Annotated in this window: 51 protein-coding genes (2 of these 51 running past the window's edge); 33 read left to right on the top strand and 18 right to left on the bottom strand. The window is 50.7% G+C overall.

Features of this window, described 5'->3' with window-relative positions; translation table 11 throughout:
- A protein-coding gene (locus tag LG201_RS11895) for a TolC family outer membrane protein (RefSeq protein ID WP_404809752.1) crosses the window boundary here: on the top strand, positions 1-980 show its 3' portion. Its footprint begins 391 nt before the window's first position; 980 of the gene's 1371 nt are visible here — the last part of the coding sequence; the start codon falls outside the window, past its left edge; its stop codon occupies positions 978-980.
- The gene (locus LG201_RS11890) at positions 980-1555 is read left to right on the top strand and encodes an isochorismatase family protein (RefSeq protein ID WP_226772422.1); all 576 of its coding nucleotides are present in this window, start codon (positions 980-982) and stop codon (positions 1553-1555) included. Before LG201_RS11895 ends, LG201_RS11890 begins: the two co-directional genes overlap by 1 nt.
- A gap of 27 nt (positions 1556-1582) precedes the next feature.
- On the opposite strand, the gene waaA is transcribed toward LG201_RS11890, so the two are convergent.
- Entirely contained in the window at positions 1583-2857 is a 1275-nt protein-coding gene (gene waaA / locus LG201_RS11885) for a lipid IV(A) 3-deoxy-D-manno-octulosonic acid transferase (protein ID WP_226772421.1), read from the bottom strand.
- Positions 2858-2971: 114 nt separating this feature from the next.
- On the opposite strand from waaA, the gene LG201_RS11880 reads away from it, so the two are divergent.
- The 12 genes from LG201_RS11880 to LG201_RS11825 all read left to right on the top strand — a co-directional run bounded on the left by LG201_RS11880 (position 2972) and on the right by LG201_RS11825 (position 20888).
- Positions 2972-4801, top strand: a complete 1830-nt coding sequence (locus LG201_RS11880) for a sensor histidine kinase (protein ID WP_226772420.1) — start codon at positions 2972-2974, stop codon at positions 4799-4801.
- Positions 4786-5481 (top strand): response regulator transcription factor, encoded by a 696-nt coding sequence (locus tag LG201_RS11875; protein WP_226772419.1) that lies wholly within the window; start codon positions 4786-4788, stop codon positions 5479-5481. The genes LG201_RS11880 and LG201_RS11875 overlap by 16 nt, the downstream gene beginning before the upstream one ends.
- Before the next feature lie 123 nt (positions 5482-5604).
- The gene (locus LG201_RS11870; protein ID WP_226772418.1) at positions 5605-7305 is read left to right on the top strand and encodes an autotransporter family protein; all 1701 of its coding nucleotides are present in this window, start codon (positions 5605-5607) and stop codon (positions 7303-7305) included.
- Between the two features lie 325 nt (positions 7306-7630).
- Positions 7631-8470 (top strand): alpha/beta hydrolase, encoded by an 840-nt coding sequence (locus tag LG201_RS11865; RefSeq protein WP_226772417.1) that lies wholly within the window; start codon positions 7631-7633, stop codon positions 8468-8470.
- A 356-nt stretch (positions 8471-8826) separates the two neighbouring features.
- Positions 8827-10986: an adenosylcobalamin-dependent ribonucleoside-diphosphate reductase gene (locus LG201_RS11860; RefSeq protein ID WP_226772416.1), complete on the top strand. Its 2160-nt coding sequence runs from the start codon at positions 8827-8829 to the stop codon at positions 10984-10986.
- A 98-nt stretch (positions 10987-11084) separates the two neighbouring features.
- Complete coding sequence (locus LG201_RS11855; protein ID WP_226772415.1) at positions 11085-11783, top strand: TSCPD domain-containing protein; 699 nt, start codon at positions 11085-11087, stop codon at positions 11781-11783.
- Positions 11784-11984: 201 nt separating this feature from the next.
- The gene (locus tag LG201_RS11850; RefSeq protein ID WP_226772414.1) at positions 11985-13541 is read left to right on the top strand and encodes a hybrid sensor histidine kinase/response regulator; all 1557 of its coding nucleotides are present in this window, start codon (positions 11985-11987) and stop codon (positions 13539-13541) included.
- 272 nt (positions 13542-13813) lie between these two features.
- A complete protein-coding gene (locus LG201_RS11845) occupies positions 13814-16069 on the top strand; it encodes a nitric-oxide reductase large subunit (RefSeq protein ID WP_226772413.1) in 2256 nt (751 codons plus the stop codon).
- Between the two features lie 30 nt (positions 16070-16099).
- A complete protein-coding gene (locus LG201_RS11840; protein WP_226772412.1) occupies positions 16100-16432 on the top strand; it encodes a cupin domain-containing protein in 333 nt (110 codons plus the stop codon).
- A gap of 283 nt (positions 16433-16715) precedes the next feature.
- Entirely contained in the window at positions 16716-17216 is a 501-nt protein-coding gene (locus tag LG201_RS11835) for a sigma-70 family RNA polymerase sigma factor (RefSeq protein WP_226772411.1), read from the top strand.
- Between the two features lie 6 nt (positions 17217-17222).
- Complete coding sequence (locus LG201_RS11830; RefSeq protein ID WP_226772410.1) at positions 17223-18203, top strand: FecR domain-containing protein; 981 nt, start codon at positions 17223-17225, stop codon at positions 18201-18203.
- A 201-nt stretch (positions 18204-18404) separates the two neighbouring features.
- The gene (locus tag LG201_RS11825; RefSeq protein ID WP_319006055.1) at positions 18405-20888 is read left to right on the top strand and encodes a TonB-dependent siderophore receptor; all 2484 of its coding nucleotides are present in this window, start codon (positions 18405-18407) and stop codon (positions 20886-20888) included.
- Positions 20889-21026: 138 nt separating this feature from the next.
- Here the strand turns inward: LG201_RS11825 and LG201_RS11820 are convergent, their stop codons facing one another.
- Positions 21027-21656 (bottom strand): FMN-dependent NADH-azoreductase, encoded by a 630-nt coding sequence (locus LG201_RS11820; RefSeq protein WP_226772409.1) that lies wholly within the window; start codon positions 21654-21656, stop codon positions 21027-21029.
- Between the two features lie 103 nt (positions 21657-21759).
- Here LG201_RS11820 and LG201_RS11815 point away from each other — a divergent pair, with 103 nt between their 5' ends.
- On the top strand, positions 21760-22185 hold the full coding sequence (locus LG201_RS11815) for a winged helix-turn-helix transcriptional regulator (protein WP_226772408.1): 426 nt from the start codon (positions 21760-21762) through the stop codon (positions 22183-22185).
- A 20-nt stretch (positions 22186-22205) separates the two neighbouring features.
- On the opposite strand, the gene LG201_RS11810 is transcribed toward LG201_RS11815, so the two are convergent.
- On the bottom strand, positions 22206-24131 hold the full coding sequence (locus LG201_RS11810) for a PAS domain S-box protein (protein ID WP_226772407.1): 1926 nt from the start codon (positions 24129-24131) through the stop codon (positions 22206-22208).
- Positions 24132-24500: 369 nt separating this feature from the next.
- Between LG201_RS11810 and LG201_RS11805 the strand changes: the two genes are divergently transcribed.
- The gene (locus tag LG201_RS11805; protein WP_226772406.1) at positions 24501-25892 is read left to right on the top strand and encodes a sensor domain-containing protein; all 1392 of its coding nucleotides are present in this window, start codon (positions 24501-24503) and stop codon (positions 25890-25892) included.
- A gap of 102 nt (positions 25893-25994) precedes the next feature.
- Here LG201_RS11805 and katE read toward each other — a convergent pair whose 3' ends face one another.
- On the bottom strand, positions 25995-28133 hold the full coding sequence (gene katE, locus LG201_RS11800) for a catalase HPII (RefSeq protein ID WP_226772405.1): 2139 nt from the start codon (positions 28131-28133) through the stop codon (positions 25995-25997).
- 104 nt (positions 28134-28237) lie between these two features.
- On the opposite strand from katE, the gene LG201_RS11795 reads away from it, so the two are divergent.
- Positions 28238-28393 (top strand): hypothetical protein, encoded by a 156-nt coding sequence (locus LG201_RS11795; protein ID WP_226772404.1) that lies wholly within the window; start codon positions 28238-28240, stop codon positions 28391-28393.
- On the opposite strand, the gene LG201_RS11790 is transcribed toward LG201_RS11795, so the two are convergent.
- From LG201_RS11790 to LG201_RS11775, 4 genes are all read right to left on the bottom strand, one after another.
- On the bottom strand, positions 28384-28899 hold the full coding sequence (locus tag LG201_RS11790) for a hypothetical protein (RefSeq protein ID WP_226772403.1): 516 nt from the start codon (positions 28897-28899) through the stop codon (positions 28384-28386). The two genes, LG201_RS11795 and LG201_RS11790, sit on opposite strands and share 10 nt — an antisense overlap.
- 336 nt (positions 28900-29235) lie before the next feature.
- Positions 29236-30237 (bottom strand): catalase family peroxidase, encoded by a 1002-nt coding sequence (locus LG201_RS11785; RefSeq protein WP_226772402.1) that lies wholly within the window; start codon positions 30235-30237, stop codon positions 29236-29238.
- A gap of 191 nt (positions 30238-30428) precedes the next feature.
- Complete coding sequence (gene ycaC / locus LG201_RS11780; RefSeq protein ID WP_226772401.1) at positions 30429-31055, bottom strand: isochorismate family cysteine hydrolase YcaC; 627 nt, start codon at positions 31053-31055, stop codon at positions 30429-30431.
- 86 nt (positions 31056-31141) lie between these two features.
- Positions 31142-32008 carry a pirin family protein gene (locus LG201_RS11775; protein WP_226772400.1) on the bottom strand — a complete coding sequence of 289 codons (867 nt, stop codon included), beginning with the start codon at positions 32006-32008 and terminating at the stop codon, positions 31142-31144.
- A 110-nt stretch (positions 32009-32118) separates the two neighbouring features.
- Here LG201_RS11775 and LG201_RS11770 point away from each other — a divergent pair, with 110 nt between their 5' ends.
- The 8 genes from LG201_RS11770 to LG201_RS11735 all read left to right on the top strand — a co-directional run bounded on the left by LG201_RS11770 (position 32119) and on the right by LG201_RS11735 (position 42325).
- Positions 32119-33006, top strand: a complete 888-nt coding sequence (locus LG201_RS11770) for a LysR family transcriptional regulator (RefSeq protein ID WP_226772399.1) — start codon at positions 32119-32121, stop codon at positions 33004-33006.
- Between the two features lie 56 nt (positions 33007-33062).
- Positions 33063-33992, top strand: coding sequence for a DMT family transporter (locus LG201_RS11765; protein ID WP_226772398.1), 930 nt, complete (start codon positions 33063-33065; stop codon positions 33990-33992).
- A gap of 284 nt (positions 33993-34276) precedes the next feature.
- Positions 34277-35215 carry a GGDEF domain-containing protein gene (locus LG201_RS11760; RefSeq protein ID WP_226772397.1) on the top strand — a complete coding sequence of 313 codons (939 nt, stop codon included), beginning with the start codon at positions 34277-34279 and terminating at the stop codon, positions 35213-35215.
- Positions 35216-35351: 136 nt separating this feature from the next.
- Positions 35352-35855 (top strand): MarR family winged helix-turn-helix transcriptional regulator, encoded by a 504-nt coding sequence (locus LG201_RS11755; protein WP_226772396.1) that lies wholly within the window; start codon positions 35352-35354, stop codon positions 35853-35855.
- A gap of 260 nt (positions 35856-36115) precedes the next feature.
- Positions 36116-39613: a response regulator gene (locus tag LG201_RS11750; RefSeq protein ID WP_226772395.1), complete on the top strand. Its 3498-nt coding sequence runs from the start codon at positions 36116-36118 to the stop codon at positions 39611-39613.
- 3 nt (positions 39614-39616) lie between these two features.
- A complete protein-coding gene (locus LG201_RS11745; RefSeq protein ID WP_226772394.1) occupies positions 39617-40504 on the top strand; it encodes a CheR family methyltransferase in 888 nt (295 codons plus the stop codon).
- Entirely contained in the window at positions 40501-41115 is a 615-nt protein-coding gene (locus tag LG201_RS11740; protein WP_226772393.1) for a chemotaxis protein CheB, read from the top strand. Before LG201_RS11745 ends, LG201_RS11740 begins: the two co-directional genes overlap by 4 nt.
- Positions 41105-42325, top strand: a complete 1221-nt coding sequence (locus LG201_RS11735; protein WP_226772392.1) for a hybrid sensor histidine kinase/response regulator — start codon at positions 41105-41107, stop codon at positions 42323-42325. Before LG201_RS11740 ends, LG201_RS11735 begins: the two co-directional genes overlap by 11 nt.
- 225 nt (positions 42326-42550) lie before the next feature.
- Here the strand turns inward: LG201_RS11735 and katG are convergent, their stop codons facing one another.
- Positions 42551-44824 carry a catalase/peroxidase HPI gene (gene katG, locus LG201_RS11730; protein ID WP_226772391.1) on the bottom strand — a complete coding sequence of 758 codons (2274 nt, stop codon included), beginning with the start codon at positions 44822-44824 and terminating at the stop codon, positions 42551-42553.
- A gap of 62 nt (positions 44825-44886) precedes the next feature.
- Positions 44887-45162, bottom strand: a complete 276-nt coding sequence (locus tag LG201_RS11725; RefSeq protein WP_226772390.1) for a hypothetical protein — start codon at positions 45160-45162, stop codon at positions 44887-44889.
- Between the two features lie 238 nt (positions 45163-45400).
- Here LG201_RS11725 and LG201_RS11720 point away from each other — a divergent pair, with 238 nt between their 5' ends.
- On the top strand, positions 45401-46372 hold the full coding sequence (locus LG201_RS11720) for a LysR substrate-binding domain-containing protein (RefSeq protein ID WP_226772389.1): 972 nt from the start codon (positions 45401-45403) through the stop codon (positions 46370-46372).
- A gap of 80 nt (positions 46373-46452) precedes the next feature.
- Here LG201_RS11720 and LG201_RS11715 read toward each other — a convergent pair whose 3' ends face one another.
- Entirely contained in the window at positions 46453-47208 is a 756-nt protein-coding gene (locus LG201_RS11715; RefSeq protein WP_226772388.1) for an SDR family NAD(P)-dependent oxidoreductase, read from the bottom strand.
- Between the two features lie 145 nt (positions 47209-47353).
- On the opposite strand from LG201_RS11715, the gene LG201_RS11710 reads away from it, so the two are divergent.
- Positions 47354-48253 carry a LysR family transcriptional regulator gene (locus LG201_RS11710; RefSeq protein WP_226772387.1) on the top strand — a complete coding sequence of 300 codons (900 nt, stop codon included), beginning with the start codon at positions 47354-47356 and terminating at the stop codon, positions 48251-48253.
- 6 nt (positions 48254-48259) lie between these two features.
- On the opposite strand, the gene LG201_RS11705 is transcribed toward LG201_RS11710, so the two are convergent.
- Complete coding sequence (locus tag LG201_RS11705) at positions 48260-48556, bottom strand: hypothetical protein (protein WP_226772386.1); 297 nt, start codon at positions 48554-48556, stop codon at positions 48260-48262.
- A 206-nt stretch (positions 48557-48762) separates the two neighbouring features.
- Between LG201_RS11705 and LG201_RS11700 the strand changes: the two genes are divergently transcribed.
- Positions 48763-49431: a uracil-DNA glycosylase gene (locus LG201_RS11700; RefSeq protein ID WP_226772385.1), complete on the top strand. Its 669-nt coding sequence runs from the start codon at positions 48763-48765 to the stop codon at positions 49429-49431.
- Between the two features lie 7 nt (positions 49432-49438).
- Here the strand turns inward: LG201_RS11700 and LG201_RS11695 are convergent, their stop codons facing one another.
- From LG201_RS11695 to LG201_RS11675, 5 genes are all read right to left on the bottom strand, one after another.
- Positions 49439-49969, bottom strand: a complete 531-nt coding sequence (locus tag LG201_RS11695; RefSeq protein WP_226772384.1) for a lipocalin family protein — start codon at positions 49967-49969, stop codon at positions 49439-49441.
- Between the two features lie 37 nt (positions 49970-50006).
- Positions 50007-50798, bottom strand: coding sequence for a DUF1295 domain-containing protein (locus LG201_RS11690; RefSeq protein WP_226772383.1), 792 nt, complete (start codon positions 50796-50798; stop codon positions 50007-50009).
- A complete protein-coding gene (locus tag LG201_RS11685; protein WP_226772382.1) occupies positions 50795-51325 on the bottom strand; it encodes a DUF2878 domain-containing protein in 531 nt (176 codons plus the stop codon). The genes LG201_RS11690 and LG201_RS11685 overlap by 4 nt, the downstream gene beginning before the upstream one ends.
- Position 51326: 1 nt before the next feature.
- Positions 51327-52364: an SAM-dependent methyltransferase gene (locus LG201_RS11680; RefSeq protein WP_226772381.1), complete on the bottom strand. Its 1038-nt coding sequence runs from the start codon at positions 52362-52364 to the stop codon at positions 51327-51329.
- A gap of 95 nt (positions 52365-52459) precedes the next feature.
- Entirely contained in the window at positions 52460-53071 is a 612-nt protein-coding gene (locus tag LG201_RS11675) for a TetR/AcrR family transcriptional regulator (protein ID WP_226772380.1), read from the bottom strand.
- A gap of 124 nt (positions 53072-53195) precedes the next feature.
- On the opposite strand from LG201_RS11675, the gene LG201_RS11670 reads away from it, so the two are divergent.
- The 5 genes from LG201_RS11670 to LG201_RS11650 are packed head-to-tail and all read left to right on the top strand — an operon-like array spanning position 53196 to position 57549.
- Complete coding sequence (locus LG201_RS11670) at positions 53196-53699, top strand: chalcone isomerase family protein (RefSeq protein ID WP_226772379.1); 504 nt, start codon at positions 53196-53198, stop codon at positions 53697-53699.
- A complete protein-coding gene (locus LG201_RS11665; RefSeq protein ID WP_226772378.1) occupies positions 53696-54988 on the top strand; it encodes an NAD(P)/FAD-dependent oxidoreductase in 1293 nt (430 codons plus the stop codon). The genes LG201_RS11670 and LG201_RS11665 overlap by 4 nt, the downstream gene beginning before the upstream one ends.
- Positions 54981-55808, top strand: coding sequence for a DUF1365 domain-containing protein (locus LG201_RS11660; protein ID WP_226772377.1), 828 nt, complete (start codon positions 54981-54983; stop codon positions 55806-55808). The genes LG201_RS11665 and LG201_RS11660 overlap by 8 nt, the downstream gene beginning before the upstream one ends.
- The gene (locus tag LG201_RS11655) at positions 55795-57015 is read left to right on the top strand and encodes an SAM-dependent methyltransferase (protein WP_226772376.1); all 1221 of its coding nucleotides are present in this window, start codon (positions 55795-55797) and stop codon (positions 57013-57015) included. Before LG201_RS11660 ends, LG201_RS11655 begins: the two co-directional genes overlap by 14 nt.
- 12 nt (positions 57016-57027) lie before the next feature.
- Positions 57028-57549 (top strand): chalcone isomerase family protein, encoded by a 522-nt coding sequence (locus LG201_RS11650; RefSeq protein WP_226772375.1) that lies wholly within the window; start codon positions 57028-57030, stop codon positions 57547-57549.
- Here the strand turns inward: LG201_RS11650 and LG201_RS11645 are convergent.
- A protein-coding gene (locus LG201_RS11645) for a hypothetical protein (protein WP_226772374.1) crosses the window boundary here: on the bottom strand, positions 57546-57671 show its 3' portion. 396 nt of this gene lie beyond the right edge of the window; 126 of the gene's 522 nt are visible here — the last part of the coding sequence; its start codon lies off the right edge, out of view; it ends in the stop codon at positions 57546-57548. The two genes, LG201_RS11650 and LG201_RS11645, sit on opposite strands and share 4 nt — an antisense overlap.

Raw genomic sequence — 57671 nt, 5'->3', positions numbered from 1 at the left:
AGGCCGACAAGCAATTGATACAGTCTCAGCAAGAGCTGATGCTACGCACTGCACAAGTCTATTTTGATGTATTGCTTGCACAAGACCAGATTGACCTAATCAACAGTCAGAAAGCCGCGATTTCCAAGCAACTGGAACAAGCCAAGGCCAACTTTGATGTAGGCACCGCCACCATTACCGATGTCAATGAGGCCCAGGCCAGGTTTGATTTATTAAAGGCGCAGGAAATTGCCGCCCTCAATGACTACGAAGTCCGTAAACGCGCCGTACAAGCCGTGATAGGCCGCTTACCTGAACGCCTCGCCACCATGCGTGCTGATATCCATGCGCAGCCGCCGGAGCCGCAGGACATGGAAAAATGGGTAGAGCTGGCTACGCAAAACAATCTCGCCCTGAGCATACAACAAGAGGGACTACGCCTTGCTACGCAGGAGGTGGAACGAATGAATGCAGGCCACCTGCCCACTCTGGACATGGTAGGCAGTTATACCGACGTACGCGCTGGCGGCAGCCCGAATGGTTTTGGCAGTGATCTGCAAAATGCCACGATTGGCCTCAAACTCAACATCCCGCTCTACCAGGGTGGCGCTATCAGCTCCCGTGTACGTGAAGCCGTGGCAAACCAGCAGAAAGCCATGGATGATGTAGAGGTCGCCCGCAGGCGTTCAGAGCTGGATACCCGCCAGGCCTACCTCAACCTCACGGGCAGCGTCGCACAGGTGCAGGCATATGAGCAGGCACTGAGTTCCAGCCAAAGCCAGCTGGATTCAACCAACCTGGGTTACGAAGTGGGCGTACGCAACAGTGTGGACGTGCTCAATGCCCAGCAGCAACTATTCAGTGCCAAGCGTGACTTGCTGCAATCGCGCTATAACTACCTGGTCAATGTCCTGAAACTCAAATCCGCCACTGGCCTGCTCAATGAAAGCGACTTGGCGCAGATCAACGAACGCCTGATCAATGTCAGCAGCATTCAATAATGGAAAATCAAACTCGCAGGAAAACAACCTTGCTCGCTGACCGTGACCAGAGCCAGCTCATCATCATCGACATGCAGGAAAAGCTTGCCGCCGCTATGCCGCAAGACAGCATGCAAGCTGTCATCCGCAATTGCAGCATCCTGGCACAGGCTGCCAAGTTACTTGAAGTCCCCACGGTATACACTGAACACTATCCCCAAGGGTTGGGGCAGACGCTGACGGCATTGCAGGCCTTGCTAGAAGATGCGGCCAGGGTGGAGAAAACCGCATTTTCCTGTCATGCGGTGCCTGCATTTCGTAGCCAACTCACCAGTGATCGGCCACAACTCATCCTGGCCGGCATGGAGGCACATATCTGTGTACTGCAAACGGCACTGCAGTTACAGGCCAGTGGTCATCAAGTGTTGGTTGCGGCAGATGCGGCGCTTTCACGTCACCCGGCCAATATGGTCAATGCCCTTGATAGATTACGCCAGGCAGGCGTGGTGATCAGCAATACCGAGTCTATTGTGTTTGAATGGCTGGGCCACGCTGAGGACGATGCATTCAAGCAGATATCCAGACTGGTACGATAGCCACTGGCAGTGTTAACAGACGTGGCACTACGCGCGTATCACCCTGCCAACCAGGTCTGCGATGCGTTGGGTAGCCCCACCCGCGCTCGTACTGAACTCCAATGCTTTCCAGCTCATGGATTGACGCAATTCCGGATCTCCATATAAGCGCGTCAAGGCACGGGCCAGATCCACTACATCCATGACGCGCCATGCAGCCTTGGCCGCAATCGCCAGCTCGGTAGCTGCCTCAAAGTTGAAGGTATGAGGGCCAATCAACACCGGCTTGCTCATGGCACTGGCCTCAATCAGGTTTTGCCCGCCTAGCGGCTGCAGGCTGCCACCAATCAGGGCCACATCACAAGCCGCATAATAGGCAAACATCTCGCCCATGCTGTCACCGAGCACCACATTGACACTTTCAGGCAACGCCTGCTCCAGGCGCGAACGCCTGAGAAAGTGTATGCCGCGGCGATTGAGCAACTGCGCCACTTCATCAAAACGCTGGGGATGACGCGGTACGATCACTGTCAATAAATGAGGAATCTCTGCAGCAGCGACTGCATCCAGAATCATCGACTCTTCCCCGTCACGGGTGCTAGCGGCGAGGAATACCGGGCGCTGCTTTCCAAACAAGGATCTCAACACCTCACCTGATACTGCTGCCTGTGGTGGTGGCGTCACATCAAACTTGAGGTTACCCATCACTTCCACCTGTAACGCACCGCCATTGATCGCGCCCAATGCCCTGAGTCGCTTGGCATCCTGCTCCGTCTGTGCCGCAATCGCGGTCAGGTTGTGCAGTCCTTGTGCCACCAGCTGACCTACCTTGGCATAGCCATATGCTGACTTGGCGGATAAGCGTGCATTCACTAACAGGATAGGAATCTGGCGTTGCTTGCAGCCCGCAATCAGGTTGAACCAGAGCTCAGTTTCCATCAACAAGCCGATTTTGGGCTGGAAATGACGCAAAAAACGGGCAACAGCCCCAGGAGTGTCATAAGGCAGATAGGCACGCAATACGCTATCGCCAAACAACTGTTCGCCGGCCTCACGCCCGGTCGGTGTGGCATGCGTAATCAGGACCTGGTATTGCGGATATCGCAGCTGCAACTCACTGATCAAAGGTGCCGCCCCACGGGTTTCCCCCACGGAGACACAATGCATCCAGATCACGGGACGTGTCACCGGGTGGCTGAAAAAACCGAACCTCTCACCCCAATGATGCAGGTATTCGCGCTGCCTCACCCCACGCCATAACAGGCGCAGGGGAGAAAATGGCAGCAGGAGATAGATCAGAAAGCTATAAAGTAGGCGTGGCATGCTGCGATTTTCTCACGATTGGCTTTTGCATAACATCCTGAGCCGATAAAAGGCATAATCACAATCCTCTGTTAAGCACGAATTCACATCTTGTCCCTAATAAGATCCTTTTTATTGCTGCTGTTGTGTTGCCTGCTATTCAGCCCGATCTGCCAGGCAGAGGACTTGATTATCCAGCGCGAAGTATTCAGTGATGCGAGCGGTCAACTGGATATTCAGGATATCGAACAGCAGCGATTCAAACCAATGCCCAACCTGCTCATTGCCGGTTACACCGCCGCCACCCAATGGGTACGCATTACCGTCGCCCCCACGCACGAAAAAACTCTGGAGCTGATCATACGTCCAACCTATCTGGATGAGATCACCCTATATGCGCCCGACCGGGAACACCCGGGCCAGTGGCTGACCAGAACAACCGGGGATCGCTACGCCTACGAGGATAGAACACGCCGCAACGCGATTACCCATGGTTTCGTCATCGACGGTCCATCCTCCCCCACGGTCTATTATCTTAAGCTGCGCACCACCAGCACGGCACTCATGTACGTTGAAACGCTCACGCCCCATGAGGCCAACCTCAAAGAGATGCGCCAGCACATCCTGATCGTGTTCTATCTTGCCATGATGCTGTGGTTGGCATTTTGGGCAGCCAATGACTTCATCAGCAAACCGCACCTGCTGACCGGCCTGTTCACGATCTATCAGATTGGGCATATCCTCTATGCACTGGGGATCCTGGGATACTTTGCCCCTTTCATTGATCAGCAGCATCCGGCATTGAATGACACATTAACCAGCATCGCCATCCTGACCATCGTCTGGATCAGCATCTTTTTCCATTACGTCCTGCTCTCGCAATATCAGCCACCCAAGTTTGGCATGCGTCTATTGCTAGGCTTTAGCAGTTTCTATCCCGTACTACTGTATGCCCTGTTCAATGGGCATGCCAGGGAAGCATTACAGGTCAATGCCTACATTGTCATCCTGTTGACTACCCTGTTGCTGCCCCTCGCCATGACGGCGCGCCAAGACTCACCTCAACATACCGCCCCCAGCCGCAAGATGCTACAAATCATCTATGGCCTGCATACCTTATCGCTGGTTGCCTCCATTCTGCCGATTATGGGCTGGTCCTCTGCCACCGAGTGGAACCTCAACGCCATACTCGGGCACAGCATCATCTCTGCGTTCCTGATGTACATCATCTTGCAGCAACGTTCTACCGCGATTAGCCAGGAGGCGAACACGGCCAAACTTTCGCTCAAGCTCGCCCAGCAGGAATTGATCTTCGAACGGCAAAAACGCGACGAGATGGGGTATTTCATGGCCATGATTACCCATGAACTCAAAACTCCCCTGTCCGTCATCCGTCTCTCACTAGACAGCCTGCAACTGCCTGGCCCATCAAAACATCATATTGAACAGAGCATTCTCGATATCAGCAGCATGATTGATCGCTGCGCCCAGCTCGACAATATTGAAGCCCAGCAAATCCGCCTTAGCTATCAGCCCTGCGATGCCGAGGCCGTGTTGCATACATTGATTCATGAATATGCATGTACAGAGAGAATTGACCTGTCGAGCCACACGCCCCAGACATTCCCCTGCGATCTGCTCATGTTGCGTCTGATCCTGCGAAACCTGCTGGAAAACGCGCTCAAATACTCTCCGGCCAGCAGCCAGATTTCGATCCGGATCTACCCCCAGGCAAACAGTGCAGACAGGCAGGGCATTGCCATCTCATTTGAAAATGCGGTGACAAGCCGCCCTGATATCAACAAGTTGTTTGATAAATACTACCGGGAGGCCACTTCCCGCAAACATACCGGTTTTGGCATCGGCCTTTATTTATCCCGAGCGGTGGCCTTATCCTTGGGCGGCAGCCTGGATGCAAGCCTGCATCTACACCAGATAAGATTCAGTTTATGGCTACCCAATTAAATATCATCGTCGTGGAAGATCACGACGCACTGCGAGAAGTCACCGTCAACGCCTTGCGTCACAAGGGACACCATGTGATCGGGCTGGATTCCGCTGAGGCCCTGCCAGAACAAAAGGATATTGGCAGCATCGACATGATGCTGATCGACATCAACCTGCCTGGCGAAAGCGGACTCAGCCTCACACAGCGCATCCGCCATATTTACCCTGACATCGGCATTATCATCATCAGCGCCAATCAACTGGCAAACCACAAAATGCAAGGGTATGACTGTGGCGCCGATATTTACCTGACCAAGCCAGCATCGCTAGAGGAAATCAGTGCTGCCATCCAGGCCTTATCCCGCAGACTCAAGCCACAAGCTACTGAAAGCCTGGGTATCAAGCTACATCTACAATCCCTCACCCTCAAAAAACATGAGCGTTCCGTTACCATCAACCAGCATGAATCCATGCTGCTGCTTGCCCTGCTGCGTACTCCAGAACACCGCCTGGAGACATGGCAACTGCTGGAGCTGCTCAGTCATGACCAGCTCGAATACAGCAAAGCCTCACTAGAGGTATTGATCGTTCGCCTCAGGAAAAAGCTCGTTTCCCTGGATTCCACAGTGGGTAATCCCATCCGTTCTATCCGCAATTATGGCTATCAGCTCTGCGAGCCCATGACCATCATTGATTGACCCTACCCTCTGTAGGCTTTAGTAGGGTTTCTTTTTTTCACTTTGCTACCATCCCTGCCGAATGCATGCCTGCATTCCATCTTGTAGGCGTTCACAAGACTGCAAATATCTCAGGGGAGCATCATGGCAAAAACAAATATCACAATGCAGCACATACAAGGCAGCAACAGATCAATAGAGAACCTCAAGACGAAACTCACTATTGCAACTATCCTAAGCGCATTATTTACGCCCAACTTATACGCCCACACCTCGTCTGTAGGTTATGAAAATGCCGGAGCAGGTGCAGTGACTTTCTGGTATGGCACATATCATGGAAATACTAGCTTCACAGAAGGTAGTCTTGAAGTCGCAGGGCCAAGTAACTATTTGTCAACAGTGCCCTTCACACTGCTTGTCACTAATAAACCAGCAGGGCTCATTGATGGCGTTACGAATTTCTACTCAAATGGCTCAACCTTAGTAGGTACACCACAATCCGGACATATTGCTCAATCCTGGCAAGGTGCTACATTTAGCAACCTCTCTCCAGGTACTTATACTTTTACGTATATTCCCATCCAGAATCCAACCCAAGAATGGGAACCAGTCAATTTTGTTATTTTATCTAACTCGGTGATTCTAGATGCCTCCATTCTGGGAGGCGGGCTATTCACGCCAAACTCAACTCAAAATAGCTCCGGCGCAGCTGCAGTGCTAGATAGCCTAGTCGGCAATGCCAATACCACCATGAGCAATACTCTGGCAGACCTGGTTTTGCTTTCTAAAGAGCAACAAACCGCTGCCCTTAACCGCATTGCCCCGAACACCAGCCAGGCGTCAGGGTTTGCGGCCACACAAACAGTAACTGGCAATCTAGATACAGTACAAATGCGCTTGGACGCGTTGCGTACAGATAGCTTTCAAACTAGCGCCGTTGAAGACCTGAAAGCAGGAAAAATCAAACTGGCAGCGAATGGCGACCTCTCCACATTATTCAACAACGACATAAAGAAATACGGTTTCTGGACCAAGGTATTTGGCGGTCGCGGCAATCAGGATATGCGCTCAGGATTTGCGGGTTATGACATGAGCACGACAGGCATGGCATTTGGTGGCGATACATTACTGGAAAACAATTGGGTAGTAGGGACAGCGTTCACCTATGCAAAAACCAATGTCAACATGACCAATTTCCGTGACGGTGATCATAGCGATATCAAAACTTATCAACTGACTGCCTACGCAGCCAAGGATTTTGGCAAATGGTATCTGGAAAGCATGCTGGCTTATGCTAGACAAAACTATGACAGCTCACGCAATACCACTATTAGCGGAATTGCCAAAAGTGATTATGACAGCGATCAAGTCGCGGGCCGTATCAATGTTGGTTATCCATTAGCGATTGGCGAACGTTCTAAAATCACACCTATTGTTGGGATGGAATGGATTAACCTTCAACAGAATGGTTATACAGAAAAAGGTGCAGGCCCACTGTCCATGAAATTTAAAGATGAGTCTGCTGATCGTATCCGCAGCTTATTGGCGGTGAAATTTTCAAGCGAATATGAATTGTCAAATGGCATGCGCTTGGTTCCATCAGTACAGGTTGGCTGGAGACATGACTTCAAGAATGATGGTTTAAATACGACCACCAATTTCATTGGTGGTGGCTCAGCATTTAAAACTGAAGGTCAGGAAATTGCCAGAAATACCTATAGTCTAGGCGGTGCATTAAGGCTGCAAAAGAGCGATAACTTCTCATTGTCGCTGCAACTCGATGGTGAAAGAACCACAGGTTATAGCGCTGTTACAGGACAATTTGTAGCGCACTGGAAATTCTAAATCCATGTCCAGCGTGGTCGAATATATGGGATAAACATAGCAAGTAAAGATCATGGGCAATTATCTTGATTTTCAAAAGCCTGGCGATTTGCACTGATTCAATCACATTGGATATTCATAGTGGTGGTTAAGACCTGTTAAGCTGAGCTCTGTATATCACAGAGCTCAGCTTTTTTAATTGGGTTTTGGTAAGTTAATGGTGGTAATAACTCATTTGATCACTCAAGGGTTTTCTGAACTTGGTCAACATCTACGACTCAAGCTGTTTTAGGACGGTCACTCAGGGCATGACTGTTTAATACCCTCCCAATTTATGCCACTGCATATGAAATCCTACTACCTCTGCCTCATGAGCTTATGTCTTGCCGCATGTACGGCAATGCCCACTGCACAGGATAGGCATGTAGCTGCCGAGAAAGTGGCCACAGAGGCTGGTTGGCAACGCTTGAATCTGGACGCAGGGACATTTGCATTGGCCGCATTTGTTCCACCCCACTTGGCTGCCACTGATACTCTGACAATTTATATTGAAGGAGATGGGCTAGCCTGGGTCAATGCATATACACCGTCATTAGATCCCACACCACGCAATCCATTGGCATTGAAACTGGCCTTAACCGACCCCCACCATCATGCAGTCTACCTGGCACGACCTTGCCAATATGTGGATGCAGCAGATCGGCGTAACTGTAGCACCCGCTACTGGACGAATGAGCGCTTCGCAGCTGCCGTGATCGCTTCAACAGATCAAGCCATCACACAATTGAAGCAACGATATGGTGCCAACCGTCTTGTGCTAGTCGGGTATTCAGGCGGTGGTGCGGTAGCCGCCCTCACCGCAGCAAGACGTCATGACATCGCAACACTCATCACCGTTGCTGGCAATCTGGATATTGCCGCATGGACTTCCCAGCAACAATTGAGTCCATTATCAGGTTCGCTCAACCCATCCGATGCCTGGCCTACACTCCGATCCGTACCTCAATTACATTACGTAGGCGAACGCGACAACGTGATTACGCCTGGCTTGACGCAGTCCTATCAACACCGGTTCCCCAGAGATCAGCAGCCAGAGATCGTCATCATTCCGGGATTTGATCATTATTGTTGCTGGGTTGAGGCATGGCCCAGATTGATGGCCAAACCAGCACAATCATCCAACTAATTTCCAACACTTATTTGAGGGAAATTTTTTACTAAGTATCGCCAGTCTTTCTCTCATGCTCCTCATCAAATCTTCTGATCCTGCTATCCCTTTTTTGCACATACCATTTATTTTCACTGTAGTGAGCAAGGACTCACCTTAACTAAAATCACCGCTATTTCAGGCCGGCCGGGGCATGCCAGTTTTACATGCCCAGGAATTGCGCATACGCACCAAAAATTACCCTTGACCGACACAACAAAATGACATAATTTTTCATGCAATCACTATATCTTGTGGTGTACAGCTAAGTTGTGGCGCGCAGCCTGCAACCTTAAAAAAACGGCGTATCTAGCCCTCAACGGAGAAGAAGACCCATGCTCAAGGCCGTGAAATCTGCTAACCCAGCCAATCAGGAGTCAGAGGTACCAGAAGTGACGATGCAGTCAGTTTCTCTGGACATCTGGGACAAGAAGTATCGCCTGAAAACCAAGCAGGGCAATTTCATCGACCAGGACGTGGATGATACTTACCAACGCGTGGCACGTGCGCTGGCTGACGTTGAGGACACGGAAGAAAAACGCACACAGTGGTTTGAACGCTTTCTCTGGGCGTTGCGCCGCGGCGCTATTCCGGCAGGTCGCATTACTTCCAATGCCGGCGCACAAGCACACAAGCCCGCCACCAGCACGATCAACTGCACCGTATCCGGGATTGTCGAAGACAGCATGGATGGTATTTTGGAAAAAGTGCATGAAGCAGGTCTGACGCTCAAAGCAGGCTGCGGCATCGGTTACGAATTCTCCACGCTACGGCCCAAAGGGGCATTTGTCGCGGGAGCGGGCGCTTATACCAGCGGTCCGCTGTCCTTCATGGATATCTACGACAAGATGTGCTTCACTGTCTCTTCCGCCGGTGGTCGCCGTGGCGCTCAAATGGCCACTTTTGACATTTCGCATCCCGATGTGACCGACTTCATCAAAGCCAAGCGTGAAGCTGGACGCCTGCGTCAATTCAACCTCTCCTGCCTGATTACCAAGGAATTCATGGAGGCAGTGAAGGCTGATGCAGAGTGGAAGCTGGCATTTCCCGTCACAGAGAAAGAGGCCAATATTGATCTTCTTGATCTTGGTGATGAAGACCAGGTGGTGTGGCGGGAATGGCCAGTCAAGGGCAAATACCTGACCCGTGAATCTGACGGCAAGGTGGCATGCCGTGTATACCGGACTATCCGTGCGCAGCGTTTGTGGGATGTCATCATGTCATCCACCTACGATTTTGCTGAACCAGGATTCATCCTGATTGACCGTGTCAATGAAATGAACAACAACTGGTACTGCGAAAACATCCGCGCTACCAATCCCTGTGGAGAACAGCCATTACCTCCTTACGGTGCCTGTTTGCTGGGATCAATCAATCTGACCAAATTCGTCCGCCAGCCATTTACTGACAAGGCCTATTTTGACTGGGCCGAATATCGCGAAGTGGTCGCAGTCTTTACCCGCATGCTGGATAACGTCGTCGAGATCAATGGACTCCCGCTACAACAGCAACGTGACGAAATTGCACGCAAGCGCCGTCACGGCATGGGCTATCTAGGCCTGGGCTCCACTCTCACCATGCTCAAGATGCAATATGGCGATAGTGCCTCCCTCACATTTACTGAAGAAGTCACCAAGATCATGGCGGAAGTCGGTTGGACAATCGGCGTAGAACTGGCAGAGGAAAAAGGTGCCGCCCCTATCATGGAAGAAGAGTTTGAAATCACCGCGGACTTGCTAGCCAAACGCCCGGAAATGGGCAAGGATGGGATCAAACTTGGCGACAAGCTCAAGGGCAAGGTACTAATGGGGCTATATAGTCGCTACATGCAGCAATTTCCGGAATCACTACGCCAGCAAATTGCCAAGACCGGCTCTCGCTTTAGCCATCACAGCTCGATTGCCCCGACTGGCACTATCTCACTGTCGTTGGCCAACAATGCGAGCAACGGTATAGAGCCTTCATTTGCGCACCATTATTCACGCAACGTCATTCGTGAGGGCAAGAAATCCAAGGAAAAAGTCGATGTATTTTCCTATGAACTGCTGGCCTATCGTGAACTGGTCAATGCCAACGCCATGCCGTTTTCAGACAAAGCGGAAGAGCAATTACCCGATTACTTCCTTGATTCATCCACCATTCAGGCCAAGGCCCACGTGGATATCCAGGCTGCTGCACAAAAATGGATAGACAGCTCCATCTCCAAGACCATCAACGTCCCCACCGACTACGATTACGAAGATTTCAAGAATATCTATATCTATGCCTATGACAAGGGGTTAAAGGGTTGCACCACTTTCCGCTTCAATCCAGAAGCCTTCCAGGGTGTGCTGGTCACCGAAAAAGACCTGGAAAACACCACCTACAAATTCACGCTGGAAGATGGCACCGTGGTGGAAGCCAGGGGTAATGACGAGATTGAATATGATGGGGAAATTCACAGCGCGGCCAACCTTTACGATGCATTGAAGGAAGGTTATTACGGCAAGTTCTAATGTTGAAATCACCGCCACCCCAGCTAGACAAGCGGATTAAGAGTCCGCTGCTCTAGCAAAAACACCCGATACAGCGTCTATTGCATTAGGAGACCACCATGGCAATCAAGATAGAGAAAAAAATTACTGGCTATAACGTCATCACCGAAGAAGACAAAGCCAAGGCGGCTGCCGAACAAAAAGCGCATGAACAAAAACTGGCAGAAATCGTCCAGCTTGGCGAACCACTAAGCCGCCCTGAAATGCTGGTAGGCAATACGTATAAGATCAAGACTCCAGTCACGGAACATGCGCTTTACATCACCATCAATGACGTGATCATGAACGAGGGCACGCCACAAGAACATCGTCGCCCCTTCGAGATATTCATCAACTCCAAGAACATGGATCATTTTCAGTGGATAGTGGCTCTGACACGCGTGATGTCTGCCACCTTCCGCAAGGGTGGGGACATCACCTTTTTGGTGGAAGAACTCAAGAGCGTGTTTGAACCAAGCGGCGGCTACTTCAAAAAAGGCGGCAAATATGTGCCCAGCCTGGTCGCTGAAATCGGTGAGGTATTGGAGCAACACCTGTACCAGATTGGCATGTTAAAAAAGACGAGCCCCGACGAACACCAACAAAAACTCATCAATGAAAAACGTGCCGAATATCTAGAAAAACACACTGAAGAACCCATTAATGCAGAAGGTTTTCCTAAAAGCGCACAACTCTGCAACAAGTGCCATACCAAGGCTGCCATTGTCATGGACGGTTGTTTGACGTGCCTGAATTGCGGAGACAGCAAATGTGGATAGGGTGTCACGCCGGAGTCAGCTATTCCGATTTTTTAACCTACTAGCTGGGTTGGAGTAGACTACTGCGCCAGTGGCGAAAATTGCATCAGCATTACCGCAAATAGTGCGCCCGGTTTTCACTCTGCAGGTAAATGAATAAAATGTTGGTCCTACCCATTTAAGCGGGTTAGACCCTAGTCAAACCCATAGAGGTCTCAGGCATTGACTTCCACACCTCCTCCCCAGCCGCCGGTTCAGCTGGCCCAAACTGTCGCAGACGCAGAGCGACGCACACGGCTTTACGAGACCTTTCTCAACAACACCCCCGACCTGGCCTATGTGTTCGACCTGCAGCACCGCTTCATTTATGCCAATAGCGTGCTGCTGCAGTTGTGGGGTAAAACCTGGGAAGAAGCTATAGGAAAGACCTGCCTTGAGCTGGGATATGAACCTTGGCACGCCGATATGCATAGCCGTGAAATCGACCAGGTTGTTGCTACCAAACAGCCTATACGCGGTGAGGTACCGTTCGCAGGCACTTTCGGCCAACGTATCTACGATTATATCTTTGTCCCTGTATTGGGCCCTGATGGCGAGGTGGAAGCGGTGGCGGGCACTACCCGTGACACCACCGAGCGCAAGCAAGCAGAGCAGGCACTACAGTTGGCCAGCCAGCGCAAGGACGAGTTCCTGGCCATGTTGGCACACGAGCTGCGCAATCCACTTGCCCCTATCAGTGCGGCGGCGCAGCTGATCGCTATGCATAATGCAGACCAGGAACGTCTGCAACGGTCCATCGAGATCATTAATCGCCAGGTGACACACATGGTGGGGCTGGTCGATGATCTGCTGGACGTATCGCGGGTAACGCGCGGGCTGGTGAGCATAGACCAACTTCCGCAGGACCTGAAGACCGTGATCAATGATTCAATTGAGCAGGTCCGCCCGCTGATGGAATCCAAACAGCATCGCTTTAGCTTAAACCTGTGTGCCGAGCATGTCAGCATACTCGGCGACCATAAGCGGCTGGTACAGATTGTGACCAACTTGCTTAATAACGCTGCCAAGTACACGCAGACAAAGGGCAGCATCGAACTGGACATGCGCGTACAAGACGGTCAGGCAGTCATCAGCGTGAGCGATGACGGTATTGGTATTGCCGCAGACGATCAACCACACATCTTCGAGCTGTTCGCTCAAGCCAAGCGCAACTCCGACCGCTCTCAGGGTGGACTAGGCATTGGCCTGGCGGTCGTGAAAGGCATGATAGAACTTCATGGCGGCAGCATCCATTGCTATAGCAATGGCATTGGCCAGGGCTCGCGTTTCACGGTTTATCTGCCCTCAATATTGTCTCAGGCATCCGCTGCCGAGGCTGACAATGTAGCCCGGACAAGTGCCCAGTCCAACCAGACCACGGTACTGGTAGTGGACGACAACATCGATGCTGCAGATATGCTGGCATGCCTACTGGAAACGCTGGGCTATATCCCCATCGTAGAGAACGGTTCATTGAGTGCCTTGCAGCGGGCGCAACAAACACGCCCTCAGGTCTGCATACTTGACATCGGACTGCCCGAAATGGATGGCAACGAACTGGCACGGCGCCTGCGTGCTCAGCCCGAGACTGCAAAAGCCCTGCTAATCGCAGTCACCGGCTATGGTCAAGCCCATGACCGCGAGACTTCGCTGCAGGCAGGTTTCGACCACCACTTGGTAAAGCCGGTTAACCTTGACGCCCTCATTGCCATTCTCGCCGCCAAATTCTCCCCTCATTAGGGAAGTTACAGCCTTGTTCTAGGCGCTGCTGCATCAAGCAGACTATTTTTCACTCCACAGTCCGCGTTCGCAAGCTGTCTAAATCAATACTGTCATTTGACACACATCGTCATGGCTCATCTTAGTGAATATAGCCTTAATCTGAGATAGACAGATTTTGAAGCACTCACACGCCTCATCATTGGGTCATATTAACCATGATCTAATAATGGTATAGTGACTTCAAAGGTTTTATCCCCGCAGGTCATCCAGCCGATCAAAAGGAGAAGTTCATGGGAGGCTACAAAAGACTCTGGTTCATCCTCATTGCTGTGCTGATTTTCACCTTCAGCATCTTGGGCTACTACGGTACCGAAATTTACCGTCTGGCTCCTCCAATCCCTGAACGCGTCGTCAGTCATGACCAGAGTATTGCATTCACCCAGGGTGATATCCTCGAGGGTCAATCTCATTGGCAATCCATCGGCGGTATGCAGATTGGTTCGATCTGGGGACATGGGGCTTATCAGGCTCCTGATTGGTCAGCCGACTGGCTGCACCGTGAACTAATGGCTTGGCTTGATATTGCTTCTCAGGATACTTTTCAGAAACCTTACCGTGACCTTAATGCCGTCAACCAAGCGGGTTTGCGTGAACTGCTCAAACAGGAATACCGAGGCAACCATCTAGATGCAACAGGCACATTACACCTGACGCCACGACGTGCAGAGGCCGTTAAACAGACTGCATCCTATTACGACGCGTTATTTTCCGATGCTGCGCCCCTCAAGCAAACCCGTATCGCATTTGCCATGAAGGACAACACGCTGCCGGATGCGAAAAACAGGGAGAAACTGGCTTACTTCTTTTTCTGGACCTCTTGGGCAGCGGCCACTGAACGCCCTGATAGCAAGGTCACCTACACTAATAACTGGCCTCATGAACCGCTGATTGCGAACCAGCCCAGCAGCGAAAATATCATCTGGTCAATGGCTAGCGTGGTGCTATTGCTGGCAGGAATAGGTTTTCTGGTATTAGGCTGGTCAATCTTGCGCAAGGAAGATGATGTTGAGCCTGTCGCAGGCACGCTCGATCCCATCACCAGTTTCAAACTCACGCCCTCTCAACAGGCATTAGGTAAATACCTCCTCATCGTCGCTGTCTTGCTAGTATTTCAGGTAATGGTTGGCGGTTTTACCGCGCATTACACCGTGGAAGGACAGGAGTTCTATGGCATTAATGTGTCCCAATGGTTTCCCTATTCCCTCACCCGTACCTGGCATATCCAGAGCGCCTTATTCTGGATAGCGACAGGCTTCCTGGCTGCTGGCTTATTCCTTGCACCACTCATCAATGGAGGCCGTGACCCCGCTTATCAGAAACTCGGCGTGGATATCCTGTTCGTAGCGTTACTGATTGTGGTTGCAGGCTCTTTCCTGGGTCAATATACGGCGATTGCCAATCTATTGCCCATCCAGTTTAATTTCTGGTTCGGTCACCAGGGTTATGAATACATCGATCTTGGCCGATTCTGGCAGGTTGCATTATTCGCAGGCCTATTATTGTGGTTGGGCCTGATGTTGCGATGCATGGTGCCAGCTTTGAAGGCGCACGATGGTGACAAAAACCTGCTGGCCTTGCTCACTGCATCGGTCATTGCCATTGGCTTGTTCTATGGCTCCGGCCTGTTTTATGGCGAACACAGCAATCTATCCGTCATGGAATACTGGCGATGGTGGGTGGTACATCTGTGGGTAGAGGGTATCTTTGAGGTATTTGCTACCGCAGCACTGGCCTATATATTCATGTCGCTTGGCCTCGTGTCGCGCACCATGGCCACCACCGCCAGCCTGGCCTCGGCCTCTCTTTTCATGGTCGGCGGCATTCCTGGCACTTTCCATCACCTGTACTTTTCCGGTACGACAACGCCTGTCATGGCGATAGGGGCCAGTTTCAGTGCACTGGAGGTAGTACCTTTACTGGTACTGGGGCATGAAGCTTGGCATAACTGGCATATCCATACCCGCGCCGAGTGGCTTAACAACCTGCGCTGGCCGCTATGCTGCTTCGCCGCAGTAGCATTCTGGAATATGCTGGGGGCCGGGGTATTTGGCTTCCTGATCAATCCGCCGATTTCTCTTTACTATATCCAGGGACTCAACACCACGGCAGTCCATGCACATGCCGCCCTGTTCGGGGTGTATGGCTTCCTCGCCATCGGCTTTACCTTGCTGGTGCTACGCTATATCCAACCACAAGCCGTATTTAATGAAAACCTCATGAAGCCGGGTTTCTGGGCACTCAATATCGGCTTGCTACTGATGATCTTCACCAGTCTGCTACCAATAGGTGTCCTGCAATTCCAGGCCAGTTTCAATGAAGGCCTGTGGTATGCACGCAGCGAAGCCTTTATGCAGCAGTCGCATATGCAAACCTTGCGTTGGGTAAGAACCTTTGGCGATGTTGTCTTCATCATCGGCGCATTATCAATTGCCAGCCAGATTGCACTGACCTTGTTCAGAAAACCGACTTTCCTGCGCAAGGATTAATCTTGTCTCACCACAACGGAGGAGTGACTCATGAGTATTCAGCACTTTGCACCAGGCGATATCATCGACATCAGCCCCTTTGGAGCCAATTTTGATACGGCCACTTCTGCAACATTGATCCGTGAAAGCCATCTGGAGGTGTTTCGCTTCGCACTGAAAGCAGGCAAGCTGACTCCCGAGCATACCGCTGCTGGTGCCATCATCATCCAATGCCTCGAAGGTACAGTGGAGCTGACAACCGGGAATCGCTCGCAGATTTTGACAGCCAACACGCTGACCTATCTAAAAGATGGAGAACCTCATGCAGTGAAGGCAGTTACTGACTCAACGTTACTCATCACTATTTTGTTGAAAAGAGAATAGCGATCCATTGCTCAGGACTGTGATGGTTTTAGCACTTATGGCATTGGGATTGCAATGCGGCAAAAGCTGTTTGGCCTAAATTGGCTATTCTAAGCTGAACGCATACTGGCTTACATTCACAAGCCAACATCATTATTTGTACAGCTAAACTTAGCTCTACAAACAAGCTTTCATTTTTTAAACCCTTGAAGCAGTAAGCCGGTCATTCATAAATTGAGTTTTATGAAGACAATCACTAGAATGATAATAATTATTATTTATATACATTCTCAAGGGATCTGATTTGCAAGCGACAGGGAAGCAACTGGCTGACTTATATGGGGCACACCATAGCTGGTTACATGCGTGGCTAAGAAAGAAACTGGGATGTACGCATCTTGCAGCAGACCTCTCTCATGACACATTTTTGCGCTTGATGGTTAAGCAGGAATTAGCCGTTATGCAGGAGCCAAGAGCGTTTCTGCTCACCGTCGCACAACGGGTCTTAAGTAATTACTGGCGTAGGGAGAAAATTGAAAGAGCCTATGAATTAACGCTTTTACAAATGCCAGAAGCGACAGCCCCTTCTCCCGAAGAGCGCGCCATCCTGCTCCAAACCCTTCTCACCATCGATCATTTACTGGATGGACTGCCATTACCCGTGAAGCGGGCCTTTTTATACTCCCAACTGGATGGCCTGGGGCATGGACAGATTGCAGAATTACTCGATATTTCGGTGACCACAGTGAAACGATATCTAGTGCGGGCAGGCACTCAATGCTATTTCGCAAACAGTGTTGATTAAATCCATATGAGTCACGGCACCTCAATAGACCCTAGATCCATTCCTCCTCTTGTTGCACAAAAGGCTGTGGAATGGATGGTAGAGCTCAATAACTCCAACGATGCCATATTGCAGCAGCAGTTTGCTGAGTGGCTGAGTCAACATCCTGATCATCAACGTGCATGGCAACGAATTGCCGAAGTAAATGCCAGCCTCACCGGAGCCTCAACCGCGATTGGTAGCGCCATGGCGCAAGTTGCCATCACAAGGCCTCAATCCTCAGGCCGTCGCCGCGCCCTTAAAGCTTTATCTATCGTCATATTTGCCAGTGGTAGCGGTTGGATAATGACCGAAACCGATGCGTGGCATAGTTGGCGGGCTGATGAAAATACAGAGGTAGGCGAATATAGAACGCTGATATTGGCCGACGGCACACGCCTGATGCTGAATACAAATAGTGCGGTGAATATCAGTTTCACTCATCAGCATCGGTATATTGAGTTGTTAAAAGGTGAAATCCTGGTAGCAACCGCCAAGGATGCGCAAGGCCGGCCCATGCTGGTGGCTACGCGACACGGAAACTTGCAGCCTTTAGGCACACGTTTCCATGTAAAACTAGATAAAGACTTTAGTCAGGTTGGTGTGTTTGAAGGTAGAGTGGCAGTGCGCGCGGCTGCACTCCCTGATCAAGAAAGCATAGTGATGCCAGGCGAGTTTCTCATCTTCAATGAAAACACCCTGGGCAATATCAAGCCAGTGAGCGAGAGTAGTGTTGCCTGGGTAGATGGCATGATTGTGGCCAGCAATATGCGTCTTGGAGATTTTCTATTGGAACTTGATCGTCACCGCAAGGGCGTAATCCGCTGTGATCCAGCGCTCTCAGATATGAGGATTTCGGGATCCTTTCCGCTACAAGATACGGATCTGATCCTGAAAAACCTGACCAATATTTTACCCGTGAAGATGCAATACATTACTCGATATTGGGTCACCCTGCTGCCTGCTTGAGATCAGGTAAGGTCACCTTTTTTCTGCCTAGTCCAGTTATTCCCATAGTTGGTCAAATGCAAGCTTGCATGAGCGCATCCTGGTCTTCCCCTTTAAAGAAAAGCCCTTTAAAAAAATATTTTGAGAAAAGTGGGCTGATTCCTATTCTCAAGAGACATGGAGGATGAACACCACATCAATCCATTTCTTCAGGAACCCTGAATGTTTACCAATTCGTTACCCATCTCAGTCAAATCCAAGGCTATTTCTGTTGCAGTAGCCAGCCTTTTCAGCATGACTGCACTCACCAGCACCTTTATCTACAGTGTCGCTCCCATGAATGCAGCTGCGGCTGAAACCAAGCAAGCAGATAATGCCAAGAAACAATATGACATTCCAGCCGGTACGCTAGAATCAGCGCTTACCAGTTTTGGCAGGCACGCAGGTATCTTGTTGTCATACCCAACATCCACCACCAACAATCTGAACAGTCAGGGCTTAAAGGGTGATTACACTGTACAAGAAGGCTTGGCTGTCTTGCTCCAAGGCACAGCGCTACAGGCGGTCAAGCAACTGGATGGCAGTTACAGCTTAAAACCTCTAGATAACATCGAGCATGCTTCAAACAAAGGGGCATCTGTCTTGCCTGAGCTGAAGGTAGTGAGTAATCAGCTTGGGGCAATTACGGAAGATACCGGATCATATACGCCAGGCACCATTGCAACGGCAACCAGGTTGGTATTAAAACCCATTGAAACCCCGCAATCCATCACCGTGGTCACCAGGGCGCATATTGATGACTTCAACCTGAACTCCATCGATGATGTGATGCGACATACCCCTGGTATCACAGTCTCGCACTATGACACTGAACGTACCAATTACTGGGCGCGCGGCTTTGCCGTCGAGAATTTCCAGTACGATGGTATTCCCTCATTACGCAACGCGGCTTATTCCGCCGGACAAACGCTGAGCGATATGGCGATCTATGACCGGGTCGAGGTATTGAAAGGCGCGACAGGATTGCTGACAGGAGCAGGCTCAATAGGTGCCACCATTAATCTGGTTAGGAAAAAGCCTACCGCAGAATTTCGGGGTGAGTTCACGGTGGGTGCTGGCTCCTGGGATAACTATCGCACGCAACTGGATGTAAGCGGACCATTGACCGAGAGTGGCAATGTACGCGGTAGAACTGTCATGACGTATCAGGACAGGCAATCCTTTATGGATCATTACGAACGCAAAACAGGCGTGTTCTACGGAATATTGGAGTTCGACCTTAGCCCTAACACCTTGCTGACTGTAGGCGCAGACTACCAAAATAATGACCCCAGGGGATCAGGCTGGTCAGGTAGCTTCCCGCTCTTCAATAGGACGGGGGGCAGTAATTCCTTTCCGCGCTCATACAACAATGGTGCCAAGTGGAGCCGTTGGGAGCAGGAAACCCGTACCGTGTTTTCTACGCTGGAACATCGCTTCGATAATGGCTGGGTAGGCAAGTTGCAGTTTAACCACCAGACCAATGCCTATGATGCACCACTGGGCTCGATTCAGGGCGATTTCCCCTACCCTGACGGCACAGCGGCCATTTGGGCCAACAAATATACAGGCCAGACCAAAAGCAATTCTCTGGATGCATATGCAAGCGGGCCATTTGACTTGTTTGGGCGTACCCATGAGCTGGTAGTGGGTGCTTCTGCCTCTCGCTCCCACTGGACGGGCAAGGATTATTGGAACCCGGCTTACATCAATAACCTTGTCCCGGACATCTACGCATGGAATGGCAATATTACAGAGCCAAACTGGGGCCCTGTGAGCAGTCGCAAGGATGAAGTCGTCAAGCAGACTGGGGCGTATGTCACTGGCAGATTCAATGTGTCAGATGCCCTATCATTGTTGGTAGGCACGCGTGTTGCCAGCTATCACCTCGCTAACCCCGATGAAGAGTCGCGTGAATCAGGCAGAGTCGTCCCCTACCTGGGAGCTGTGTATAAACTGAACCAGAACTATGCCCTGTATGCCAGTTATACCGATATATTCATGCCGCAAACCTATTACCGCAGCCGCGACAATAAATTGCTAGAGCCAAACGAGGGCCAGAATTACGAAGCAGGCCTCAAGGGCGAGTTCTTCAATGGCGCATTGAATACCAGCCTGGCGTATTTTGAAGTGCATCAAGACAATCGACCTGAATCGGACCGTGCCTACAACAGCAACCCGACCAATCCTGCCATCACCGATGCATACACCTCCCTTAAAGCCAAGACCAAGGGCTATGAAGCCGAGATCTCCGGACAGTTGGCACCAGGCTGGCAATTACAGGCCGGATTTACCCACAAGGTAATCCGAGATGACAATGGCAACAAGGTATCCACCTGGGAGCCAGAGAACCAGTTCACACTGTTCAGTAGCTATAAGTTTGCAGGCAATTTGGACAAACTGACGATAGGCGGCGGTGGACGCTGGCAAAGTAAGGGTTGGCAAATACTCACCAACCGCAGGGCAGCACGCACTGAGGAATTCTCACAATCAGCTTACGGCGTAGTGGATATCATGGCGCGTTATCAACTCAGCAAGCAACTGTCTGCCAACCTGAATATCAACAACGTATTCGATAAAAAGTACTACACGAATATTGGTTTTTATAATTCAGGCTATTACGGCGAACCGCGCAATGCGATGCTCACCTTCAAATACGCTTTTTAACTTTTAGCGTTTATGCTTCTAAAAAGGCGAGTCTCACCTAAAGTGTTATTAGGTGGATTCGCCTTTTTCATTCACTTTTTAGCAATGAGCAGTTGTATTAACACCATCGCTTTTAATTCAATATAACAAGGATGAAAGCTACGTGGTAATGTGTGTGATTGCCTCATCCAGCTGCACCCCTGCTGATCCTAATGCGGCTTGTTTTGCTTCCTCCCCCATTGCTACCCCTTCAGCCCGAATAATGGATACATCATGCAGGCCGATAAAACCCAGGATGGCTCTCAAATAAGACTCCTGGTGATCCATCACTTTCATGGGTCCAGAGCTATATATACCGCCACGGGCAGATGCAATGATGACTTTTTTACCAGGCGGGAGAAGACTTTCTGGCCCTGCAGCACCGTATGTAAATGTACGCCCTGCACGAGCAACATGATCAATCCATGCTTTGAGTGAGGAAGGGATACCAAAATTCCACATGGGTGCGCCAATCACGATTACATCTGCAGCGAATAACTCATCGATCAGCTCATCGGATAATACTAATGCTGCATTTAAAGCATCATTCCGCTGCTCCGGGGGTGTAAAAAAAGCGCCTACGGTAATGTCACTTAAATGGGGCAAAGGAGAGGAGACTAAATCTCTTGTGATAACCAGGGTGTCTGGGTGCTTTTTCTTAAGTTCGGTCAGAAGATTTTCCGTGAGCTTGCGTGATACGGAATGATCACCAAGCGGACTGCTATTAATGTGCAGGACAGTATGTGCCATCTTGTCTTTCCCAATAGTATTAAAAAGTAACTAGATGCTATATAGTTACTTAATTGAAAACAAGAACGCACTTTTTGTTTAGCTGGTTACATAAAGGTAAGTCATGCGAAGTGAGCTAAAAGATACAGATAATTCTTCACTCCAATCCCACAAAAATTGTGCATTTCGTGATCTATTATCACGACTGGGTGATAAATGGAGCATGTTAGTTATGGTCTCACTGGCGAAGGCGGATAACCATTGCCTGCGATTTTCTGAATTGAGTCGCGAGGTAAATGGCATATCACAAAGAATGCTCTCAACGACTTTGCGACAATTTGAACGGGATGGCATCGTCACTCGCCACTTATATCCCGAAGTGCCGCCGCGCGTGGAATACACCCTCACTGACCGTGGTCGGGAGTTTCTGGTACCGGTTCAGGCCTTGGTCGATTGGATGGTCAGTGAATGGCCCAAGATAGAAGTATCTCGCCTTGAATATGACAGTAAACACCAGGCATTAGACCCTAGTGGCCGAGAGGCAATTTAGCAAGTGTAACGGCAGGGATATCAGACACTCACTTGAAACTGATTTTTTCCGCGACGCTTGGCTTCATACATGGCGTTGTCCGCTGCCTTGACCATCTCATCCGCAGTTTTACTGGAACGTGGTTGATACATAGTAATGCCGATACTGGCACCTATATGAATGGCGTTCCGGCCTAACAATACGGGGGTGCTCAGGGCATCCAATATTTTATGGGCGACAGCTGTCACTGAGGATTGATCTCCAGAAATGGGCTCTAGCAGAATGGTGAACTCATCTCCAGCCAATCTACTCACCGCATCGGTTTGCCTGACAGTGGTGTTGAAACGCTGAGCCACCTCTTTTAACAGTAAATCTCCAGCATCGTGTCCAAATGTGTCATTCACCTGCTTAAACCCATCAAGGTCAATAAAGAGCAGAGCCATCGCGTGCATGTTGCGATCCGATCTCGCCATGGCATGGGGGAGTATTTCAGCGAAACCTCGTCGATTTGTCAGGCCGGTTAATGCGTCATGCCTGGCCTCATGCTCTCTTGTGGCTTCGATGGCTTTCCGCTCACTAATATCATGTAGGAATGCGCTAAATATCGTCTGCCCATCAATCTCCAGAGCGGTAATTCTGACTTCCACCGGGATAATCCGGCCATCTTTGCATGCGGCAGAAAGCTCAACCCGCTTGCCCAATACTGCGGCTTCACCCGTGCGCAAATATCTATCCATGCCTTGATGGTGAGCGTGATGCAGATGCTGCGGGATAATCAGGTAATCCATTTTCTTCCCGATCGCTTCCATGGCACTCCAGCCAAAGGTTTCTTCCGCTTGATGATTCCAGGCGCTGACGATCCCTTCCTGATCAATGCAAATGTAGGCATCATTGGCATTTTCAATCACCATGCGCAGTTCCAGTTCGCGCTTTCTTAGCTCATCCTCGGATTGCTTTTGTAAGCTCATGGCATGAGACAGCATCTCATTGGACTCCCTCAGCTCAAGAGTACGTACAGCAACCCGGTTTTCCAGATCCAGCCTTAACTCCATCAAAGAATGCTCGGCTTCTTTGACTGCCTGGATATCCTTCACGATGGAAACAAAATACTCCAGCTCGCCTTTATTGCTTAATTGCTTGGTCACACTCAAGTTGATCCAGACCAATTTGCCGTCTTTACGAATATATCTTTTTTCCAACTGGTAGCGATCTATCTCGCCTTCAGAAAGCTGATGCAAGAGACTCAAGTCAGTATTCAGATCTTCAGAATAGGTGATGTCCTGAAAGGTGAGTTGCAAAAGCTCATCCTGGCTATATCCCACAATCCGGCACAGCTCATCATTCACACTTAACCAACCGCCATTGGGTGCAATAAGCGCGATCCCTACAGCCGCTCTTTCAAATATGGTGCGAAACCTTGCCTGACTGGCTTCCAGCCCCTGTTCAGAGGCTTTTAGGTCTAGCCTGGTGACAGCTAAGCTTTCACGTAACTGAATCTCCTTACTGACCAGAAATGCAAGATCAGAGAGTACTTGGAATTGTTCATCACTTAATTGTCTTGGTTTATCGTCAACCGCACACAAAGTGCCTAACGCCAGCCCTCCTGATGTTGTGATCGGAATACCGGCGTAAAACCGTATATTGGGGGCGTCCGTCACAAAAGGATTATCTGAGAACCGTGCATCCAGAGTCGCGTCTGGCACTACTAATGACGATGTTTCGTAAACAGCGTGTGCACAGAAGGCAACCTCCCGTGAGGTTTCTGACACATCAATCCCCACTTTGGATTTAAACCACTGCCTGTCGCTATCGATAAAGGAAACCAACGCAATTGGAACGTGCAGGGTATGTGCCACAACCCTGGTAATTCGATCAAAGACTTCTTCTGCGGGAGTATCTAGCAATGCAAGCGCATGCAGCATCGCAATACGTTCGTTCTCATTGGGAGGGAGGAGGGCTGCAGGCATTAATCCTCATTTTTCTTAATGTGGAAAAATCACGTCTGGAACACGCTAAGCAACGTGCTTTATTGATTGTAAGAATATAACTTTTACGAAAAGTTGCAAGAATGGAATGGCTCGCGCACTACAGCTTAGCTTGAGTTAGAGATGTCATGAAGGCATACGCCAACCCTCTTACCCGCTCAAAAATAAGGCTTTTTTACTCGCCTCCCGTATTCAGCCAAAATAAAAATAGACTGCTAGCAAACAAGATTTGCTTCTTTGTACCCCTCAGTTTGATACATCGATTTCCGATACTCAGGGAAATGGCGCTTGTGATGCGTGATGGCGATGATCTCATCCATCCCAGACCATCTAATACACTATAATTCGACTATGGAAATTAAATCACACGCACCACTTGCCAGCTTCATAGACCTCTTGATGGATGCCGTCTTTGCGGTTGACCCCGATGGTCGTATCGTCTCTGCGAGTGCGGCATGTGAGCGTATTTTCGGCTATAGCCCCGAAGAAATGACAGGCAAGATCATGTTCGACATGGTGCTACCCGAAGATCGTGAACGGACCAGGCAATCAGCCAGGGATGTGATGACCGGTCAGCCCCAGCTACATTTCGAGAATCGCTATATTCGCAAAGACGGAAAAATCGTCGACATCATGTGGTCAGCGCGATGGTCACCAGCTGACCAGTTGCGCATTGGGGTGGCGCGTGACATCACCGAACGCAAACGCGCCGAATCCATGCAGGCAGTGCTCTATTCGATTTCTGAAGCCGCATACGCCGCCGAGGACCTTATCGCGCTGTTTCAACGCATACATCAAATTGTCCGCACTCTACTGCCAGCAGATAACTTCTCGGTCACGCTTTACGACAAGGATAAAGACCAACTCAGTTTTCCATATCGGGTGGATGAAGACGAGTTGAGAAGTGAACCATCCAAACCTGCTGCAGGGACGCTCTGTGCAGAGATTATCCACACTGGAAAACCGCTGCTATTGACCCCAGAAACGATCGCTACCCGCCGCGATGAGTGGCAAGCCGTGCTGGACGAAAATTTGCTCTGCTGGCTCGGCGTCCCGCTCAAATCACATAAAAGCATGATCGGTGTCCTGATGGTCAAAAGCTATCTGGGCGGCGTATGTTACAGCGAACAGGATCAGGAGCTATTGCAGTTCGTCTCAACCCAGATTGCGACTGCAATCGAGCGCCTGCAACTGCAAGCACGTCTGCAGCATATGGCACAATATGATCAATTGACCACATTGCCCAATCGCGGCTTCCTGTGTGATCGCCTGGACACCGCACTGTCATCGGCAAAGCGCACGCAAGAAGGGCTGTCGTTGCTGTATCTTGATCTGGACAAATTCAAACAGGTCAACGATACGCTAGGGCATGATATCGGAGACTTATTACTACAAGAGGTGGCGACACGCTTGAAGCTATCCATCCGCGAATCAGATACTGTCGCACGCATAGGCGGGGATGAGTTTGTAGTACTGTTGCCCCATATTTCATTGCCGGAGCAAGCGGAACTGGTGGCGGAGAAAATTCGCCATATGCTCAATGAGCCTTTCACCCTGGGTGACCACATCTTGACCATCAGCCCCAGTATCGGCATCGCTCTATACCCCGAGCATGGACACGACAAGCTGGAACTTCTAAAACATGCCGACAATGCCATGTATTCGGCAAAATATGGTCGTCGCATCAAGCACACGAAAGCCATGCATCCCGCTGAGATTGCCCACATGGGTTCGCTGGGATAAGCAAGCGCCTTATTAAATAAACAGCAGAAGTATATCGGCCCCGGCTAATGCACTCACCTTCACCGATATGCTCCTGCATGTCGTTCGCTGAGGCACCATCGCTTATGCAGGAATGTGGCTCACATGCCCCTCCCTGCCCCATACCCGGTGAGTGAGAAGTGCTTGGCTGAATGCTTTCTCCACGGACATAAAGCTAGCTCCCTGAAGTAATCCTTCATCCTCTTTGAGAGGAAGTGAACTTAATAACTGGCTAGACTCACCCGTGAGCACCACCGGTTTCAGATGTTTGTATGCCTCAAGCAAATGATACACAACATCGCCATTTTTAAGAATCGTAGGCACCTCTCCTGGAACATTGAGCAAGATGACTGCATCAAACAGAATGGATGGCTCACCTTTAAACGAACCATCCACTTCAATTTCCTTGCCTTTGCCGGTATGGACTGGAGCAGAAGATGGGCCTAGCAACATTAACTTCACTTTGTGTTGTTCCATCCAGGCTTGTGCATCCTGTAAATCCTGATCAGACACACCATCAAATAACAGGGCTGCGACTTTCTTGCCTCGCAAGCTATCGGCAGCCAACGTGGTCTGACTTAATGCAGGGGACTCCGTAAATTTATACTTTGGCACACTGACACTCGATTTCTCAGGAGGCGGCAAACCCAGATGTTGCGCAACCTCACGGGCAAGATTCAGATCAATGTTAGCCAGAATCTCATTCACTACTCTTTCTCTAATAAATTTCCGTTTGACCTTACCAAGCTCAAAGCTGTAAGCCTCTGCAATATGGTGTTGCTCAGTAGTACTCAGGCTTTTATAAAATAATCTGGGCTGAGAAAAGTGATCTTGAAACGATGCTGACCTTTCCCGGACTTTATGTGCATCAATGCGTTCGTAATAGCTTTCAAACCCGCCATCTTTTGCTGCCGGTGGCGTTTCCTGCGGCCATCCTCCATCAATCGAGTTCGGCTCATAAGAGGCTTGTCCTTTATTGATCGTGGTCCTATGCAATGCATCCCGCTGGTTATTGTGGAAAGGGCATACAGGCTTATTAATCGGGATTTCATGAAAATTAGGTCCTCCCAGCCTGCTCAACTGCGTATCTGTATAGGAAAAAAGTCGGCCTTGGAGCAGTGGGTCATTACTAAAATCAATCCCGGGCACAATGTGTCCCGGGCAAAAAGCGACTTGCTCTGTTTCCGCAAAATAATTATCAGGGTTACGATTTAATACCAGCTTGCCTAGTGGCGTAATAGGCACCAATTCCTCAGGGATCACTTTGGTCGGATCCAGGATATCAAAGTCAAAATTGTGCTCATCGCTCTCATCGATTACCTGCACCCCAAATTCCCACTCTGGATAGTTTCCTAGCTCAATGGCCTCACCTAGATCCCGGCGATGGAAATCTGCATCTTTACCAGCCAGCTTCTGCGCCTCATCCCACACCAATGAGAGTACGCCTTGTTTTGGGGTCCAGATAAATTTAACGAATTTTGAAACACCTTCACCATTGATGAGCCGGAAGGTGTGAACGCCAAATCCCTGAATTGTGCGCAAACTTTTAGGAATGGCACGGTCAGACATGGCCCAGATAACGGCATGGGCTGATTCTGATTGCAGTGAAACAAAATCCCAAAAGGTGTCATGGGCACTCCCACCAGTGGGAATCTCGTTGTGAGGTTCCGGCTTTACTGCATGAACGAAATCAGGGAATTTAATCGCATCCTGAATGAAAAACACCGGAATATTATTCCCCACCAGGTCAAAATTACCTTCATCTGTATAAAATTTTAGCGCAAAACCCCGTACATCCCGCACCGTGTCGGCAGAACCGCGGGGACCTTGAACCGTGGAAAATCTGACGAAAATCGGGGTTTGCTTGCCTTTTTCACTCAAGAATCCGGCCTTGGTAAGTGCTGAATGGTCAGCATAGGACTCAAAGTAACCATGGGCTGCCACTCCTCTGGCATGGACGATCCTTTCAGGAATACGCTCGTGATCGAAATGGGTTATTTTTTCTCTTAGGATAAAGTCTTCAAGCAATGAAGGGCCACGTGCCCCGGCTCTGAGAGAGTTCTTGTCATCTGCAATTTTGACGCCCTGATTTGTCCTCAATGCCTGGCCACTCGCATCGGATTTAAATTGCTCCAGATCCTCTGTCTTAAGATTAGCGTTTTGCTTATCTGCTGCATCGGCACCGGCCACTTGGCTTTTGCCTACTTTATCCTGATGTCCCATTCCTATGGCCTTTCTAAAAATATGGTTATTGGAAAGGCCATATTAGGAGCGTTTGCAAGCACAGGTTGTAGGTGGCTAGAGCTTCTTGGTGTAGGAAAATCAATATGGATAATCTCACTCTAAAATACTGCCATGCACATCATCAAAAAGATCATGTGCGGGCATTATCAAAGACGAGTCTTTATCTCTTCATTCCCAATAAAAAAGCTCTCCAGATGGAGAGCTTTTTGCCCAAGATGGACGATGCGGATCAGGAATAAATGTTGTATCCGCGATTTTCTTCCCAATCTTTTGCAAACCGCTGGGAGTCATCATCGGTTCTGGAGCGTACACCAACAAGAATGCCCCCTTTGTTGACGCCTTCTTCATACTCTTTCAGTCTATCCTCAGGGATAGCCCATCCTACCAATGCACCCACCACACCAGCAGCCACGCCTCCAGCACCCGCGCCTGCTATGGCGGCAGCCAATGGGCCTGCAATAACCAATCCTAACCCTGGTAAAGCCAGCACAGTACCAGTCGCGGCGATTGCAGCAGCGATGGCGCCTGCCGAGGCACCAATAGCACCACCAATGGCCGCTCCTTCCGCTGATTTATTGCCCACTTCTGTTTCCAGCGTGGCGTTTTTCCCATAAAAGCGCTCTCGCGTTTCTTCCGACATTACTACATCAATTTCGTCAGCGCGATATCCTGCATCGGTAGCACTTAAATAAGCCCGCTCTGCGCTTGCCTGATCTTTAAATAAACCGGTCACTGTTCTTGTCATAATACCTCCTCAAAGATGAATTATCAGAAAGTCTGATGTGAGAAGTATGGTCAACATATTGAATAAAAAATGTAGGGGGGAAACCAAATCAATCGTAGGATATCCACAGCTCAGGAGTAGGTGAAGCTATACGCCCTGGATAGCGATCAATTGTATATGTGGCGTGAGTTACTCCTGGCTTTCTCGCCCAGAGCTAATTGAGGATCATTGCTGTAATGGGTAGCAATGCGCCAACAAAAAAAGCCCAGTTTCTGGGCTTTTTTTATTTCTGGCTGTTCAGTTACACATCACCAGTCAATACCAAGCTTAATGCGCTTCAAGTAAATAAACAGGCGATCAACGCCCTTGTATCCGGCGGCTAAAACTGACACTGTAAGCCCCCGGCCTTGCCAACAGGATAGGATCATTGCTTGCCTCTATCCCATCCACCAGATTGAGTGGGCTGAACATGACGGTTTTCTCAAAAGCAGCCCCATCCGGACGGAACTTGTCTATTGTCAGTGTGCCAAGCTCGACCACACGCCGACTTTCTGGCCAGATGACTGTGGCATTGTTCAACTCATCTCCCGCATCAGCCAACTGCACTGAAATGCGGTAACTATAGGCCGCCTGATTGAGGCGTTTGGGTAGCTCATGCATCAGATAATCAGGCGCTACCGCCTTGGCTGCATCAGCACTCAGGAATTTGGCACCCTCGACAGGTTCAATCCGATACCGTCCATACTGCGTTTCACCTTTGGCATTGATGAACTTGAATGCATTGACGCCAAAAAAGCTCTGTGTGGCAAAACTCTCTGGCAAGAGCTTGGGGGTGGTCACAAACCGCTTGGCTGCTGGATGCTGCTCAAGAAAGGTCTCGATGGGTTTAGGTTGGGCCTGGCTTTGTTGCGAGGCCGCGATGGCTTGCAGAAGACCAAGAAACTCCTCTGGAGTGGACGCTGGAAAATCATTCACCGAGATGCAGACCAAGTCTGCAATTGCGTCATCAGCCAACTGAAAACGAATGGCGATACCCTTAGGAAATGCACCACCATCATTGTCCGGAATATTGGGCACTCCAGTGGCATTGGAGTAACGGACAATGACAGGATTGGAATGATTGAAAATGTCAGCCTTGGTTATCTCTGCAGCAGTTGGCGCTGGCGTGAAATGCCCCTCTGCAACAACACCCTTGGCATGATTGGCACGAAAGCCAGGATGGGGACCGCCAGAAAGTTGAGTGAGGGTATTCACCAGCTCTTCAGTGACTGGCTTGGCTGTATCAGCAATCGCTGTAGGGAAGGTAAATGCCTGAAAAACCAGCGTTGCAACAAGGGAAGATCGGACGATCGCTTGCATGGTAAGGCTCCTTAAATTTAAAAGGGCTGTGCTGCAGATCAGAGCATATTAGCGTGAAATAGTGAAATCAATATGCTTATCTGATCCAGCAGCAGTGAAATCCCCCCGCTGTCACTACAAGCAGCAGACAACATCATCTAACGATACCAGGACCATCTCTGACACCCGGCACCATTTATCATTTAACCAGCCTATTTATTGGCAGTCAGCGTGTTAAAAGCCGTCATGAGGTTACGATAATCCGGGATATGGTTGGAGAACAATGTGCCAAGGCCTTCAACATCGTTACGCCAATCCCTGTGCAGCTCACAGGCAGCCCCAAACCAGGTCATCAGCTGGGCACCGGCATTGGACATTCTGTCCCAGGCAGAATCACGCGTTAATGCATTGAAGGTCCCGGAAGCATCGGTGATGACAAAGACTTCAAATCCTTCCTCGATGGCAGCAAGCGCCGGGAAAGCGACACACACTTCAGTCACCACACCCGCAATAATCAGTTGTTTCTTGCCGGTGGCCTTGATTGCTTTGACAAAGTCTTCATTGTCCCAGGCGTTGATCTGGCCAGGGCGTGCAATATACGGCGCGTCTGGAAACATTTCCTTGAGTTCAGGAACCAGAGGGCCATTCGGGCCTTGTTCAAAACTAGTGGTCAGAATGGTAGGCAAATTGAAATACTTTGCCATATCAGCCAGGGCAAGCACATTGTTCTTGAACTTGTCAGGATCGATATCGCGCACCAGGGAAAGCAGGCCAGCCTGGTGATCTACCAGCAACACAACTGCATCATTTTTATCAAGACGTACGTAAGGCTTATTCATGGGATTCTCCAATTAATTAATCATGTATATGCGATGGTCACACCGCAGGATAAGGCCTGCCACCCAAGGAGTGGCAGGAGTAAACACTACACAGCTACCGTCACGAATCTACCGTTGTTGTAATCAGATACGGCCTGATCAATTTCTTCCCAGGAGTTCATGACAAAGGGTCCATGCCCAACCACTGGTTCATTCAAGGGCTGACCATTCAACAACAGCAATACGGTATCTTCTACAGCTTCAATTTCCATCTGAGTACCTTTGCGCTCCAGCACCGCCAGCTCAGAAGGCCTGATGGTATGGGTATCGCCTATGCGCACTGCGCCACGCAGAATGAATAAGGCCGTGGTATATCCATCAGGCAATTGCACCGAAAAGGTTTTGCCTGCCTTTAACCGCACATCCCATACATTCATTGGGCTGAAAGTATGTGCAGGGCCATACTGTTGCGCATATTCGCCGGCAATCACTCGCACAGTGCCACCGTCATTGGCCAATGCCACTTGGGGAATCTGCGCACTCTCAATGCCCTGGTATCCAGGCGCAGTCATTTTGTCCTTGGCAGGCAGGTTGACCCACAGCTGTATCATTTCAAATGCACCACCCCGTTTTGCATATTCCTCTCCATGATATTCCTCATGGATGATGCCAGCGCCTGCGGTCATCCATTGCACGTCGCCAGTGCCTATGGTGCCACCCGCATTGGTGGAATCATGGTGGGAAACCTCACCGTCATAGACAATCGTGACGGTCTCGAAACCGCGATGAGGGTGCTGGCCAACCCCACGACGTTGGTCTGTTGGCTCAAAGCTGGTTGGGCCGGCATAGTCCATGAGCAGGAAAGGTGACATTTCTTCATGAATATCCCGGTATGAAAAAATACTCTGTACGGGGAAACCATCACCGACCCAGTGCTTGCCATTGCTACGTTTGATGAAAGCTAGATTCTTCATGTCTGTCTCCTGTTATGGTTCAGTGCTGCGATGGGTTCCACTATAGAGAGAAGACATTTGTTTAACTAGATGGTTAAATACTAAATAACTTTTCAACAAACGGGATAATAGTGGATCTCAACGAAACCGCAGTTTTTGTCAAAGTAGTACAGGCTGGTAGCTTCAGTGGTGCAGCACGCCAGCTGCAACTACCCACATCGACGATCAGCACCAGAATCTCCAGGCTGGAAAAGCGATTAGGCGTAACCCTATTGCAACGGACAACCAGGCGACTCAGCCTGACAGAAGCTGGCAGCCTATATTTCCAGCATGCCGCCACTGGCCTGGGCTATATGCTGGAAGCAGAGGCCGCGATCAGCACCACCATTCACGAACCGCAAGGCAGGTTAAAAATCACTGCGCCTGCCGATCTGGGAGATTTCCTGCTTTCCAGCCTGGTCAACCGGGTGCAGGACGCTTACCCTAAAATTGAAATGGAACTGCTACTGACGGATCGTTATGTAGACTTGGTAGCTGAAAGTGTGGATGCGGCTATCCGGACAGGCGCTCTACGTGACTCCAGCCTGATCGCCAAGCAGGTGGGCAATGTACGCTGGGCAGCGTTTGCTAGCCGGGAATACCTCAGCTCGGCACCCACGCTTAATATGCCCCAGGACTTGCGCCACCATCCTTGTGTGCAGTTCACACCGCTTGGTCGCGATGAGTGGACGCTCACCAACAATAGCAGTAGCATCACCACCCCGATGCCAGGAAACAGAATGGTCAACAGCATAGGCGTAGTAAGGGCGATGGTGATGGCAAACAGAGGCGTGGGACTTTTGCCGAGCTATGTCTGTCGGCCAGAAATGGTAGAAGACAAATTGCTCAGGGTGTTGCCCGATTGGCATGCCAAAGCCGACCCTGTGCACCTGGTCTATCCCAGGCAGCGTTTTGTTCCAGTCAAACTCCGCGCCTTTCTCGACGTGTCCACGGTTGTACTGAAGGACTGGTTCAACTAAAGAATCAAACCAATGGGAATTGAAACCAATTCGTGTAGATTCAGGAACATGAATCCATGAATAAAGACATGATGAATCACATCACTCGCAGCACGCTGCTGGCTAAGACCAGCATCTGGTTTATTCTGATCCTGCCACCACTATTCTGGGCCGGTAATTTTGTCATTGGGCGCGCTGTCCATAACGAAATTCCGCCATTCACGCTTTCCCTGGGACGCTGGATCATTGCCTTTGCCTGCATCCTGCCATTTGCGTGGCAGCCCATGCGTCGCGACTGGCCACAATACTGTCAATATCGTTGGCGTATATTGGCGATCTCGATCGCGGGCGTCGCCTCTTTCAACACGCTGGTGTACACGGGGTTGCATAGCACCACTGCGACCAATGGCATATTGCTTAACTCCTGCATCCCCATCCTGATCCTGCTATTTGGCGTGCTGTTTTATCAGTTACGTATTAGCAAACTACAGGTACGCGGATTGGCCATTTCCTTTGCCGGGGTGCTCACCATTATTCTGCATGGGGAATGGCAGCGCCTGCTGGCGCTGGATTTTTCAACAGGCGATCTCATCATCTTCCTGGCCATGGTCTGCTGGGCGCTGTATACCTTATGGCTACGTGGTATCCCGAACGAGATCAACCGGATTGGGCTGATGGGCATACAAATCCTCATCGCCATCATTGCCCTACTACCTTTGTATATCTGGGAGCTGACATATAGCGCATCCCCAATATGGAATCAGCACTCCCTGCTGGCATTGGCCTATGTCGGCATCTTTCCTTCCGTCATCGCCTACTCGCTTTACATGATGGGAGTAGCCCGTGCCGGAGCAGCGCGCGCAGGATTATTCATCCACCTGATGCCGGCTTTTGGCAGTTTATTATCTATGCTGTTTCTCGGTGAATCGCTTGCTCTATTCCACATCGTCGGCATCGCTGCCATCCTCACCGGCTTGTTGTTATCGAACCGTCAGCAGACCCTATAGGCAAGATCACAGCATGCAGATATCTCTCAAGCGTGCAAAGAGGATTGTCAGATTCTCAACACGATTGTCGACGCCTGATCTTATGGCGTAAGGACGTATAAGCCATTGCTGGCCATACGCATCACATACCAGAAGAATATTTCCTAATATCAAAGGATTACCTGAGTTAAATTACATGGCACGCTATTCGCTTATTGATACTCACGATCATCAGATTAAGATGTCGCTCTTTTTCGACCCACTGACAGACTTTAGGCGCATTACCTAGATTGATGAATACACCCATGGCAATGACAACACCTGCTGATACCGATCATGCTGTCTATAAAACCTTGCTGGAATCGACCAATGCGATTCCCTGGAAAATAGACTGGAAAACCATGACATTTGCCTATATTGGCCCCCAGATCGAGCTATTGCTTGGCTGGACACCTGCAAGCTGGGTGAGTGCACAAGACTGGGCTGAGCGTATGCACCCTGAAGATAGGGCATGGGTAGTGGATTTCTGTGTGTCGCAATCCCAGGCCGGGCATGATCATGAAGCCGATTACCGGGCTTTAACCAAAGATGGTGAGTATGTCTGGATCCGTGATGTGGTCCATGTGGTGCGTGACACACAGGGAGAAGTGGAAGCGTTGATTGGTTTCATGTTTGATATCAGCGAACGCAAGAAAACCGAGGAAAAGCTGCTCATCCTGCAAAAAGAGCTGGAAGAACTGTCGTTCAAGGACGGGCTCACCGGGGTAGCCAACCGCCGGATGTTTGACTCCATCATGGAAATTGAATGGGCCAATGCACGACGCAATAACCAGCCCTTATCCATCATCATGTTGGACATCGATTTCTTTAAGCAATACAACGATTGCTACGGCCATATTCAAGGTGATGAATGTCTGAAACAGGTAGCAAAAGTGTTGGCCAGTGCGGCCTCGCGCGCGCGTGATTTTTTTGCCCGTTTTGGTGGCGAAGAGTTTGTATTGGTACTTCCAGAGACCGATGCAGAATCTGCCAAGATAGTAGCTGAGCGCTGCCGTAATCTAGTGTTCAAAGAACAGATTCCCCATGCTCAATCCGCGATCAGCCAGATTCTCACCATCAGCATGGGCCTGGACACCATAGTGCCCAACCATCAGGACACAGCGCTGCAATTCATCGAGCAAGTCGACAAACGGCTATACCAAGCCAAGCAACGGGGCAGAAATTGTATCGTGAATGCCAGTTAACGTATCTCATCGACATAGGTGACACTGGATATTTATTCGTAGAATCAGATTGTTGGTTTATTCCCTAAAAAATATCAGGTATTCAGGCTGAGTCTATTGACTAACATTCTGGAACCTAACTACTATAGTCCACACCATGCTACTCATTAAAGAGCTACCGACTTCTGAGTCACTCAAGAAGTTTGCCCTACGTTACCCGGAGGCCGATATCAAGGCGATCTGGGAATTCGTCAACATTCTCCGTGCCGCTTCTGATATTTCCGATGCACTGGATAAACTGCTGGCTCAGCACGGCTTGTTGCAAGGCCGCTGGTGGGTATTGGTATTGCTGTTGCGTGAAGACAATCTGACCTCATCGCCATCAGAATTAGCTGAAAAAGCGGGCGTCACCAAAGCCACCATGACGGGGTTTATTGATGGACTGGAAAACGAGGGCCTGGTCAGCCGCCTGACTGACCGCAAAGACAGGCGCAAGCTTAAAATCAAGCTGACGGCAGTGGGCCAGCAAAAACTCGATCAGGTCATGCCGGACTATTACACCAAAGTGGATGCTCTACTCTCTGCGCTCACGCATGAACAAAGAACTGCCGTAGTCAGTAGCATGCAGGCTCTTGGTGCCAACATCGGCGCCATGAAATAACCCTCACTCAACCTCGATAACCCGTCACAAGCGTTAAGCGCATCTACCCTGAGTTACACAGACTAATCGGTGGCGTAGCAGCCGCTCCATGCATGCGTTCTGGCAGTGTGAATCATGCACACAATGCCCCACCAAACGCTCAATATATCCACCTCCATCTGCTTGCGATGCCAACTGGAGCCCATCGGGACGCCGGATCGGCCAGCCTGAGCCGTTTTTTAAGCTAAACTACTGCATCTGAAAAAATTGCAGGAAATCTCATGACCGGGCAAACGAATATCGACCAGGCCAGCTTCAAGCGCATTCTCCGGCGTAATCTTCTATTGCCGATTGGAGTAGGCATCTCCAGTGCGGTGATGTTCGTTATCCTGGTGTCCAACCTGCTTTCGTCCATGTCCTGGGTAGAACATACAGAACGCGTGATAGGCAAGGCGAATGAAATTGCCAAGCTCACGATCGATCTGGAAAGCGGCATGCGGGGCTTTCTCATCAGTGGCGATGAAGGTTTCCTCTCCCCTTACCAACTCGGCAAACCCAAATTGCAGGCTGAGATTGCAACCCTGATTGAGCTGGTTAGCGATAATCCTGTCCAGGTTGACCGCCTCAAACGCATCATGGAACAAGAAGCGCAATGGGGTGTTTACGCGCAAAGTGTCATTGAGTTACGTCGCCAGGGCAAGGATTATGCTTCTGCCATCCGTTCCGGTCGTGGCAAGATGGAAATAGATGAAATTCGTAAAGAAATCGGTGCATTTGTAGATTCTGAACAACGTCTGCTCAAAACCCGTAATGAAAATGCCAGTGACAATACCAAGTTTTCACTGACGTTTTATCTGATCTTTGTGCTCGGGCTCACCGGATTCTTAGGTTACTTTGGCCGCCGTGAACTGCTCGGACTTTCTAGCAATTATGAAAACGTGCTGGCGCAACAACAAGAGCACGCCGATACCCTACAAAAGCAGGCCTGGTTACGCGCGGGCCAATCTTCGCTGGCAGAACTTGGCATTGGACAATTAGCCTTACCCCAGCTTGGACGTACATCACTGGACTTTCTTGGGCGCTATGTTGGCGTATTAATAGGTGCCATCTATATCCGTGACGACCATGGCACCCTGCGTCGCTTTGCCAGCTATGGCTTCAGCAAGGAACAGGAAGATAAAGACGCCACCCTGCATGATCACCAGGGCTTATTGGGTCAGTGCGCGGCCGAGGAGCGCATCATTCATTTAACCGATGTACCCGCGAACTATACCCAGATCAACTCTGCGCTAGGCAGTGCCATTCCGCACCACGTGGCCATTGTGCCGCTCAAGCACGATGGTCATCTCAATGGCGTCATTGAGCTGGGTTTCCTGAAACCATTACAAGCGCACGATATTGAATTTCTCACCCTGATTTCTGGCAATCTGAGCATCGCCATTGAAGTGGCACTTTCACGCCAGCGTCTGCAAGACATACTGGAGGAAACCCAGCAGCTCAACGAAGAACTACAAGTACAGCAGGAAGAGTTGCGCACCAGCAATGAAGAGCTGGAAGAGCAATCTCGCGTACTGGAGGAATCCCAGGCGACGCTAGAAAACCAGAAAGCAGAACTGGAGCAAACCAACGATAGGCTGGCTGAACAAGCTCTCAGCCTTGATCAAAAAAATGCGGCGTTAAAAGAAGTACAAGATCAACTGGAGGACAGGGCGCGCGACCTGGAGCGCGCCAGCCAATACAAATCCGAGTTCCTTGCCAATATGTCGCATGAACTGCGCACTCCGCTCAACAGCTCGCTGATTCTGGCCAAGCTTTTATCAGATAACCGTGAAGGCAATCTGAATGAAGAACAGGTGCGGTTTGCCCAGACCATTTACTCGGCTGGCAATGATCTGCTCAACCTGATTAACGACATCCTGGACATTTCCAAGGTGGAGGCTGGCAAGCTGGAACTGGCACCTGAGCATGTCGCGATCAGTAGCCTGTCTGACTCCCTCAACAGTATTTTCTCTCCGCTGGCCATGCAGAAAAAGCTGGGGTTCACCGTCACAGTTGCCTCCGAGGTACCCGCCAAACTATTCACAGATCGTCAGCGGCTGGAGCAGATTCTCAAGAACCTGCTGGCCAATGCCATCAAGTTTACCGATCGTGGTCATATTACCCTCAACATCGAGACCAATAGCGCCGGTCATATGACGTTTGCGGTGCAGGACTCAGGCATAGGCATAGATGCCTCATTCCACAACAGCATTTTTGCGCCATTCCGCCAGGTCGATGGCACCTCAAGCCGCCGTTATGGAGGCACCGGCCTGGGACTATCCATCTCCCGCAATCTGGCCACACTGCTGGGAGGCAGCATCAGCGTCAGCAGCAGCCCTGGGCAGGGCAGCACCTTTACGCTCACCTTACCATCTGACTGGGCACCATCTACCTTGCTATTACAGCCGGAAGACGAGCTCGCTCCCCCTAAGTCCACTGTCGCCGCCGTCACGCAAGCCCCGGCACAGCACCAGTACCAAGCTGAACCCCAGGCAACCACTTTCAGCGGTCCGGCATTCCCCGATGACAGGGATCAAATTTCAGCCTCAGAGCGCACAGTCCTGGTGATTGAAGATGAGGTGGCGTTCTCGCGGATCCTGTACGAACTGGCCCACGAAATGCAGTATCGCTGCCTGGTGGCACATACTGCAGAAGAGGGTTTGCATCTTGCTACACATTATCAGCCACAGGCGATCCTGCTGGATATGCGCCTGCCAGATCAGTCCGGCCTCAGCGTGTTGCAGCAACTCAAGGAAAGTGCGCATACCCGGCATATCCCCGTACATGTAGTGTCAGCCGCAGATCATGCAGAAGCTGCACTACACCTGGGGGCGATTGGTTATGCGCTGAAACCAGCAACACTGGAAGAATTGAAGAAAGTATTTTCACGTCTGGAAGAAAAGCTGACGCAGAAAATCAAACGGGTACTGCTGGTAGAAGATGATGCACGCCAGCGGGAAAGCGTGCATGAATTGATTTCTGACGCCGATGTTGAAATTGTCGCCGTTGAGTTTGGCGAACAGGCACTGGAACTGCTGCATTCCACCATTTTTGACTGCATGATCATAGACCTCAAATTGCCGGACATGCAGGGAAGCGAACTGCTGAAACGCATGTCGACCGAGAAAATCTGTGCCTTCCCGCCCGTGATTGTCTACACCGGTCGCAACCTGACCCGAGAGGAAGAAACGGAGTTGCTGAAATACTCGCGCTCCATCATCATCAAGGGCGCGCGCTCACCGGAGCGCCTGCTGGACGAAGTGACCCTGTTCCTGCACAAGGTGGAATCTGAACTGTCCAGCGAGCGCCAGCATATGCTGAAAACCATACGCAGTCGCGAACGTATCTTTGATGGACGGCGCATATTGCTGGTGGACGATGATGTACGTAATGTCTTTGCCCTGACCAGCGCGCTCGAGCAAAAAGGCATGATAGTGGAAGTGGCGCGCAATGGGCTGGAAGCGATTGCAAAACTCGACAATACCCCAGGCATAGATCTGGTGCTGATGGATGTCATGATGCCGGAAATGGATGGACTGGAAGCAACACGCCGCATCCGGTCAGATAGCCGCTTCGAGCGTTTGCCGATTATTGCCATTACCGCCAAGGCCATGAAAGATGATCAGGAACAATGCCTGAAAGCCGGCATGAGCGACTATTTGGCCAAACCGATTGATCTGACACGGTTGCATTCATTGTTACGGGTGTGGATGCCCGTCGATCTGGGTTATGAGAAATAGGGCATGACAGATAAAAAACAGGATCAGGTCGACCTCAGCACTAACGGCGGGATTGCAGGCGGACAGCCTGAAACCCGCATGAGTCCGTTGGACATCGAATTGCGCCTGCTGATGGAAGCGATTTATCTACGCTACAGTTATGACTTCCGTGATTATTCCGGCGCCTCGCAAAAGCGCCGTGTGGTTCAGGCGGTGCGCGCATTGGATTGCCAATCAGTATCAGAACTACAAGCGCGGATCCTGCATGATGCCAACCTGTTCATGCAACTGCTGCAATTTCTCACCATCCCGGTCAGCGAGATGTTTCGTGATCCGACCTATTATGCCGCGCTGCGCAGCCAGGTAATCCCCATACTCAGTACCTACCCTTCGCTCAAAATCTGGGTGGCTGGCTGCAGCACCGGCGAGGAAGTCTACTCGATGGCTATCCTGCTCAAAGAAGAAGGCTTGCTGGAACGTTCCATCATTTACGCGACCGATATCAATCCACAATCGCTGGAAAAAGCCAAAAAAGGCGTGTTCCCGCTCGACCGCATGCAGCTCTATACCAAGAACTATCAGGAAGCAGGCGGACATGGTGCATTCTCAGACTATTACACCGCAGCCTATAACGCTGCACTGTTCGATAAATCGCTATGTGAAAACATTACCTTTGCTGACCATAGCCTGTCGACTGACAGTGTGTTCTCTGAGACCAATTTTATTTCCTGCCGTAACGTACTGATCTACTTTAACCGAACATTGCAGGATCGGGCATTGGGCTTGTTCCATAGCTCTTTGTGCCACCGTGGATTCCTTGGCCTGGGTAGCAAGGAAAGCATTGATTTTTCAGATTACAGCAGCCACTTTGAACCTGTCAGCAAACGTGATCGGCTATTCCGCAAACTATGATGCCATCGCCCGCTTTTGCACCATACCTGGTAGATCGCAATATCCATGCGGTGGTGATCGGTGCGTCCGCTGGCGGGGTAGATGCCATGTTGCGTTTATTCAGCGGGCTGCCAGCCACTTATCCCCTGCCCCTGATTGCCTTGCTGCATATGCAGGAAATGCGTGAGAGCCGACTGGCAACCGTCTTCCAGCACCGTATGTCCATGCGGGTCAAAGAAGCCGAGGATAAGGAAACGATCGTACCAGGCAAGCTGTACTTTGCCAGTGCCGGTTATCATCTGTCGATTGAACACAGCCTGAGCTTTTCCATCAGCTGTGAACCACCACTGCATTTCTCGCGCCCCTCGATTGATATCCTGATGGAGTCCGCCGCCGATGCTTATGGCCCCACTCTGATGGGAATATTACTTACTGGTGCCAGCCATGACGGCGCGATGGGCATGCAGAAAATCAAGGAAAGTGGCGGCCTCACGGTAATTCAGGATCCCGCAGAGGCTGAAGTCGCCTATATGCCGCAAGAAGCCATCAAGCTACAAACCCCGGACCTCATACTCAACCTGGCAGACATTCACCGCCTGCTAATGATATTGGACCACCAGCATGTTGATTAAAGACCATCCTATAGAAACGACAACGCCCACCAAGCTACTGATCGTCGATGACTTGCAGGAAAACCTGCGCGCACTGGAAGCCATTATCCGGGGTGAAGATCGCATCATTTATCAGGCCAGCTCCGGGGATGAGGCCTTATCGCTATTACTGGAGCACGAATTCGCGCTGGCTATCCTCGATGTGCAGATGCCAGGCATGGATGGTTTTGAGTTGGCAGAATTGATGCGCGGCACTGCCAAGACCAGGCATATCCCGATTGTCTTCGTCACGGCTGCCGCCAGTGAACTCAACTTTGCATTCCGTGGGTATGAAACCGGTGCCGTGGACTTTCTGCATAAACCGCTGGATATCAACGCCGTCAAAAGCAAGGTGAATGTATTTGTTGCACTCGACCAGCAACGCAGGGAAACCCAGCGGCAGGTCGTCGCCCTTGAGCATAGTCGCAAAGAGCAGGAAGTGCTGCTGAAGGAACTGGAAAAAACCCAGGTAGACCTGCAAAACTCCGTTCGCATCCGCGACGATTTCATGTCCATGGTCGCTCATGAACTGCGTACACCATTGAACACCTTGTTCCTGGATGTCCAGGTACGCTCCTTGCAACTGGAACGCGGCAACCTGGCGGCATTCAACCCAGAACAACTGCCCAAGATGCTAGAACGTGACCGGCGGCAGATCACCAATATGATCCGCCTGATTGACGATATGCTGGACCTTTCCCGTATCTCCAGCGGCAAGCTCTCCATACGTCCGACCCAGACTGACATGACCATACTGCTGGAGAGGCTGGTCACGGACTTTCAGCTACAGGCCCAAGCTGCCGGTTATAAAATTTCACTGGAAATACTCGATGCAGCACAAGGCATGTGGGACGAATTCCGTATTGAACAGATCATCGCCAACCTTCTGACCAATGCCTTGCGCTATGGCCATGGCAAACCGATTTCTGTCACACTGCGTCGCATAGATGACCATGCTCAAATCGCCGTGCGTGACCAAGGCCAGGGCATTTCCCCTGAGGACCAGGCGCGGATATTCCTGGCATTCGAACGTTGTCAGGGTAGCGAGGGCTCCGCAGGACTGGGCCTGGGGCTTTATATTGCCCAACAACTGGCAGAGGCGCATCAAGGGCAGATATTGATAGAAAGCATACAGGGCGAAGGTTCCACCTTCACATTGAAGTTACCGCTATCAATAGATCCGATTCAGTAGAACAAATGTGGTGTAGGCAAGCATGACGTGATGCCATTCTTCAGAAATGTACTTCTGCAACCTCATGGCATTGAGGGTGTCGCTGGCACCTTGCTAAAATCAAGCCACCGCTTATGTCCTTTAAGACTTCTTGCGTCTCTTTTACGCACTCCACGATGGTTGGCAATAAGGGCTGGATACTCAAATGAGATACCCAGCCCAGCTACATCATGACGGCTTGATTGATTAGCGCAGATCGAAACGATCCAGGTTCATCACCTTGGTCCAGACACCGACAAAATCACGCACAAACTGCGGATTGGCATCATTCACCGCATAGACTTCTGCAATCGCGCGCAACTCGGAGTTAGATCCGAAAATCAAGTCCACAGGGGTTGCCGTCCATTTGAGCTCGCCGCTGGCACGATCTCGTCCCTCATACACACCTGTGCCTGAAGATGACTTGGACCATTGCGTCGACATGCTCAGCAGATTGACGAAGAAATCATTGCTCAAGGTGCCAACTCGGTCAGTGAACACGCCATGTTTGGATTGCCCGGCGTTTGCATTCAAAGCACGCATGCCTCCCACCAGCACCGTCATTTCAGGCACGGTCAAGGTCAAGAGGTTAGCCCGCTCAATCAGCATCTCTGCCGGTGAGCGAGTATTCGCTTCACCGAAGTAATTGCGAAAGCCATCCGCCGTAGGCTCCAGAGCCGCGAAAGATTTCACATCGGTTTGCTCTTGCAATGCATCCACACGACCCGGCACAAAGGCCACCTGCACATCTTGTCCCGCCTTTTTCGCAGCCTGCTCAACCGCTGCAGATCCGCCCAGTACGATCAAATCGGCAAGAGATACCTTCTTGCCAGCGGATTGCGTGCGGTTGAAGTCTTGCTGGATAGTTTCCAGACGCTTCAATACCTTGGCAAGTTCAGCCGGGTTATTCGCTGCCCAGTCCTTTTGTGGTGCCAGGCGAAGGCGTGCCCCGTTGGCGCCACCCCGCATGTCAGTACCACGGAAAGTAGACGCAGATGCCCATGCTGTCCTGACCAGTTCAGGAGTAGTGAGCCCTGATGCCAGGATGGTAGCCTTCAGCTTGGCAATATCCTGATCATCAATCAGCACATGATCGACTGTTGGGATCGGGTCTTGCCACATGAGGACTTCAGCAGGCACCTGATTACCCAGATAGCGTGCACGCGGCCCCAAGTCCCTGTGCGTCAGCTTGAACCAGGCCTTGGCAAAGGCAAGCTCATACTCTTTAGGGTTATCCAGGAAGCGTTTTGATATCTTGTGATACTCAGGATCCAGTTTCAACGAGAGATCAGTGGTAAACATGATAGGTGCATGACGCTTGTCAGCATCGTGTGCATCTGGCACCAGTTTAGCGCCCTGACCGCCTTTGGGAATCCATTGAATCGCACCGGCCGGGCTCTTGGTTTTTTCCCATTCAAAGGTATAGAGCCAGGTCAGATATTCATGAGTCCAACGCGTAGGATTGCTTGACCAGGCGCCTTCCAGGCCACTGGTGATGGTGTCACCGGCATTACCCTTGCCGCACTTGTTCTTCCAGCCAAACCCCTGCTCCTCTATCGCTGCTGTGGCAGGTTCAGCCCCCACGCACTTCTCCGGACTAGCCGCGCCATGCGCTTTGCCAAAGGTGTGACCACCTGCAATCAGCGCAACGGTTTCCTCGTCATTCATGGCCATGCGGCCAAAGGTCTCGCGAATATCCTTGGCAGCCGCCAGTGGATCAGGATTGCCATTCGGGCCTTCAGGATTGACATAAATCAGGCCCATCTGCACTGCAGCCAGTGGCTTGGCCAGTTTTCTGTTGCCACTGTAGCGCTCATCGGCAAGAAACTTCTTTTCAGGGCCCCAGAACACCATGTCAGGCTCCCAGTCATCTGCACGCCCACCAGCGTAACCAAAGGTCTTGAAACCCATGGATTCCAGCGCTACATTACCGGCCAGCACCATGAGATCGCCCCAGGATATTTTGTTGCCGTATTTTTGCTTAACTGGCCATAGCAAGCGCCTGGCCTTGTCCAGGCTGACATTGTCCGGCCAGCTGTTCAAAGGCTCAAAACGCTGCTGTCCACCTCCAGCACCACCGCGACCATCACCGACACGATAAGTCCCGGCACTATGCCAGGCCATGCGAATGAAAAATGGCCCATAGTGACCATAATCTGCTGGCCACCATGGCTGTGATGTTTTCATCACGGCCTCAATATCCTTTTTCACGGCCTGAATATCGAGGGATTTAAACTCCTCGGCATAATTGAAGGTTTTACCCATGGGGCTTGATTCAGCCGCATTCTGACGCAAAGCTCTAAGATCCAGTTGGTCAGGCCACCAGAAATTACTCGATTGAACACCACCTTGTGTAGCTGTCTGCTTGAGTGGCACGCCGTGATCCTGTTTCTGCGGTTCAGCCTGTACCTGACTTGCCAATGCCAAAGCCGCCAGTGAAAACACCAGCACCTTGCCATAAAAAATCGCATTCTCTTTCATGTCACTTTCTCCTCTATTATTATGAATTCGCCCATGACAGCTTGGCTGGCATGGGCGTCTGACTAATTCAGGATGCTGCTGGCAAACAGCGCCAGTGACTTATCCACGTCTGGTTTATCGTTGCTGACTGCCGTCTCCTGCCTTGGGCTCTTGCCCAATATGCTGTTGGCAAACAGGCCAAGCGAACGATCAATATCCGGTTTCTCATTACTGGTTGCCTCAGGCAAGGGCTTCCAGGTCCCTAACAGGCTGGTGGCAAAAGGCAGAATCGACTCGGCCTGGGCACTGGATATGGCGGATACCATCAGGATGGCGGCTCCTATAATGTGTTTTTTCATGACTATCTCCTTGGTAAATTAATGATTTCACTGATCTGCTTTCCCCCGCTTCTCACCTAGAATCAGGCTTGTCTCGGGGAGTGAGGTCATTAAAGTGTTTTCCGGCTAGCTGGTGAAATTCATTTCCTCAATACCCCTATAGGCAAAATCAATGATCAAGAAAAAACCATATCGTTAAAATGGGGGCAAAAAAGCGGCTAATGAGATTGAGGTTGTCGCGTAAAGACTATGGAGTGGAGTGAAGCATGGGCGTGCGCTTAAGAAAGACCCAAAGCCAACACGGATTTTTGTCGTGCCTGGCCTTGGCATCCGCACAACCCGCAAAGGTAAGAAAATGAACTTGAGAGACTTGAATTACTTGATAGCGGTCGCTGACCACAAGAACTTCAGCCAGGCAGCCAACCATTGTGCTATCTGCCAATCCACCTTGAGTACCCAGATCAAGAAACTGGAGGATTACCTAAACGTGCCGATCTTTGTCCGGGAGAAAAATCAGGTCAGCGTGACCGATCTCGGTCAGCAAATCGTACAAGTGGCGCGCCAGGTGATGGACAATGTGGAGCATATCCGCCAGATAGCCGCACAGGCACAAAGCCCTCAAAGCACCAAGTTATCGCTGGGGGCTTTTCCCTCGGTGGCCAGCTATGTATTGCCGGAATATGTATTTCGCATCAAGCAGCATTTTCCCGACATGAAAATGCTGCTGATTGAAGAGAAAACCAGCGCCTTGATGGATCTGCTGCTGGGGATGAAGCTGGATGCGGCTTTGCTCGCCTTGCCGGTAGACCACCCCGAACTGGAGTCCCGCGTGTTGTTCGAGGATCCGTTCACCCTCGCCGTCTGTCCTGACCACCCGTTAGCTACATTGAAAGAGGTGGATCTCAACTCGGTAGACCGGGAAAACCTGCTCTTGCTTGATGAAGGCCACTGCCTGCGCGACCAGGCACTCAAGCTATGCAACCCGTCCCGATTTATCGAGGATGATTTTCGTGCTTCCAGCCTGGAAACCCTCCGCTTCATGGTCAAGAATGGCGTTGGCATTACACTGATGCCTTCGGTTGCGATTCAACCAGACGACAGCGATATCTGCTATATCGATATCAAGCAACAACCCAGCCGCACCATTGCGATGGTCTGGCGCAAGAATCATCCGCGCAAGAAGTTATTCGAGCAACTGGCCGTGCTGCTCGCTTATAAACCGTTGGCTTGAGAGAGAATTTACGCGCCTCTCTCAACAAGCAATTGCAGCAGCATTCCAGCTGATAAGCATATTCATAAGTCCTGGCTCACTCAGATGAACATACCGCCAGAAGCTTCTATGCGCTGGGCATTCAGCCAGCGATTCTCATCGGCCAGCAGCGATGCCACCACGCCACCGATATCATCGGGCAGGCCAACCCGTCCCAGCGCCGTCTGGCTGGCAACAAAATTATTCAGATCAGCATTGTCCCGTACGGCACCACCACCAAAATCGGTTTCAATTGCCCCAGGGGCCAGTACATTGACCGCAATGCCTCGTGGTCCCAATTCTTTTGCCAGATACTTGGTCAGCACTTCAATACCGCCCTTCATGGCGGCATAGGCTGCAAATCCCGGCAAGGCAAAACGTGTCAGCCCGGTTGAGACATTCAGGATGCGTCCGCCATCCTTGATCAAGGGCAATAGTTTTTGTGTGAGGAAAAATACCCCCTTGAAGTGCACATTCACCAAGTCATCAAACTGTTCTTCTGTTGTCTCGGCAATCGCGGCATGCACGCCCATACCCGCATTATTGACCAGGAAATCGAAATCGCGCCGTGCCCACTTCTGTTGCAGCAGATCAGAAACCTGGGCAGCAAATCCACTGAAGCTTGCGCTCACTCCTACGTCCAATTGCAGTGCTGCGGCTTTTCTGCCCTGTTTCTCGATCTCGTCCACTACTTCTAGTGCCTGCTCATGCCCTGCACGATAAGTGATGATGACATCAATGCCTTTTGCTGCCAGATGCTGCGCCATGTTCCTGCCCAGGCCGCGGTTACCGCCGGTGATGATTGCGATCTTGCTCATGCTCACTCCTTCTCAATATGTAGGTTTGACATCATGTCTTGAGTTGCTGAAACACAGTCTATTGCCATTTTAAAAAGTGATAAACTGCAAAAAATTGATTTTACTGTTCATATTATGTGAACAATATCCCATCTGAGAGAGGCCAATGGACAGACTCAACGCCATGGAAATATTCATCCGTGTTGCAGAACTTGCCAGTTTCACCAAAGCGGCAGAAAGCCTGGGGTTGCCCAAGGGCAGCATTTCATCTGCAGTCCAGAACCTGGAGTCTCACCTTGGGTCACGCCTGTTGCACCGTACTACGCGCAAGGTCGTGCTCACCCAGGATGGCGAGGTGTTCTATGAGCGCTGCAAGGATGTACTCGCTGACATGGATGAACTGGAGTCCATGTTCCAGACTGGAGAACACAGTATTCAGGGCCGTATCAGAATTGACTTGCCTCTTGCATTGTCCCGCGACTTTATCGTGCCGCACTTGCCAGAATTTATCAGACAACATCCTGGTATACGCATAGAACTCAGTAGCACGGATCGCAAGGTTGACCTGATTGCCGAAGGCTTTGATTGCGTGATTCGCGTCGGCAACCTCACCGAGTCAGGGCTGATCGCCAGAAACATGGGGTACTTGAGCATGGTCAACTGCGCCAGCCCCGACTATATTGCACGTTATGGCATGCCAAGCAGCATGGACGACTTGCAACACCATTACCTAGTCAATTATGCCCAGACACTGGGATCCACTGATGCTGCCTGGGAATATCTGGATGGTAAAGAGGTGCGCAGCATCAAGATGCCGTCTTTAATCACTGTCAACAATTCCGACGCCTATAGCCATGCTTGCCTGGCAGGACTGGGCGTCATCCAGGTGCCATTGGCAGGAGCAAGGCGCTATATTGCCTCCGGCGCCATGATAGCGATCATGCCTGACCATAGATCAGCGCCCATGCCGGTATCACTGCTCTATCCGAATCGTCGCAACCAGCCGCAGCGTATCAAGGTACTGATGGCATGGCTCACTGAACGCCTGCAAGACTATATTGCCTAGCCCGGCTCAGTTACTGGCAAGACACGACAGCAAGTAGTTTCTGCGTACATCCCCTGCCAGGTTCATGGCAGTGGCGTTGATCTGGCAAGCCTTGCGCATGTGCGGCTGATTGTCCTCAGATGCGCGAGATAACACACAATTATTGAGGTAGTGTTCACGCACACCACCATACAGATTCATGGCCGTAGCGTTAACGTGACAGACCTTCATGATCTCAAATTCGTTTTCATTTAACTGGGAATTGGCCTGGGCTGACATGGCCAACATGAGTGATACTGGAATGGCTGCGAGCAGGGTTTTCATCTTCGTTTCTCCATAGTCGAATGCGATTGATCACAGATCTAGCGTCTGTCTTGAACCCACGGCATGCACGGATACTCAGGCTGTTCTGCATGAATCCGGCGCACTGTCAGTTGATCTTACGCCTTTTATAGTTGCCTAGCACTACTGAATCCAGTAGTTTAATCGGCTTTTATTTCAGTCATTGATGCCAGTAGAAGGTCAGCCCCATGAACCACACCAGAGAAGAATCTTTACCGCCAGTCTGGTTAGACTACATCCCTGAGTTACAGGCGCATTACACAGCGATTGCGGCCACACTGGCCGATGAGGAAGATATCCGCCCGCGCCGGGGCTTATGGTTTGAAGCCCTACGCAAGGTTGCCCCAGCACAAGTAAGGGTCGTGATTCTGGGCCAGGATCCGTATCATGGTGAAGATCATGGCATACAACAGGCCCATGGCCTGTCGTTCTCGGTGCCGGATGGCGTCAGGCCTCCCCCCTCTTTGCGCAATATGCTCAAGGAGTTGGATAGTGACCTTGGGAACGGATCAGTCATCTCAGGCGGCAACCTGACGCCCTGGACAGAGCAGGGTGTATTGCTGCTGAATGCCTCCTTGACGACACGCGGCGGTCTCGCCGGTGCCCACAGCAAACACTGGCAGGCTTTTACCCACGCCTTGATGGTGAAGCTGGGTCAACATGCGCAACCCCTGGTATTCATCCTGTGGGGGGCGCATGCACAGAAATATCAGCCGCTCATAGCACCCCACCATATCGTGATCACATCAGTGCATCCCTCACCTTTATCAGCGCATCGTGGTTTCTTCGGTAGCCGCCCATTCAGCAAAACCAATGAAGCCCTTAATACCCTGGGAACACCTGTGATTGCTTGGTAGCCGGGTGCTATTGACGCGATGTATGCGGCACTCGCCGCAGTTCGCTTAGATCATAGCCATAGCTCGCCACCCGCTCTCGCAGGGTGGCATATTCCTCATCGGAAATATTGGGGCTACGCGCCATGATCCAGACATAATCCAGCGCATCGCGCGCAACGATGGTGCTGGAATAGTCAGGTGCCAGATAGGTGATCTTGTACTGGGCCTTGATCGGCCAGATAAACTGCATGCCCCAAATCGCATTGCCTGTACCGTCAACCACAAAACCCTTGGGATGATAGACCTTGAGCGGGCCTGTTGCTTTGCCTTCGTTGAAGGTAAAGGTAGTGGCAATTGTCCCGTCTTTATTCAACTCATACGACTCAATGGCATTGAACGCCTTGCGCTCTACCCAGGTCGGGATATGGGCAATCACATACCACCGTCCCATGAATTTTTCCGTCTCCACCTTGCTGACAACAGCTAAAGGCGGATATGACGCACAGGCTGATAATCCAATAGCGCCGAGTACTGTTGCAAGTATGGTCTTGATATTCATGTCAGCTCCTTTGAAGTTGCAATGCTTGTGCGCTGGCTCAAGACTTCTTCGGGCCAGGGAAGAACGCATTGGTAGACTGCTGATATTGCCGATATTGTGGCCGCCGCTCATGAATGGTTTGCTCAAGCAGATGCACGCCGCTAACACGTAACAGGAGGATAGTCATCAACACTGGACTCAAAATCGTCCACCAGCCACCAGCCGCCACTGCCATCAGGTAAAACCCCCACCAGATGCAGGCCTCGCCAAAATAATTGGGATGCCTGGACAGGGCCCACAATCCAGCATCCAACACTTGGCCTGCATTTTCCGGTTTGCGTTTAAAGCGGTATAGCTGCCAATCTGCGATGCTTTCCCAGGCAATGCCTACTGCAACCAGCACCAAACCAGCAATATCAAGCCAGCCTAATGCTGGTTCACCTGTCAGTGCCGTGACCAACGGCAGGGCTATCACCCACGCCAGGAGCAGCTGCAGGCCGAAAACGATATACAGGCTTTTGAGCCAGAAATGCGGTTGATTATTGGCGCGGATCTGCTGATAGCGATAATCTTCATCCTTGTTCCAGTTGCGTATAGCCAGATAAACCGCTAACCGCAGCGACCACACCACCACCAAAGCCAGCAAGATGTTGGCGCGCATGCTGAATGGCGCAGGCTGCATGCTGACCACTACCAGGCTCGTGCCGAGGAAATACAAGCTCCACATGCTATCAATCACATGCACATTCTTGCGGATCACGCTGTATATCCAGCCCAGCAAGGCAAAAATACTCAGGGGGATCAAGGCATATAGCCATGGCACCCAGATAGCCGCTGATCCTGTACTCATGTCTTACTCCCGGCGCAGCCATCAAACCTGATCGAGAAATAGATGGCCAGGGGCATGGCCATGGCCCAGTTCACGCCAATCGCAAGCAAGGTCCAGGAAGAATGCAGGGTGATTCCGCCCAGCTTCTCGCCGCCCAGATAAGCCAGTACGCCACCCACGCCACCAAACACCAGTCCTATCAGGTAGTGGCCCTTGATCCAGCGCATGCTGACATTCAACGTCGTGGCAAACAGCAACCATAAGGCTACCATCCATGCAGGCAATAGATGAGCCGGCCAGTCACTCGCAGGAAATGAAAGCAGATGCAGCGACAGCAGGGTTTGATCCAGCACGCAACCAACAGCCCCAAGCAACAGCATCAACTTTAGTTCAAGATGCCAACGCTGCGCGCGCGCCAAATGCCAGAGCAAAATGGGCACAATCACCACTATGCCCAACCATGGCATTTGATTGGCGCCGCCATATACAGCGCCAAACCAGCCCAGTTGGAATAGCAGGATGTTCAAGACTATCCAGCGCCGGCTCATGTTAATCCCGTTCAAACAGGTAGTGGCTGACCCACCACTCTTGCCCCTTGTTGTAGCCGAATAATTCAGCACAGGACATATAGAAAATACGCCAGCGGTTAAACCAGATCTGGGCATCATCGCCATAGGTAGCACGGAATACAGTCATGACCTGGGTAGCATGATCATCCATCCGGTCCAGCCAGGCATTCGCCGTTTTCTCATAATGACTTCCATCCCAGCGCCATTGGCTTTGCAACTTCAAGTGCTGCTGGAAATGTAGCGGCAAATTGTCACTGGGCATCATGCCACCCGAAAAGAACAACTCACTCATCCAGTCATCAGTGCTATTGGCGACAAAGGCATAAGGCGTGAGCCTGTGCACAAAGATATGCATGAAGAACTTACCGCCCGGATTAAGCCAGCCATGCAATCGTTCAAATAGCGTGCGGTAGTTGCGCATATGCTCGAACATTTCCACAGAGACGATGCGGTCATAGGTCGTGACCGGGGAAAAATTATTCATATCGCAGGTGACAATCTGGATATTGGCATACCCCAGGTCCTTTGCTGCACGTTCAATATACTCACGCTGCGAGTGCGAATTGGAAACAGCGGTAATCTGGCTATTGGGGAATTTTCCCGCCATCCATAGTGTGAGTGAGCCCCAGCCACAGCCCAACTCAAGAACACGATCCCCGTCCCGGATGTTGGCATGCTCGCAGGTGAGCTTCAATGCCCTGATTTCGGCCTGATCCAGTGTGGTCACTTCATCATCCCAATAGCAGCAGCTATATTTAAGCTGCTTGCCCAGGCTGTAACGGAAGAAATCACTAGGTACTTCATAATGCTGATCGTTAGCCATCTCAGGCACCAGCGCCACCGGTGAAACATTCATGCTCTCTACAAACAGGGTCTGTATATCCGCACTGGCAGCACAATCGCTGGATTTGATCTCCTGCAGCCGTGACTTGAGTAAATGGCGGATACCGGCACGTATCAGGCTATCCGGCATGCGCCCCTGTTCAGAAAGCTCTATTGCATACTTGACCAGTTGCATGGCACTTTTCCTTAGCAATCAAACTGCGACATAGATGAACAAAAATCCCGGTAGAACATTGCTTAATACTTAAACAACCATGCTCTTTGCTACTCTCAACTGGGTTTCAGACCGTTAAAGCAGGTACTCACGATGGCATTCACGATTTCTTCATCGGTCAATGCCCCACCCATTTTCAAGAAATCAGTCACCGGATCACAGGGGCGAGCATAAATGGTGTAAAGAATCACTTCACCAGGCAGCTCTGGATTCAACAGACCCAGTTGTTGTGCATCCAGGATCCAGCCGCCCAGAATCTCCGTCAGCCGCTCCAGCGTTTCTACATAAGGCTGATGGCGCATCATGAACTCATGAATACTGGAACGCGTAGAAGGCAGGGAGGGCATACGGCCCTCGAGGTGCTCACGCACACTCCAGGCCACCACCATCTTCAGGTTATCAAGCGGTGCATTGGCTTGTGTCCGGGTTTCCACCACTTCAAGCGTGCGGACAATCAGGCGTGTCATTGTGGCAGCAGCCAACAACTCTTTTGAATCAAAATGCTTGTACAGACTGGCTTTTGAAATCCCGACTTCCTGGGAAATTTCATCCATCGTCATCAAGTCGAAGCCTTTGCTTGCGAGAAAACTATCCACTGCATCCAGGATGGCGCTCTCTCGCAACTCAAACTGCCTTTGCTTCAAACTGGGTTTTTTAATGTCGCTCATTACTACTCTGCATAGTGTTTTGTTGAATTATAGACCATAAAGTAACTTTGTAAACTGATTAGTTTCCATTTAATACTTTTGTGTTATATTTAAAACCACAAGGTAATAATTTTCAGAAAAAGCAATGGAAGATATCCAGGATTTCCTGACATTACAGACAGCTTCTCCCGCCAACAGCTGGCTCCAACAAGGGACTGGCACGCTCACTTGGAGCGTGTTCTCCATTTACCGGGCCAGCTTATGGACACTAGATAGCCTGCACTTGGTTAACAATAGCATTGCCAACCAGGCGTTTGCCCTGCGCTTTGAATATCTGCGCACTGTCACGGCGGAGTACATACTGAAAGCCAGCCGGACTGAATTGCAAAGACTGGGGCATGCGCCCGACCAGAGTATCCAGCAATGGCAGAATGCACTTGCTGGCATCATGCCTGATGTCGTCAAAGGCGACATCGTCTGGATCATCTTTCAGCCCGGCATCAAGGTAAGTTTCTTTCAACAAACCACGACTCTGGGAGAAATCTTGGACCCAGCCTTCTGTACTGCGTTTGCCAGTATCTGGTTTGATCCAGACTGCCATAGCAAGACATTACGTTCAGCCTTATTGCAAAAGCCTGCCGTACGATGAATAGCGGCGCGCAAAAACCCCAGCAACGAATTGCCGTTATCGGCTCAGGCATCTCAGGCCTGTCTGCCGCCTGGCTATTGGCACGAGAGCATGAAGTAACCCTGTTTGAAGCCAATGATTATTTTGGTGGTCACACACACACGGTAGACATCGAGATTGATGGCATAACAGCGGCAGTTGATACTGGCTTCCTGATACACAATGACCTCACCTATCCCAACCTGATTGCCTTATTCAGTCATCTCAATATCGCCACCCATGCCAGTGAGATGACATTCTCCGTGTCCGTGGAACAAGCCAATCTGCAATGGGCGGGCACCTCCCTGAATACAGTATTCGCGCAGCGCCGGAATGTGTTGCGGCCCCAGTTCTGGCGCATGCTCAAGGATATTCTGCGGTTCAACCGCCATGCAGCTTCCTATCTAGCCAGCCTGCCTGACCACCCCCTGACATTAAGGCAACTACTGGATATGCATGGATATTCCCAGATCATGCGTGACTGGTATCTGCTGCCGATGGCCGCCGCAATCTGGTCATCTTCCGTGCATGACATCCTGGATTTTCCCGCGGCTACTTTTCTGCACTTTTGCCTGAACCATCAGTTATTGCAGGTCAATGACCGGCCTTTGTGGAAAACCGTGATCAATGGTGCACGCAGTTATGTTGACGCCATGCTGACGGATATTGACGATAAAAGATTGTCCTGCCCGATTGAGCAGGTCACGCGCCATGCCAATGGCGTCCTCATCACAACCCCGAATGACGTAGAACAGTTTGATCAGGTCGTCTTTGCCTGTCATGCGCCCACCACCCTCAAGCTGCTGGACTGCAATGCAGAAGAAAGGCGCTTATTGTCAGCCTTCCGCACCCAGGCCAATCGGGCGGTATTGCATACTGACACCTCCCTGCTGCCCAGCAACAAGAAAATCTGGTCAGCCTGGAACTATGCCATGCCCCGCCATCATCGCCCGCAATACCCGGTGACCGTCAGCTACCTGCTTAATCAATTGCAACCACTACCTTGGAAAACACCGGTCATTGTGACTCTCAACCCGCATCAGGCACTGGCGGCCAATAGCGTGATAGAGGAATTCGAATATGCACACCCGATCATGGATAGCATGGCGATCGCCGCTCAACGTCAACTGCATTCAATCCAGGGCAAGCAGCGTGCCTGGTTCTGCGGCGCGTGGACGGGCTACGGCTTTCATGAAGATGGACTGAAATCTGGCTTGAGAGTAGCACGTGGATTTGGCATCACCCCGCCCTGGCAGGCTGTCTATGACTAATACAGCCGCCTCAGCGTTGAATCTGCAACTTGGCATGGGCAATGTCATGCATGTGCGCCATCGTCCTGTCTTCAATCGCTTTGTCTACCCAGTGTTCTGCCTGAGGATTTGCATCAGCCGATTGGAAGCGGTAAAGCAACAAGGATCATGGCTACTGGGATTTAATCGTGTGCGCCCTATCGCATTTTTCGAACGCGATCATGGGGATCGCAACACAGAACTACGCACCTGGCTCAGTCAGAAACTTGCAGGTGCCGGGGTACAGATACCGGATGGCGATATCTGGCTGCAAACCTTCCCGCGTGTATTTGGCTATGTCTTCAACCCGGTCAGTTTCTGGTATATGCATGATCAGCAAGGCGAACTGAAAACAATTCTGGCTGAGGTGAACAACACATTTGGCGAGCATCACCAGTATTTACTCACGGCCCAGGGCAATCAGGCAATTGATGCCGATACCAGCCTGGTTTGCCGCAAGGCATTTCATGTATCGCCATTCTGCGAAATCCGCGGGTTTTATCAGTTCCGTTACCTGGGCAATCATCCGCACCATGTGATGTCTATCGACTATTTCATGGATGAGGAGCCTTTCCAGCCATTGATTGCCACAAAAATCAGCTATCGCACATTGGCGCCCACACAGTGGAATATGCTCAAGGCCTTAGTCAAGATGCCTTTGCTTACCTTTGGCATTGTCTTTCGCATTCACTGGCAGGCATTGCTGCTCTGGATCAAGAGAGTGCCCTATATTCCCAAACCTCAAGCTTCACCACACAGTCTGACTCAGAACCAACAGGAATACGGTAATGATGAGCCATAACCATCCCACCATGACATTCAACAACTCCGTAAAAAGACCACTGGCAGCTCGCGTCTTGCTTGCCATGCTTAACAACATTGATGCTGGCAGCCTCACTTTGACCACACCGGACGGCCATGTCATCACCTTTGGCAATACCTCTACTGAAGCATCCGCCCAGTTGCATATCCATGACTGGCGTGCAGCAAGCCTCTTGATCAGGCAGGGAGATATCGGGTTTGCCGAAAGCCTGCGTAAAAACTGGATTTCAAGTCCAGATTTATTACAGCTGTTTACACTGGCATTGCGCAATCAACAGCATCTGGACCGCACAGTGAATGGCAAATGGTGGTCACTGATTCTGCGTCGCCTTTCGCATTGCCTGCTCCGCAATAACTCACGCCATGGCAGCAAGCGAAATATACAAGCGCATTACGACCTGGGTAATGCGTTTTACCAATTGTGGCTGGATGACACCATGACCTATTCTGCAGCATGGTTTTCAGGAAAAACGGACATGACGCTCGCAGAGGCGCAGTTGGCAAAATATGACCGTATTATTGATGAACTGAAGGCAACACCTGGCCAGCGTATACTGGAGATTGGCTGTGGCTGGGGAGGATTTGCAGAACGGGCGGCCCAACGTGGCTTTGAGGTATTTGGCATTACGCTGTCGCCGGCCCAACTACAATACGCAACCGAGAGAATAGAAAAAGCTGGGCTTGATCATCTGGTCACTCTTGCCCTGCAAGATTATCGGGACGTCACCGGCAAGTTTGACCACATTGTGTCAATTGAAATGCTGGAAGCCGTGGGTAAGAACCATTGGCACAGTTATTTCTCCAGGCTGCCCCTACGCCTGAAAGATGGCGGCAAGATTGTGATCCAGAGCATTGATATTCAGGATAGTAGCTTTGATTCCTATCAATATGGGACGGATTTCATACAGCAGTTCATTTTCCCGGGGGGCATGCTGCCATGCCCCAATGCCATCCGATCCCATGCCCAACAAGCCTCGCTCCGCCTGGATAATGTCCAGTCATTTGGTCTGGACTATGCCAAAACATTGCAACTCTGGTACGACAGGTTTATGTATCGCCTGGACAGCGTGCGCGCCCAAGGGTTCGACGACTCGTTCATTCGCCTGTGGCAGATGTACTTGAAATACTGCGAAGCAGGGTTCCGCGAACGTAAAACAGACGTCAAGCTCTGGACACTGAGCGCCTAGAAAGGAATACAGATGACATTGCACCGTCTATTATTTATCACCATGCTGGCTATCCTGCCTATCCATACGCAAGCGGAAAATCCTGACTACATCCAGGCTGAAATCCCGCATGCACAAATAGTGGGGCAAGGCGACCTGCGCTGGTTTGGCATCAAGGTGTATTCAGCGCAGCTGTGGGCCGAAAACGGGCAATATCAACTGGACAAGCCGCATGCGCTGGTGCTGACCTACGGCCATGATTTCAGTGCAAAAAATCTGGCCAAGGAAGGCGTCAACCAGCTACGCAAACAAGGCATAGAAGAAAACAAGATCAAGGAATGGCAACCGCTGATGGAGCAGGCATTCACCGATGTCAAAGCAGGCGATACCCTCACTGCCATCCAGCTTCCCAATCAGGCTATCCGCTTTTATAGCAACAACAAGGTCACTTCTACCATTGATGATGCAGACTTCACCCGCAGCTTTCTTGATATCTGGCTCGGGCCTAAAACGACTGAACCCAAACTGCGGCTGAAGCTGATCAACTCACATTAACGCAGCAAATCTATGGTGGTCAACACCACAAAACTGACCGGGTCATACACTACGTTATAGCCCTGATAGTAACCAATCACATAGCCTGGAGGCGGTGGTGGCAAACGATGCAGGACTTGTAC

The sequence above is a fragment of the Methylobacillus gramineus genome, from assembly GCF_020532675.1.
Taxonomy (GTDB): Bacteria; Pseudomonadota; Gammaproteobacteria; order Burkholderiales; family Methylophilaceae; genus Methylobacillus; species Methylobacillus gramineus.
This window is presented reverse-complemented; position numbering and strand designations above follow the sequence as displayed.

What these genes read in the sequence shown, in the direction of transcription:
- LG201_RS11890 (WP_226772422.1), top strand. Translation starts at nt 980, where the DNA reads ATGGAAAATCAAACTCGCAGGAAAACAACCTTGCTCGCTGACCGTGAC.
- waaA (WP_226772421.1), bottom strand. Translation starts at nt 2,857, where the DNA reads ATGCCACGCCTACTTTATAGCTTTCTGATCTATCTCCTGCTGCCATTT.
- LG201_RS11875 (WP_226772419.1), top strand. Translation starts at nt 4,786, where the DNA reads ATGGCTACCCAATTAAATATCATCGTCGTGGAAGATCACGACGCACTG.
- LG201_RS11870 (WP_226772418.1), top strand. Translation starts at nt 5,605, where the DNA reads ATGGCAAAAACAAATATCACAATGCAGCACATACAAGGCAGCAACAGA.
- LG201_RS11865 (WP_226772417.1), top strand. Translation starts at nt 7,631, where the DNA reads ATGAAATCCTACTACCTCTGCCTCATGAGCTTATGTCTTGCCGCATGT.
- LG201_RS11860 (WP_226772416.1), top strand. Translation starts at nt 8,827, where the DNA reads ATGCTCAAGGCCGTGAAATCTGCTAACCCAGCCAATCAGGAGTCAGAG.
- LG201_RS11855 (WP_226772415.1), top strand. Translation starts at nt 11,085, where the DNA reads ATGGCAATCAAGATAGAGAAAAAAATTACTGGCTATAACGTCATCACC.
- LG201_RS11845 (WP_226772413.1), top strand. Translation starts at nt 13,814, where the DNA reads ATGGGAGGCTACAAAAGACTCTGGTTCATCCTCATTGCTGTGCTGATT.
- LG201_RS11840 (WP_226772412.1), top strand. Translation starts at nt 16,100, where the DNA reads ATGAGTATTCAGCACTTTGCACCAGGCGATATCATCGACATCAGCCCC.
- LG201_RS11830 (WP_226772410.1), top strand. Translation starts at nt 17,223, where the DNA reads ATGAGTCACGGCACCTCAATAGACCCTAGATCCATTCCTCCTCTTGTT.
- LG201_RS11825 (WP_319006055.1), top strand. Translation starts at nt 18,405, where the DNA reads ATGTTTACCAATTCGTTACCCATCTCAGTCAAATCCAAGGCTATTTCT.
- LG201_RS11820 (WP_226772409.1), bottom strand. Translation starts at nt 21,656, where the DNA reads ATGGCACATACTGTCCTGCACATTAATAGCAGTCCGCTTGGTGATCAT.
- LG201_RS11815 (WP_226772408.1), top strand. Translation starts at nt 21,760, where the DNA reads ATGCGAAGTGAGCTAAAAGATACAGATAATTCTTCACTCCAATCCCAC.
- LG201_RS11810 (WP_226772407.1), bottom strand. Translation starts at nt 24,131, where the DNA reads ATGCCTGCAGCCCTCCTCCCTCCCAATGAGAACGAACGTATTGCGATG.
- LG201_RS11805 (WP_226772406.1), top strand. Translation starts at nt 24,501, where the DNA reads ATGGAAATTAAATCACACGCACCACTTGCCAGCTTCATAGACCTCTTG.
- katE (WP_226772405.1), bottom strand. Translation starts at nt 28,133, where the DNA reads ATGGGACATCAGGATAAAGTAGGCAAAAGCCAAGTGGCCGGTGCCGAT.
- LG201_RS11795 (WP_226772404.1), top strand. Translation starts at nt 28,238, where the DNA reads ATGGATAATCTCACTCTAAAATACTGCCATGCACATCATCAAAAAGAT.
- LG201_RS11790 (WP_226772403.1), bottom strand. Translation starts at nt 28,899, where the DNA reads ATGACAAGAACAGTGACCGGTTTATTTAAAGATCAGGCAAGCGCAGAG.
- LG201_RS11785 (WP_226772402.1), bottom strand. Translation starts at nt 30,237, where the DNA reads ATGCAAGCGATCGTCCGATCTTCCCTTGTTGCAACGCTGGTTTTTCAG.
- ycaC (WP_226772401.1), bottom strand. Translation starts at nt 31,055, where the DNA reads ATGAATAAGCCTTACGTACGTCTTGATAAAAATGATGCAGTTGTGTTG.
- LG201_RS11775 (WP_226772400.1), bottom strand. Translation starts at nt 32,008, where the DNA reads ATGAAGAATCTAGCTTTCATCAAACGTAGCAATGGCAAGCACTGGGTC.
- LG201_RS11765 (WP_226772398.1), top strand. Translation starts at nt 33,063, where the DNA reads ATGAATAAAGACATGATGAATCACATCACTCGCAGCACGCTGCTGGCT.
- LG201_RS11760 (WP_226772397.1), top strand. Translation starts at nt 34,277, where the DNA reads ATGGCAATGACAACACCTGCTGATACCGATCATGCTGTCTATAAAACC.
- LG201_RS11755 (WP_226772396.1), top strand. Translation starts at nt 35,352, where the DNA reads ATGCTACTCATTAAAGAGCTACCGACTTCTGAGTCACTCAAGAAGTTT.
- LG201_RS11750 (WP_226772395.1), top strand. Translation starts at nt 36,116, where the DNA reads ATGACCGGGCAAACGAATATCGACCAGGCCAGCTTCAAGCGCATTCTC.
- LG201_RS11745 (WP_226772394.1), top strand. Translation starts at nt 39,617, where the DNA reads ATGACAGATAAAAAACAGGATCAGGTCGACCTCAGCACTAACGGCGGG.
- LG201_RS11740 (WP_226772393.1), top strand. Translation starts at nt 40,501, where the DNA reads ATGATGCCATCGCCCGCTTTTGCACCATACCTGGTAGATCGCAATATC.
- LG201_RS11735 (WP_226772392.1), top strand. Translation starts at nt 41,105, where the DNA reads ATGTTGATTAAAGACCATCCTATAGAAACGACAACGCCCACCAAGCTA.
- katG (WP_226772391.1), bottom strand. Translation starts at nt 44,824, where the DNA reads ATGAAAGAGAATGCGATTTTTTATGGCAAGGTGCTGGTGTTTTCACTG.
- LG201_RS11725 (WP_226772390.1), bottom strand. Translation starts at nt 45,162, where the DNA reads ATGAAAAAACACATTATAGGAGCCGCCATCCTGATGGTATCCGCCATA.
- LG201_RS11715 (WP_226772388.1), bottom strand. Translation starts at nt 47,208, where the DNA reads ATGAGCAAGATCGCAATCATCACCGGCGGTAACCGCGGCCTGGGCAGG.
- LG201_RS11710 (WP_226772387.1), top strand. Translation starts at nt 47,354, where the DNA reads ATGGACAGACTCAACGCCATGGAAATATTCATCCGTGTTGCAGAACTT.
- LG201_RS11705 (WP_226772386.1), bottom strand. Translation starts at nt 48,556, where the DNA reads ATGAAAACCCTGCTCGCAGCCATTCCAGTATCACTCATGTTGGCCATG.
- LG201_RS11700 (WP_226772385.1), top strand. Translation starts at nt 48,763, where the DNA reads ATGAACCACACCAGAGAAGAATCTTTACCGCCAGTCTGGTTAGACTAC.
- LG201_RS11695 (WP_226772384.1), bottom strand. Translation starts at nt 49,969, where the DNA reads ATGAATATCAAGACCATACTTGCAACAGTACTCGGCGCTATTGGATTA.
- LG201_RS11690 (WP_226772383.1), bottom strand. Translation starts at nt 50,798, where the DNA reads ATGAGTACAGGATCAGCGGCTATCTGGGTGCCATGGCTATATGCCTTG.
- LG201_RS11685 (WP_226772382.1), bottom strand. Translation starts at nt 51,325, where the DNA reads ATGAGCCGGCGCTGGATAGTCTTGAACATCCTGCTATTCCAACTGGGC.
- LG201_RS11680 (WP_226772381.1), bottom strand. Translation starts at nt 52,364, where the DNA reads ATGCAACTGGTCAAGTATGCAATAGAGCTTTCTGAACAGGGGCGCATG.
- LG201_RS11675 (WP_226772380.1), bottom strand. Translation starts at nt 53,071, where the DNA reads ATGAGCGACATTAAAAAACCCAGTTTGAAGCAAAGGCAGTTTGAGTTG.
- LG201_RS11670 (WP_226772379.1), top strand. Translation starts at nt 53,196, where the DNA reads ATGGAAGATATCCAGGATTTCCTGACATTACAGACAGCTTCTCCCGCC.
- LG201_RS11665 (WP_226772378.1), top strand. Translation starts at nt 53,696, where the DNA reads ATGAATAGCGGCGCGCAAAAACCCCAGCAACGAATTGCCGTTATCGGC.
- LG201_RS11660 (WP_226772377.1), top strand. Translation starts at nt 54,981, where the DNA reads ATGACTAATACAGCCGCCTCAGCGTTGAATCTGCAACTTGGCATGGGC.
- LG201_RS11655 (WP_226772376.1), top strand. Translation starts at nt 55,795, where the DNA reads ATGATGAGCCATAACCATCCCACCATGACATTCAACAACTCCGTAAAA.
- LG201_RS11650 (WP_226772375.1), top strand. Translation starts at nt 57,028, where the DNA reads ATGACATTGCACCGTCTATTATTTATCACCATGCTGGCTATCCTGCCT.